Annotated in this window: 53 protein-coding genes and 3 pseudogenes (1 of these 56 running past the window's edge); 38 read left to right on the top strand and 18 right to left on the bottom strand. The window is 52.5% G+C overall.

Annotated elements, in window-relative coordinates; translation table 11 throughout:
- The 5 genes in view from JI735_RS02855 to JI735_RS02835 are tightly spaced (at most 34 nt apart) and all read left to right on the top strand, a layout consistent with a single transcriptional unit that may run on beyond the window.
- On the top strand, positions 1-462 hold the 3' end of the coding sequence (locus tag JI735_RS02855; protein ID WP_202677027.1) for an SDR family oxidoreductase. Its footprint begins 540 nt before the window's first position; the window shows 462 of its 1,002 coding nt (coding positions 541-1,002); its start codon lies beyond the left edge, outside the window; its stop codon occupies positions 460-462.
- A complete protein-coding gene (locus JI735_RS02850; protein ID WP_039835329.1) occupies positions 459-1,175 on the top strand; it encodes a glycosyltransferase in 717 nt (238 codons plus the stop codon). Before JI735_RS02855 ends, JI735_RS02850 begins: the two co-directional genes overlap by 4 nt.
- Positions 1,176-1,209: 34 nt before the next feature.
- Positions 1,210-1,785 carry a class I SAM-dependent methyltransferase gene (locus JI735_RS02845; protein WP_039835328.1) on the top strand — a complete coding sequence of 192 codons (576 nt, stop codon included), beginning with the start codon at positions 1,210-1,212 and terminating at the stop codon, positions 1,783-1,785.
- 28 nt (positions 1,786-1,813) lie between these two features.
- Positions 1,814-2,536: a glycosyltransferase family 2 protein gene (locus tag JI735_RS02840; protein ID WP_039835327.1), complete on the top strand. Its 723-nt coding sequence runs from the start codon at positions 1,814-1,816 to the stop codon at positions 2,534-2,536.
- Positions 2,533-3,570, top strand: a complete 1,038-nt coding sequence (locus JI735_RS02835) for a glycosyltransferase family 4 protein (protein WP_039835326.1) — start codon at positions 2,533-2,535, stop codon at positions 3,568-3,570. Before JI735_RS02840 ends, JI735_RS02835 begins: the two co-directional genes overlap by 4 nt.
- 71 nt (positions 3,571-3,641) lie before the next feature.
- Here the strand turns inward: JI735_RS02835 and JI735_RS02830 are convergent, their stop codons facing one another.
- Positions 3,642-4,718: a glycosyltransferase family 4 protein gene (locus JI735_RS02830; RefSeq protein WP_039835325.1), complete on the bottom strand. Its 1,077-nt coding sequence runs from the start codon at positions 4,716-4,718 to the stop codon at positions 3,642-3,644.
- Positions 4,719-4,922: 204 nt separating this feature from the next.
- Between JI735_RS02830 and JI735_RS02825 the strand changes: the two genes are divergently transcribed.
- Complete coding sequence (locus JI735_RS02825) at positions 4,923-5,954, top strand: YhcN/YlaJ family sporulation lipoprotein (protein ID WP_039835324.1); 1,032 nt, start codon at positions 4,923-4,925, stop codon at positions 5,952-5,954.
- A gap of 167 nt (positions 5,955-6,121) precedes the next feature.
- On the opposite strand, the gene nagA is transcribed toward JI735_RS02825, so the two are convergent.
- From nagA to JI735_RS02785, 8 genes and pseudogenes are all read right to left on the bottom strand, one after another.
- Positions 6,122-7,318 (bottom strand): N-acetylglucosamine-6-phosphate deacetylase, encoded by a 1,197-nt coding sequence (nagA, locus tag JI735_RS02820; RefSeq protein WP_039835323.1) that lies wholly within the window; start codon positions 7,316-7,318, stop codon positions 6,122-6,124.
- Positions 7,306-8,034 carry a glucosamine-6-phosphate deaminase gene (gene nagB / locus JI735_RS02815; protein ID WP_020425665.1) on the bottom strand — a complete coding sequence of 243 codons (729 nt, stop codon included), beginning with the start codon at positions 8,032-8,034 and terminating at the stop codon, positions 7,306-7,308. Before nagB ends, nagA begins: the two co-directional genes overlap by 13 nt.
- Positions 8,034-8,910, bottom strand: a pseudogene (locus JI735_RS02810) (MurR/RpiR family transcriptional regulator). Before JI735_RS02810 ends, nagB begins: the two are co-directional and overlap by 1 nt.
- A gap of 577 nt (positions 8,911-9,487) precedes the next feature.
- The gene (locus tag JI735_RS02805) at positions 9,488-11,491 is read right to left on the bottom strand and encodes an FTR1 family iron permease (protein WP_233476217.1); all 2,004 of its coding nucleotides are present in this window, start codon (positions 11,489-11,491) and stop codon (positions 9,488-9,490) included.
- A 35-nt stretch (positions 11,492-11,526) separates the two neighbouring features.
- A complete protein-coding gene (efeB, locus tag JI735_RS02800) occupies positions 11,527-12,822 on the bottom strand; it encodes an iron uptake transporter deferrochelatase/peroxidase subunit (protein ID WP_202677026.1) in 1,296 nt (431 codons plus the stop codon).
- A gap of 4 nt (positions 12,823-12,826) precedes the next feature.
- Positions 12,827-13,723 carry an iron uptake system protein EfeO gene (efeO, locus tag JI735_RS02795; RefSeq protein ID WP_039834937.1) on the bottom strand — a complete coding sequence of 299 codons (897 nt, stop codon included), beginning with the start codon at positions 13,721-13,723 and terminating at the stop codon, positions 12,827-12,829.
- Between the two features lie 444 nt (positions 13,724-14,167).
- A complete protein-coding gene (locus JI735_RS02790) occupies positions 14,168-14,890 on the bottom strand; it encodes a hypothetical protein (protein WP_039834938.1) in 723 nt (240 codons plus the stop codon).
- A gap of 886 nt (positions 14,891-15,776) precedes the next feature.
- On the bottom strand, positions 15,777-16,760 hold the full coding sequence (locus JI735_RS02785) for a LacI family DNA-binding transcriptional regulator (RefSeq protein WP_039834939.1): 984 nt from the start codon (positions 16,758-16,760) through the stop codon (positions 15,777-15,779).
- 403 nt (positions 16,761-17,163) lie between these two features.
- Here JI735_RS02785 and JI735_RS02780 point away from each other — a divergent pair, with 403 nt between their 5' ends.
- Positions 17,164-17,388, top strand: coding sequence for a helix-turn-helix domain-containing protein (locus tag JI735_RS02780; protein WP_019908812.1), 225 nt, complete (start codon positions 17,164-17,166; stop codon positions 17,386-17,388).
- Positions 17,389-17,593: 205 nt separating this feature from the next.
- On the opposite strand, the gene JI735_RS02775 is transcribed toward JI735_RS02780, so the two are convergent.
- Positions 17,594-17,779 (bottom strand): hypothetical protein, encoded by a 186-nt coding sequence (locus JI735_RS02775; RefSeq protein ID WP_020428607.1) that lies wholly within the window; start codon positions 17,777-17,779, stop codon positions 17,594-17,596.
- 305 nt (positions 17,780-18,084) lie between these two features.
- Entirely contained in the window at positions 18,085-18,462 is a 378-nt protein-coding gene (locus JI735_RS02770; RefSeq protein WP_039834940.1) for a Dor-1 like family protein, read from the bottom strand.
- Positions 18,463-18,632: 170 nt separating this feature from the next.
- Between JI735_RS02770 and JI735_RS02765 the strand changes: the two genes are divergently transcribed.
- From JI735_RS02765 to JI735_RS02750, 4 genes and pseudogenes are all read left to right on the top strand, one after another.
- Positions 18,633-18,764: a hypothetical protein gene (locus JI735_RS02765; protein WP_408638033.1), complete on the top strand. Its 132-nt coding sequence runs from the start codon at positions 18,633-18,635 to the stop codon at positions 18,762-18,764.
- A 146-nt stretch (positions 18,765-18,910) separates the two neighbouring features.
- Positions 18,911-20,331 (top strand): annotated as a pseudogene (locus JI735_RS37685) (spore germination protein).
- 14 nt (positions 20,332-20,345) lie between these two features.
- Complete coding sequence (locus tag JI735_RS02755) at positions 20,346-21,425, top strand: GerAB/ArcD/ProY family transporter (RefSeq protein WP_039834942.1); 1,080 nt, start codon at positions 20,346-20,348, stop codon at positions 21,423-21,425.
- The gene (locus JI735_RS02750) at positions 21,418-22,515 is read left to right on the top strand and encodes a Ger(x)C family spore germination protein (RefSeq protein ID WP_051051722.1); all 1,098 of its coding nucleotides are present in this window, start codon (positions 21,418-21,420) and stop codon (positions 22,513-22,515) included. The genes JI735_RS02755 and JI735_RS02750 overlap by 8 nt, the downstream gene beginning before the upstream one ends.
- A gap of 99 nt (positions 22,516-22,614) precedes the next feature.
- Here JI735_RS02750 and JI735_RS02745 read toward each other — a convergent pair whose 3' ends face one another.
- Genes JI735_RS02745 through JI735_RS02730 form a run of 4 tightly spaced genes read right to left on the bottom strand, consistent with a single transcriptional unit; the run spans position 22,615 to position 25,367 of the window.
- Positions 22,615-23,382 carry an ABC transporter permease gene (locus JI735_RS02745; RefSeq protein ID WP_039834943.1) on the bottom strand — a complete coding sequence of 256 codons (768 nt, stop codon included), beginning with the start codon at positions 23,380-23,382 and terminating at the stop codon, positions 22,615-22,617.
- Positions 23,383-24,144 carry an ABC transporter ATP-binding protein gene (locus JI735_RS02740; protein WP_039834944.1) on the bottom strand — a complete coding sequence of 254 codons (762 nt, stop codon included), beginning with the start codon at positions 24,142-24,144 and terminating at the stop codon, positions 23,383-23,385. It lies immediately after the preceding gene.
- Between the two features lie 15 nt (positions 24,145-24,159).
- The gene (locus JI735_RS02735; RefSeq protein ID WP_039834945.1) at positions 24,160-25,023 is read right to left on the bottom strand and encodes a pentapeptide repeat-containing protein; all 864 of its coding nucleotides are present in this window, start codon (positions 25,021-25,023) and stop codon (positions 24,160-24,162) included.
- A 14-nt stretch (positions 25,024-25,037) separates the two neighbouring features.
- Complete coding sequence (locus JI735_RS02730) at positions 25,038-25,367, bottom strand: PadR family transcriptional regulator (protein ID WP_020428594.1); 330 nt, start codon at positions 25,365-25,367, stop codon at positions 25,038-25,040.
- A gap of 220 nt (positions 25,368-25,587) precedes the next feature.
- Here JI735_RS02730 and JI735_RS02725 point away from each other — a divergent pair, with 220 nt between their 5' ends.
- The 10 genes from JI735_RS02725 (at position 25,588) to JI735_RS02680 (ending at position 35,038) form a co-directional block, all read left to right on the top strand.
- A complete protein-coding gene (locus JI735_RS02725; RefSeq protein ID WP_039834946.1) occupies positions 25,588-26,094 on the top strand; it encodes a MarR family transcriptional regulator in 507 nt (168 codons plus the stop codon).
- A gap of 19 nt (positions 26,095-26,113) precedes the next feature.
- On the top strand, positions 26,114-26,695 hold the full coding sequence (locus tag JI735_RS02720; RefSeq protein WP_039834947.1) for a nitroreductase family protein: 582 nt from the start codon (positions 26,114-26,116) through the stop codon (positions 26,693-26,695).
- Between the two features lie 10 nt (positions 26,696-26,705).
- Positions 26,706-27,191, top strand: a complete 486-nt coding sequence (locus JI735_RS02715) for a nitroreductase family protein (protein WP_051051723.1) — start codon at positions 26,706-26,708, stop codon at positions 27,189-27,191.
- Between the two features lie 357 nt (positions 27,192-27,548).
- Positions 27,549-28,562, top strand: a complete 1,014-nt coding sequence (locus JI735_RS02710) for an ABC transporter substrate-binding protein (RefSeq protein ID WP_039834948.1) — start codon at positions 27,549-27,551, stop codon at positions 28,560-28,562.
- Positions 28,543-29,319, top strand: a complete 777-nt coding sequence (locus tag JI735_RS02705; RefSeq protein ID WP_202677025.1) for an ABC transporter ATP-binding protein — start codon at positions 28,543-28,545, stop codon at positions 29,317-29,319. Before JI735_RS02710 ends, JI735_RS02705 begins: the two co-directional genes overlap by 20 nt.
- On the top strand, positions 29,313-30,065 hold the full coding sequence (locus JI735_RS02700; protein WP_039834953.1) for an ABC transporter permease: 753 nt from the start codon (positions 29,313-29,315) through the stop codon (positions 30,063-30,065). Before JI735_RS02705 ends, JI735_RS02700 begins: the two co-directional genes overlap by 7 nt.
- Before the next feature lie 53 nt (positions 30,066-30,118).
- On the top strand, positions 30,119-30,370 hold the full coding sequence (locus tag JI735_RS02695) for a hypothetical protein (protein ID WP_039834954.1): 252 nt from the start codon (positions 30,119-30,121) through the stop codon (positions 30,368-30,370).
- A 74-nt stretch (positions 30,371-30,444) separates the two neighbouring features.
- Complete coding sequence (locus JI735_RS02690; protein WP_039834955.1) at positions 30,445-31,152, top strand: response regulator transcription factor; 708 nt, start codon at positions 30,445-30,447, stop codon at positions 31,150-31,152.
- Complete coding sequence (locus JI735_RS02685) at positions 31,145-32,485, top strand: sensor histidine kinase (protein ID WP_202677021.1); 1,341 nt, start codon at positions 31,145-31,147, stop codon at positions 32,483-32,485. The genes JI735_RS02690 and JI735_RS02685 overlap by 8 nt, the downstream gene beginning before the upstream one ends.
- Before the next feature lie 180 nt (positions 32,486-32,665).
- Positions 32,666-35,038, top strand: coding sequence for an S-layer homology domain-containing protein (locus JI735_RS02680; RefSeq protein WP_039834958.1), 2,373 nt, complete (start codon positions 32,666-32,668; stop codon positions 35,036-35,038).
- 123 nt (positions 35,039-35,161) lie between these two features.
- Here JI735_RS02680 and JI735_RS02675 read toward each other — a convergent pair whose 3' ends face one another.
- Entirely contained in the window at positions 35,162-35,989 is an 828-nt protein-coding gene (locus JI735_RS02675) for a TerC family protein (protein WP_039834959.1), read from the bottom strand.
- Positions 35,990-36,565: 576 nt separating this feature from the next.
- Here JI735_RS02675 and nifB point away from each other — a divergent pair.
- The 16 genes and pseudogenes from nifB (at position 36,566) to JI735_RS35190 (ending at position 54,518) form a co-directional block, all read left to right on the top strand.
- Positions 36,566-37,936 carry a nitrogenase cofactor biosynthesis protein NifB gene (gene nifB / locus JI735_RS02670; RefSeq protein WP_039834960.1) on the top strand — a complete coding sequence of 457 codons (1,371 nt, stop codon included), beginning with the start codon at positions 36,566-36,568 and terminating at the stop codon, positions 37,934-37,936.
- 6 nt (positions 37,937-37,942) lie between these two features.
- A complete protein-coding gene (nifH, locus tag JI735_RS02665; RefSeq protein WP_019908852.1) occupies positions 37,943-38,809 on the top strand; it encodes a nitrogenase iron protein in 867 nt (288 codons plus the stop codon).
- Positions 38,810-38,943: 134 nt separating this feature from the next.
- A complete protein-coding gene (nifD, locus tag JI735_RS02660; RefSeq protein ID WP_039834961.1) occupies positions 38,944-40,401 on the top strand; it encodes a nitrogenase molybdenum-iron protein alpha chain in 1,458 nt (485 codons plus the stop codon).
- Positions 40,398-41,957, top strand: coding sequence for a nitrogenase molybdenum-iron protein subunit beta (nifK, locus tag JI735_RS02655; RefSeq protein WP_020426654.1), 1,560 nt, complete (start codon positions 40,398-40,400; stop codon positions 41,955-41,957). Before nifD ends, nifK begins: the two co-directional genes overlap by 4 nt.
- A 106-nt stretch (positions 41,958-42,063) precedes the next feature.
- Complete coding sequence (locus JI735_RS36785) at positions 42,064-42,678, top strand: nitrogenase component 1 (RefSeq protein ID WP_267919118.1); 615 nt, start codon at positions 42,064-42,066, stop codon at positions 42,676-42,678.
- Positions 42,609-43,427 (top strand): nitrogenase component 1, encoded by an 819-nt coding sequence (locus tag JI735_RS02650; protein WP_267919117.1) that lies wholly within the window; start codon positions 42,609-42,611, stop codon positions 43,425-43,427. The genes JI735_RS36785 and JI735_RS02650 overlap by 70 nt, the downstream gene beginning before the upstream one ends.
- Positions 43,417-44,745 carry a nitrogenase iron-molybdenum cofactor biosynthesis protein NifN gene (gene nifN / locus JI735_RS02645; protein ID WP_020426656.1) on the top strand — a complete coding sequence of 443 codons (1,329 nt, stop codon included), beginning with the start codon at positions 43,417-43,419 and terminating at the stop codon, positions 44,743-44,745. The genes JI735_RS02650 and nifN overlap by 11 nt, the downstream gene beginning before the upstream one ends.
- Entirely contained in the window at positions 44,720-45,127 is a 408-nt protein-coding gene (nifX, locus tag JI735_RS02640) for a nitrogen fixation protein NifX (protein WP_202677020.1), read from the top strand. The genes nifN and nifX overlap by 26 nt, the downstream gene beginning before the upstream one ends.
- Positions 45,111-45,677, top strand: coding sequence for a DUF269 domain-containing protein (locus tag JI735_RS02635; protein WP_083886617.1), 567 nt, complete (start codon positions 45,111-45,113; stop codon positions 45,675-45,677). The genes nifX and JI735_RS02635 overlap by 17 nt, the downstream gene beginning before the upstream one ends.
- 38 nt (positions 45,678-45,715) lie before the next feature.
- Complete coding sequence (locus JI735_RS02630; RefSeq protein ID WP_039834965.1) at positions 45,716-46,468, top strand: HesA/MoeB/ThiF family protein; 753 nt, start codon at positions 45,716-45,718, stop codon at positions 46,466-46,468.
- Positions 46,465-47,607, top strand: coding sequence for a homocitrate synthase/isopropylmalate synthase family protein (locus tag JI735_RS02625; protein ID WP_039834966.1), 1,143 nt, complete (start codon positions 46,465-46,467; stop codon positions 47,605-47,607). Before JI735_RS02630 ends, JI735_RS02625 begins: the two co-directional genes overlap by 4 nt.
- Positions 47,608-48,210: 603 nt before the next feature.
- Entirely contained in the window at positions 48,211-49,503 is a 1,293-nt protein-coding gene (gene ltrA, locus JI735_RS02620) for a group II intron reverse transcriptase/maturase (RefSeq protein WP_202676244.1), read from the top strand.
- A gap of 344 nt (positions 49,504-49,847) precedes the next feature.
- Positions 49,848-51,548 (top strand): glycoside hydrolase family 13 protein, encoded by a 1,701-nt coding sequence (locus tag JI735_RS02615; protein WP_039838105.1) that lies wholly within the window; start codon positions 49,848-49,850, stop codon positions 51,546-51,548.
- 435 nt (positions 51,549-51,983) lie between these two features.
- A pseudogene (locus tag JI735_RS02610) lies at positions 51,984-52,717 on the top strand (class I SAM-dependent methyltransferase).
- Between the two features lie 40 nt (positions 52,718-52,757).
- Positions 52,758-53,783 carry an MBL fold metallo-hydrolase gene (locus JI735_RS02605; RefSeq protein WP_325175570.1) on the top strand — a complete coding sequence of 342 codons (1,026 nt, stop codon included), beginning with the start codon at positions 52,758-52,760 and terminating at the stop codon, positions 53,781-53,783.
- A 513-nt stretch (positions 53,784-54,296) separates the two neighbouring features.
- Positions 54,297-54,518, top strand: a complete 222-nt coding sequence (locus JI735_RS35190; protein ID WP_233476214.1) for a hypothetical protein — start codon at positions 54,297-54,299, stop codon at positions 54,516-54,518.
- A gap of 34 nt (positions 54,519-54,552) precedes the next feature.
- Here JI735_RS35190 and JI735_RS02595 read toward each other — a convergent pair whose 3' ends face one another.
- Together JI735_RS02595 and JI735_RS02590 are read right to left on the bottom strand one after the other, a co-directional pair.
- Positions 54,553-55,488, bottom strand: coding sequence for a hypothetical protein (locus JI735_RS02595; RefSeq protein ID WP_039838102.1), 936 nt, complete (start codon positions 55,486-55,488; stop codon positions 54,553-54,555).
- 238 nt (positions 55,489-55,726) lie between these two features.
- Positions 55,727-56,332, bottom strand: a complete 606-nt coding sequence (locus tag JI735_RS02590; protein ID WP_039838101.1) for a phosphatidylglycerophosphatase A family protein — start codon at positions 56,330-56,332, stop codon at positions 55,727-55,729.
- 176 nt (positions 56,333-56,508) lie between these two features.
- Here JI735_RS02590 and JI735_RS02585 point away from each other — a divergent pair, with 176 nt between their 5' ends.
- The gene (locus tag JI735_RS02585; RefSeq protein WP_039838100.1) at positions 56,509-57,633 is read left to right on the top strand and encodes a GerMN domain-containing protein; all 1,125 of its coding nucleotides are present in this window, start codon (positions 56,509-56,511) and stop codon (positions 57,631-57,633) included.
- Positions 57,634-57,671 lie beyond the last annotated feature (38 nt).

The raw sequence follows: 57,671 nt of genomic DNA, 5'->3' as shown, positions 1-57,671 counted from the left end.
CAGCATATTGTGCGCAGTGAGGCCGCTGCAGGCACTTCTGAAACCCTTCCGCCGTTTAGGCTTTCCTCACGGTTTGCCCTCAGGGACTTTCTTGATGTGCGGGATGCGGTCAGAGCCTATGACTGTATTCTGCGCAGTGGAGAGCCGGGGAAGATCTACCGTATTGATTCCGGCACCCTGCGTGGACTTGGCGCGGTTGCCGGGCAATTGCTGGCCCATGCGGCTGCTCCGGTAGCGATGGATTGGGGGCCGGTGGAAGCGGCTGCGGAGCAGGAAGCCGCTTTATCCGCAGCTGCCGTTCCGGCAGCGTTGTCCAGCGCATTAGTTAATCAGGAAGAAGTATCCGCATCCCCCGAGGACAATGCTGCCTGTCTCGGCTGGAGCCCGCTGATCGAGCTGTCCCGTTCACTTGCGGATATTGTGGACTATTACCGGGCAAGCAGAGAAGGAGGTGCTTCATGAAACCGAGAGTATCCGTGGTGATTCCTTTTTACAATTGCCCTTATATCGAGCAGGCGCTGCAAAGCGCCTTGAACCAATCCTGGCAGCCATATGAGATCATCGTTGTTGACGATGGCTCCACTATGCACACAGACCGGATTACGCCGTACCTCCCGCACATTCACTATCTGGGGAAGGCTAATGGAGGAACCGCGTCCGCACTGAATCACGGAATCCGTCATGCCACAGGTGATTATGTTGTCTGGCTCAGCTCGGATGATATGTTCTACCGCGACAAGATTAATAATCAAGTGCTGTTCATGGACCAGAACCGTCTGCTGATTACCTACACCAACTTCAATTATATTAATGGAAGCACACAGCTGACCGAGCTTAATGCAGCAGTGGTATTTCCAAGCTATCTTGACTATTTGCGCTGTTTTCTGCAGGGCAATCCGATTAATGGCTGCACCGTAATGTTCAAGCGGGAGCTGTTCGCCGCCATTGGGCTTTTCGATGAGTCGCTGCCCTACACCCATGATTATGACCTGTGGTTCCGGGCGATTCTGAACGGATATCCGCCTGTGATGCTCAATCAGTCCCTGACTGCCTACCGGCGGCATGACGGAATGGGAACACTCAAGCATTATGATGCCATTATGGCTGAAGCTGCGGCGACCAATGCCCGTTACACCCCCATGCTCCGCAGTTTAATTGCTTCCATGGGCGGCTGAGCAGCAATCTGGTAGATGTGGGAGGTTAGAAACTATGTACCGGGAAATTAAAGTAAAGGACTTCCTTCCGGTTCTGCTGGAGCATCTGAAATTCGCAGAAACGATACTCGATGTGGGCAGCGGAACCGGTACGTTGCTTGAACGCTATGAGGCATCGGTTGTGATTGGCCTGGATATTCACAGGCCCTATCTCCTGCACCGCAAGTATACAGCGTCCCATATCATTCCGGTGCATGCTGATGCGAGACATATCGATAAGCTGTTTCTGCCGGGCACCTTCTCGGCGGTAACACTGATTGACTCTTTGGAGCATTTCACCATGAGCGAAGGCAAGGAGCTTTTGCGGAAAGCGGAGGTGATCGCAGCGGGCCGCGTGGTTGTTTTTACCCCACGCGGTTTTTTTCCCCAAGAAGGAACGGATCATTACCATCTGCAAGGAGAGTACTATCAAAAACACCGGAGCGGCTGGGAACCGGAAGATTTTTTGGGGCTGGGATATGCTGTAACTGTGCTGAAAGGCTTTCATCACGCGGAGAATCCTTCCTTCCTGGAAGCGTTCGGACCGAATCATGCGCCACTGGACGCCTTGCTGGCCTGCAAAACCGTATAACTAATCCATCCGGGAAGGAGGTGAGCGCATGAACTATGGAACCAGGGTTTCGGTGATTATCCCTTTTTACAATTGTTCATACGTGCATCTTGCCATCGAAAGCGTACTTGCGCAGAGCTACCCGGATATAGAGATTATCGTTGTGGACGACGGGTCGACCCTTCACACGGAAAAGCTGGCGCCTTACAGCGGGCGGATCAAAGTGCTCCGCAAAACAAACGGCGGCACTGCTTCAGCCCTCAACCTGGGAATTTCCTCGGCCAGCGGGGCATATTTCGCCTGGCTAAGCGCCGATGACTGTTTCCACCCCGATAAAATCGGCCGGCAAATCGCAGTTATGCTTGCTACACAGACCTCCTTTAATCATACGGCTTATTACTATATCAATGAGCTGGGAGAGCGTTTTTCCGGAAGGATCAGTGTGCCATTTCACAGCAAAGCTGAGCTGATCGAGACCCTGATGACGGGCTGTCCGGTGAATGGAAGCTCTGTGATGCTGGATATGAACGTTTTCAAGAAGGTCGGATTGTTTAATGAGAAATTGCTGTATACCCAGGACTATGATTTATGGCTGCGCATTTTGGCTTATTATGAATGGTCCTACATTGAAGATCCGCTGCTGGATTACCGGGTGCATCAGGAAATGGGCTCCATTATCCATAGTGAGGCGCAGAAGCGGGAGATTAAGCAAGTACAGGAACTGCATCACAAGTCGCTTGTACGGCTGCTCCGGAAGGAGAGAAGAAAATGAGAATAACCTTTCCCGTTCTGACTCTGACCAGAGGGGGCGCGCAGAGGATGCTGGCCGAACTGGCCAATCGTCTTGCGGATGGAGGGCATGAAGTAACCGTTCTGATGCCCTCCCAAGGCATTGTCGAATACCCGATGCGATGTCCGGTTATTTTTGCTGGCGATACCGTGATTTCGGAGGATGATTTTCCGGCGGGCGATGTCATTGTCTCCAACTACTTCACGACTGTTCCTGTATCGCAGCGGGCCAGCGAACAAGGCAAGGGGATAAACATCCGGCTCGCACTCTGTTATGAGCCCACGTTCCTGCCGGACAACAACCAGTCGTTTGCTTCCTATCATCTAACACCGAATTTGCTGGTGCTTTCCCGCTGGCAGCAGAGTATCGTCCGCATTAATCATGGAATCAAAGGCAGAATTGTGCCGATTGGCCTCAGCTCTGACTTTTATAATATGCATATCCGCGAAGCGAACAGAAAGCTTATAGTGTCTGCCATTGTCCGCAAGCCGGAGGGCGGTTTTTCGGGGCATCGGGAACAGGAGTATCTGCTGCAGCAGCTGGATATGATTAAAGGGCAGCAGCCGGAGGCCGAAATCTGCCTGATCACTCCACCGCGTGAATATGCGGAATCCCCATGGCTGCAGTCTCTTTTTAAAGATGGGCATTACCGTCTGCGTACCCCCTCGAGTGATGAAGAGCTTTGTTACCACTATAATGAAAGTGATATTTTTGTCAGCTCCAGCACCTATGACAGTGGTTCGCTCCCTGGTCTTGAAGCGATGCGCTGCGGGGCGGCCCTCGTCACGGTCTATTCCGGGGGCAATCTTGAATACTGTGTCCATGGAAGCAACTGCCTGATGTCGTACCGGTATGAAAACCGGCTGGCTGAAGATGTGGTAACGCTCATCCGGAATAAGGAGCAGCGTGAACGTCTGGCCATTAATGGAGCAGCCGACTCCCTGCGGTTTACCTGGGAGAAGAGCTATAATATTTTTCAGGCAGAGCTGTATGATATTGTATTCAAACGGGGTTGAAACAGCGCTCCATCCGGCCTAAAGAACCTTCAAATCCACGTGACCGTGTGGGATTGAGGGTTCTTTTGTATTTAGAAAATGGCGAAGGAGTTCAACATTTCCCGGAAAGACTGGGCATATTTAACGGAACCGAAACTGGAGACCATATGGAGACGGCCATGCTCGCGGATAGAGTCCCGGAGCGGCAGATTATCCATAAGCTCCAGCCCCTCTTTGACGGCGGCTTCTACATTGCCCAGCGGATAGAATTTTCCGGTCACATTATGGATGATGAAAGAACGCACCCCGTCGGAATCCGTGCTCAGCACCGGGCAGGTACAGCAGACAGCCTCGGCAACCGCATACCCAAAGCCCTCAGTGATTGAGGAAGACAGCAGGAATCCCCCTGAAGCGGCTATGGAAGAGTAATACACCGGCATGACATGATTGGGAATATTGGTGAAAACATTCAGCCGGTCATGCAGTTCGAGAGCATGGAGCTCTTCGTGGAACAGCTGCTTTTGCTCGCTGGTTGCAAGGTTCGGATCATGAAACATCCATAGATGCAGCTCCGGCTTGCTGCGGCGGATTAAATGGGCAACTTTCAGATATTCGCTCCAATTCTTATTCGTCTCCAGGCGCCCTACCCAGGCGATAACCGGATCACATGGTGCTTCATCGGGAATGTACCGGAACGACTGGACATCCACAATATTAGGAATAACATACCGCTGGAGCCATGGGCAGATTGAAATGAACAGCTCCAGCAAGTGATCTGTGGGCGGTATCAATACAGCGTTACAGTATGAACGTAAAAAAGGCACTGCCTCCGTGATCAGAAGCTTCGCGTCTGTGCGTGTTCCCAGGCCTTGGGATTCATAGATCAGGATTCGGCTGTATCCCAGACGGCGCAGACGCTCCAGCAGTAAATAATCCGAGGTTACAATTATGGCATCATAGTTATGGGTGTCCAGCACCGCTTTGATATCCGCGTCTGTGGGGGCGATAAATACAGGGAAGCTTGCCGGGCTCTGACTGATTGAACCCGACCTCAAATACAGCACATGACACTCGATGCCGCTGCGCAGCAGACTTTCACACCGCAGCTTGTTCAATGTCTCGACTCCGCCGCTGGCCACATAAAATGTAAATAAAACCTTCAAGGTCATCCCTCCTGAATTTACCTTGCGGAGAAACACTGGCGCCCTTTGCAGAAGCAGGGCTGCTGTTTATAAGATACGCCGGACTGCCCTTACACGTGACGGTGAAAGGGCGGCATGCCAAATCCTTTCAGGATAGCCTGGCAAGATGGGGGCCATCCTAATCGTTGTTACGCGGCACAACTAACAATTTCGAGGATGGAGGATGAGTTCATGTTGCGATCGAAGATCAGCATGTCGGTTTCCGCTGCCCTGCTTCTGGGCGTGGTTAGCATCACAGGCTGCGGGACCAATAACACGGCAAGCGATAATAAAGTTCATACCCAAAATGTGCGGGGAACCCATGACGGAAGGCTGGGTGTTAACTCCGTACAGGGAGTTAGAGCCAATGCCTTCGATAAAATGGAAGTCAGCGAGGAGCTGGCTGACCGGATTGCAGCCATGCCGGAGGTTCGTTCGGCGAATGTGGTAGTGGCAGGGAAAAGTGCATATGTTGCCGTAGTTTTGGATGAGGCTTCAGGCGGAGTCCATGCCAAAAGCAACGGAAATACCACGCGTATTAACAGCTACAACGGCACGGCGGGCCCTTCGGGAATGGTAGCCGGCAGCGGAAGGATTTTGGGACGCACAACGACCGGAATCACAGGCAATGGCGACACGCGGGGTTCCAGAAACGGCGTGCCTGGAATGACAGGGGTAGGCGGTTCGATGACAGGCATTCCGGGAAGCCTGTCCACCGGAAGAGGGACTGTGGGTGGAACCGGCTTGGCCAATCCGGGGGCTTTTACAGGTAATGGCGGCAACGGAATCATGTCCGGAAACAACATGACCGACGGCCGGGTCCTGAAGCGTGATATCGATAGAGGTATGGGAACGGCGGCGGGCACACGCTCGATCACCCCATACAGCACGAATGGAACAACTGGCATGAATGGAACAACTGGCATGAATGGAATGAATGGTACTAATGGTATGGGCACTGGTGCGGCAAACGGAACGAATGCGAATGGTGTGAACACGCTTGCCAATGATACCGTCACCCGGGACATGAAGGACAAAATTGCCGCCGAGGTCAAAAAGTACGATAAAAATATTGATAATGTCTATGTATCGGCCAATCCGGATTTCGTGGACCGGGCTAACTTTTACGCCCAGGAATTCCGTGCAGGCCATCCGTTAAGAGGCTTTGCGAGAGATTTCGGCACAATGGTGCAGCGTATCTTCCCGACCCGCAGCGGATATTGATCTTCATCCAAAGGATTGTCTGAGACAGTGCAGCAATGAATGCAATTCCTGAACTTCTGTTAAGTATTCTTATCTAAGGGATAGATTATTTCAAGCAATAAGTACTAATAGGCAAAAAACAGCCCCCTCCCGGCATCTAACACCGGGTGCGGGGCTGTCTTGATAAATCAGGGCATTTGGGGATCAGCGATTTTACGTCCGTTGATCCAGACTTCTTGCAGGTTCAGCTCATTATCCAGCAGCAGGATATCTCCGCGTTTACCGGCTTCCAAGGTCCCGATGGTCCGCTCAAGGCCAAGAGCTTGAGCCGGTGTCAGGCTTGCGGCTCTGGAGGCTTCCTCCAGAGTCAGGCCGACCTCCTGAACCAGATAGCGGAACCCCCGGATCATGGTCAGCGTGCTGCCCGCGAGAGCTTCCGGATTCTCCTTCAGCCGGGCGACACCGTCACGGACCAGAACGGGAAGGTCCCCGATGGTATATTCGCCGTCACTGAGGCCGGTCGCCGACATGGCATCTGTGATCAACAGCAGATTGCCTTCTTTCTTGAGGCGGGCGAGCACAGAGATGGCTGCCGGATGCACATGAATCCCGTCGGCAATAATCTCCGCACGGATACGCGCATCGAACAGGATGGCGCCCGCGGCTCCGGGCTTGCGGTGATGGAGCGGGGTCATGGCATTGAACATATGCACAGCCTGATTCAGTCCGGCATCGGCTGCGGCGATAACTTCTTCAAAGGAAGCGTTCGTGTGTCCAAGCGCTGCGGTGACTCCGTGCTTCCGGAGCCAGGTGATGGCCCTAAGCGCACCTTCTCCTTCCGGAGCGATGGTTACCTGCCGGATTAATCCCGGATACAAGGTTTCCCACTGCTCCAGCCATTCCACATTGGCAGGAACAATATGCTCAGGGTTTTGCGCCCCTGACCATTTGGGACTGATGAACGGGCCTTCCAAATGAACCCCCGCCAGCTGGGCATAGGGCATGGGGGCAGAACGGAAGGCGTGAACTTCTGAGAGCACCCGGTCAATATCCTTTTTGCCCGCTGTCATGGTGGTGGCCAGCATGGTGGTTGTACCCTGCGAAGCATGATACCGGGTAATCGCCGTTAGCGCATCCGCATCCGCATACATGAAATCGAAGCCGTCTCCGCCATGCACATGCACATCAACAAATCCCGGAATAAGCAGGCCGCCGCTTGTTTTCTCATTGCCTGCAGGCCACTGGGTGTAAGCTTCCGGCAGCCAAGCGGCTTCCCCGGCATAATGAATGGCCTCCTCCGATACAGCAATTACGCCCTCCCGGATAATCCCTGCCGGTGTCAGCACATTCCCGAACAACAGCCGGCCTGTCGTTATTTTAGCCATTTTGCCGCTCCTTCATCGAGCAGTACAACAACATTGGGATGGCTCTGGAGCAGGGAAGCCGGACACTGTGTCGTGATAGGCCCTTCAAGCGCATTTTTTACCGCCTCCGCTTTCTCTTCGCCGCGCACCAGCAAAACAATTTGCCGTGCCTTGAGAATACCGCCAATTCCCATGGTCACCGCCTGCCGGGGAACATCTTCCCGGCTGTCGAAGAAGCGTGCATTGGCTTCCAGTGTCTCCGGCAGCAGGTCAACGACATGCGTGCCGCTGGTGAGGCTGGCATCCGGCTCATTGAAGCCGATATGACCATTGCTGCCGATCCCCAGAATTTGCAGATCCACCGGACCGCCTTCCTCCAGCAGCTTATCATAGGCAAGGCATTCCGCTTCAAGATCAGCCGCGTTGCCGTTCGGCACATGGGTTTTGGCCAGATCGATATCAATGTGATTGAACAGGTGTTCATTCATGAAGCTGCGGTAGCTCTGCGGATGATCCACAGGCAATCCGACGTATTCATCAAGATTGTAGGACGATGCCTTGGCGAAGCTGACGATGCCTTTGGCATGCATTTCCACCAGCTTGGCATAGACGCCAACCGGCGAGCTTCCGGTAGCAAGGCCCAGCACAGCTTTGGGATTGCTCTGCAGCAGGCTTACAATCAGATTGGCACCGGTTTGCGCGAAATCTTCATCGCTTGTAAACTTCAAAATATTCATTAAGATTGACCTCCCCGTTTGTGACGGTAATGTTGGACATTCAAATAAGACTGCTCCAGCTTGGGAATGAAATCTCCAAACCGTGTGCTGACCATTCCGGTGAACAAAATATCGATGATATGCAGTTGGGCGATCCGTGAAGCCATGTCCCCCGCCGCATCCCCTGCTCAGAGAGGAAGAGAACAGCGGGATGTCGGCCAGAGTAGCCAGTGAACTGCTGCCGTAAGAGGTGAGTGAGATGGTAGCCGCCCCGCTCGCGGCGGCACAGCTTAAGGCGTCAATCGTTTCCGGGGTTTCTCCCGAATAAGAGACCGCGAACGCCACGTCACCCTCCTGGAGCGAAGAAGCGGACGTAATCTGCATATGGGAATCAGCAAAAGCGGTGCAGTTCACGCCAATGCGGATCAGCTTCTGATAGAAATCCTGGGCCACGATCGAAGAGGTGGCCATCCCGTACATATCCACCCGCCGGGCCCGGCATAATACATCAATAGCGCTCTGCAGCCGTTCAAGGTCAAGGAGGGAAGTGGTATCACGGATGGAAGCGAGATGATTGGCCTGCATTGCTTCCACAATTACCGAAAGCGGATTGCCTGCGACAATATCCTGATAAGAAGACCCGCTGCCCTCAGGAGAGCCGTCACTGTGGGCAATCTCCGCCGCCAGCTTGACCTTGAAATCCGGGAATCCTTTGAAATGCAGAACCTTGCAGAACCTTGTAATCGTAGCAGGGCTGATACCGCACTGTTCTGCCAGCTCCGTGATGCCCATATGGACTATTTCTCCGGGAGAGGCCAGAATCCGCTCCGCCAGCTTGCGCTCCATCTGTGACAGCTTGGATTTCTCATGCTCCAAAGCATACAGAATAGGAGACATCGCTCCACCTTCTTTTCTTTAGCATAATGAAATTATTTTTATTATTATACTGGCATACAAGAAAATTATTTTCATGAATAGAATAAGGCAAAACCCCTGAGGTTGCAAGAGGGATTTTGACTTGCTATTTAGCCATCCATTTAGGGTACAGATATTCAAGCATTCGGGCTGTCCATATCTGCTTAGTAAAGTGGTCTTTTGAACATGTTTTTAACCGGAATACAGCGCTGGTGTCCGCCAGAACAGCAAAAAACCCCCCTGGACCGCAGGGAGAGGATTGGTTGTCCGCAAGCTGCTGGCTCCATGGAGGGGGATATGGGAAGAGGATTCTGAAAAGTTCAACCCGTTCCCGGGTTAGCTGTATTTACTGCAGTTAAAGGGACCTGCAGAACCCATAATTCTTGCGTTAAATGTATTCTGTGCAGCTAAAAATAGCTAAAGCCCCTCGTTTACGGAATCGCTGCTAATCTAACTGTACCAAGTGCAATTAAGTTGGTTTCAGCATGAAAATTGGGCGTTTTAGTTGTATCAAATACAATTATGCTAGGAAGGGGTGCCATTTTCAGTAATACAGCCGCTATTCCACTATCCGTGATTTGCCGGCTGCTGTTCTGCTGCGCAGAAGCTCCCAGCAAATGAAGGCCAGTATGATCAGCTGGGGCACCAGGGTTTCCCAGGTTGGGTATAAACCGAGCCAGCCGATGGAAGGCAGGCCGTTCTCCGCATGTGCCGGAACTCTGCCCGCTACCTGGAGGGAGTGTATGCTCTCGCCGAGGAAGCGGAACACCAGATAGTAGATCAGTACGGTGGCTATGCGGAAAAAAACAGCAATCGGCAACTTTGCACTTAAGGCGATAATGGCATACCCGAGAATGATCAGTACGACCAGAGCGCCCCCGATGCCAAGCAGCAGCTGCGTGACGGCAATGGAAGGCGCCATTCCCACATAGAAAATGGTCGTTTCCGCACCTTCACGCAAAATAGCCAGGGCTGCTACCAGGAACAGGGACCATAGATTGCCTTTGGCCAATGCCCCGTCAACCTGTACTCCTACATAATTGTTCCAGGCAGCGGTATTGGATTTGCCATGCAGCCAGCGTCCGATTGTGAGCATCATTATCACGGCAACGAGCCCGGTAATGCCTTCGATCAGCTCCCGTGCGCTGCCGGAAGCCGCTTTGGAGATGGTTAGACTTAAGATAACCGCCAGCAGGATGCTTACCAGGAGTCCGGCTGCGGCACCGGACCAGATCCAGCGCTGCGTTTTGGGCGTACCGTCCCGCTTAAGATAAGAAAGAAGGGCGGCGAGCACAAGAATGGCCTCCAGACCCTCACGGAGCAGAATCAATGCGGCATTCCAGGCGGTGTAGCTTGTTTCTCCCGCCAGAGGTGCCAGCTCCGACAGCATGTTGTCCATGGCCGCCAGCGCCTGCTCCAGCTTGGGCGGATTGGAGAGAAGATCTCCGGTGACCGCTGCGCTCTCATTTTCAATATTGGCATACACTTTGGGCGAAGCGATCTGCACCTTGCCTTCAGCTGAAGGCCAAGCGGCGATGAACTGCTCCATAATGCCCGCTGCTCCGGCACTGTCACCGGCAGTTGCTGCAGCAGAAGCCTGCTTCAGGTATCCGATCAGCCCTTCAATGGATGCCGGTTCAGCGGAGGCTCTGCCGGTGTCTACGGCTTTGCCTTCACTATAGCCGGCCAGCAGGGTGTACAGCGCTTCCGCCTCCGTGAGCGCAGCTTCTCCGCGCACCGGCTCTGCCTGCAGCGAGATGCGCAGCAGGCTCATCTTCGTCTCCAGCAGGCCGTAGACTGCTGGATTATCGGCCCGGATGCCGCGCTCCGCCGGCGTCCAGCCGTTGACGACTGCGCGGTACGCTTCCGCGGCCGCCGCAAAGTCCCCGCTGCGCGCCGCCTCCCGCACGCGTTCGGCAGCGGGCAGCAGCTTCGCCGCCGCATCGCGGCCGGCGGCGCCAGCGTCCGCGCCGCCCGTGCCGGAGGCGGCGCTCACATAGGCGTCCACGCTTCTGGCTAGCGTGGACAGTGCAGTTTTGGCGGGCGTGCCGCCACCCGCCTCAAGGGCATCCGCCGCTTCCAGAAGCGCGGCGTCCACGGCGGCAGCCGGACCGGCGAGTGCCGGGTCCGGCGTCCCTGCGTTCGCGCTGCGCCACAGCGCGGCGAACGCGTCAAGATCGGCGGCGGCCGCGTCCCAGCGGCTCTGGCCGGCTTCGACGAGCGCGCTGCCGACCGGCGGCAGCAACTCGTCCAGCGGCGGTTCCGCCGCCGGGGCTGCCGCTGCCGGCCTGCCGAGCAGCAGGAACAGGCAGCCTAGCAATACGGCTGCCTGTATTAACCTAAGCGTCCCCGGCTTATCCGTACGCCGTCTCACTTGTGTATCCAACCTGCGGGTTTCCGTCACAGTCAGACCTGGATGGTTGTCCCGCCGCTGGACTTCCCGCACGTTTTTTTCCTTATTCTGTATAGCTGCCAGCATCGGGATCATCCCTTTCCATGGGAGCCGGGCAGGCCGGGAATAGGGCTTGTGCGCTTCTATAGATTTGTGTACCCGTTCCTTCACTGCTGCGAACCTCCGTTTATCTGTTTTTGTTACGCTCAGCCGAGCAGAGTTTCCCCGATATAGCCGCCTTCGCGCACGCCGGGGAAGCAGGCAAAAACCGCACTCCCGGTATGCACCATATATTCGTTCAGCCGGTCATTTTTGGAGAGGCGCTTCTGAATGCTCACGAACTGCTTCACCAGATCCTTCTGGAAGCTGATGAACAGCAGGCCCGCATCTAACTGCCCGGTGGTAAGATCCATTCCGCTGGAAAAGGAGTAGGAGCGGCGCAGCATTTTGACCGTACCGTCTCCATGGGCAAGTGCCGAGTGGGAATCCGGCGGGATGACGGGTTTGCCTTCCGCGTCCGCCGCCTCAAGGTTCAGCTTGGCGAATTCGTCTGTGGCTCCGATAGGTGCGCCGCTTTGGCGGTGGCGGCCGAAGGTGGCCTCCTGGTCGCTTAACGTGGAGCGGTCCCATACCTCAATGCGCAGCCGTACACGGCGTACAGCCATGTAGGTGCCGCCCTGCATCCAGGCGGGGCTTTCGCTGCCGCACCAGACCACCTCGCGCATTTCGGCATCGTCAGTCACATCAGGGTTCCCAGTACCATCCTTGAAGCCAAGCAGATTGCGCGGAGTGCCGCCTTTGGGATCGGCATTGCCTGTGCGCTGAAAGCCTTCCTGTGTCCAGCGCAAAACCGCTGTTCCTCTGGCGATGCGGGCAAGATTCCGTATGGCGTGGAATGCTACCTGCATATCGTCCGCGCATGCCTGGACGCACAAATCACCGCCGCACCACTGCGGCTCCAGACTGTCCCCCGCAAATGGCGGGAGATCGGCGAGAGTGGACGGGCGTTTGGCAGCGAGTCCGAAACGCCCGTCAAACATAGCAGGTCCCACGCCAAAAGTAAGCGTACATTTGGAAGGTGTAAGCCCGTCGGCCTCTCCGGTATCGGTAGGAGGCAGATTGGGGTTGTCATTGGCGCTGCCGATCAGGCTCCCGGAGGTGAGGGCAGCAGCTGCAGCAGTCCATGACTGGAGCAGCTTTTGGACATCAGCCAGTCTGGTGGTCGTCAGGTCAAACGCAGCAAAGCACAGGAAGTTCTGCGCAGGAGTCAGAATTCCGGCCTGATGGCTCCCGTAGAACGGGATGACATCCGCACTGGAGACTTGCGGAGCGGATGCTGCCCGGCCGGTGGCTTCACGTGCTGCCAAGATGCCGCCAACGCTGCTGCCGCCCAGCAGCAGTCCGAGCCCGGAGGCGCCGGTAAGCCGCAGCATCTCGCGGCGGCTTAGTTTTTTATCGAAGATGGGTGCCCCTTTGGCATCATTGTTATCTGTAGGTTTCATGCGGTCACACTCCTAGAATAGTACCCATATTGGACAGGGGCTCCGCTAAAGCATCCAGATTCTGGCTTAGTTTACGCACTTCATCTTCCTTCAGCGTTTCGTAGGAAACGTAGCCGTCCCCGGATTTAAAAGGCGCCAGCTCGGCCAGCAGCGCATCGAACCGTTCGCCGATCGTTTGCGCAAGCGAAGGATCTTTTTTGGTCAGCTCAGGCTTCAGCAGCTCATAAATCTTCTGCGCCCCTTCCACATTAGCCACAAAATCATACAGGTCCGTATGGGAGTAACGCTCTTCCTCGCCTGTTACCTTAGAAGAAGAAACCTCGTTCAGCAGCTCAACGGCCCCGGTAACAAGCAGGCTCTCGTTGATGTCCACGGTTTCGACCTTGGCGCGAAGCAACTGCGCATCCTTGAGCAGCTGATCGGCTGTCCCGGTCATCCCGTCTGTAGAGTTTTTCTGCCAGAGGGCTTGCTCGATTTTATGGAAGCCGCGCCATTCAGCCGGGTCCACATCATTTTCACGGGCATCGATATTCGGGTCCAGATCTCCAAGCGCCTCAGCGATCGGTTCGATCCGTTCGTAATACATGCGGGCTGGAGCGTATAGAGCTTTGGCATCTTCGAGCTTGCCGGTCTTGACGGCAGTGGTAAAAGCTTCTGTCTGCTTCACAAACTCGTCGCATTGTTCAATAACATAAGCGCGATATTGCTCAATGGCAGCGGTGAAGTCGGCCGCCGGAGCAGAAGCATCAGGAGCCGCGGCATTAGTTACAGCGCCTGCAGTAGCGGCTGCTTCATTTCCTGAATGATTTCCAATATTATTGCTGTTATTGTCATTGCCGCAGCCGGCGAACAGTATGGAGGCTGCAAGCAGGCCCGCAGGAAACGCATAACTGAACTTCACTAAGAACACCCCTTTTTATATATGCAAATGATAATCGTTATCACTATTGCTGGATTTATCATAATTGCCTGCCCGTAGACTGTCAACATAAAAATGTGATTTACTTCACTGACATATCACTGGGCCAAAGCATTACACAAATAGGGCCAAATGAAACAAGCGGAGGGAGGCTTAGACTAGAAGCAAAAAGGGGGATATGTGACCGACATAAACGCAGGCAGTTCGTATTCGTAAGCGAAAGTGAAAGTGTAAGGTGAGAATAAGTGTGCAAAGGTAAGTGTTAGGTCAAGAGGAAAGTAGACTGTAGTGAGTGAAAAGGAAGTGTTGCGGGTGTTGTCAAAACAATATAAAAAGATACGCCCTTTGGTTGTTCCGTAGTCACCGAGCGTATCTTATTGTTTCGCGCACTAACAGAGCGGAGACTCGCCTTGCATACCAGTGCAATCAGCTATTAAACAAATTGATCATAGACAATGTTTTAGGTGCAAATGCTGCTTGTGTATTTGCCATTACGATTACCATCATTAACAAAGCAAGAACAACCGTGGCACTACCAAAAACAAAGCAGGCTTTTTCTTTAAATCTCCATTTTGAATCATTTGATTTAGCCCTTCTTACTAATGCGTTCCAAATATACACACTAAGTCCCGCAAATAGTATCAACAATATTCCACTAACAATGGCTTTTGTAGTATGAAACTCAATGCGCTTATTAAACCTTTCCTGAATGATAGACGGGATATTTTCATTACCTGATTGTATCCATTCAGTAAATGCATAACGTAATTCGTCCTTATATGTTTCTCCAGAGGATATTTTAAACGAAAAATCAAGCAATGAAAATCCATGCAACGGATTCAAGGTATTTGTCAGATTGGCTACAACAATCAAGATCATAAATAAAGCAACGCTACTACTCGAAAACCCGAAAACAAAGTAGGCTTTTCTTTCAAAGCCCCATTTTAGCCTGCTGATCTTAGGTGAGCTTTTAAATCTGGTCCAAAAAATTATACTAAGCCATGCAAATATGAGTACCAGACATCCGCCAACCATAGCGAGTACAGCATGAAACTTAGCGTAATCACTAATAAGTGCATTCACGGCGGGGTTAGATTGTGAGCCTGATTCAATGATCTCACTTAACGTACGTTGTAACTCGTCATTCATTTTAGATGCCTCCGAAATTTGATTTCTACTTGGTACTCTGTTGTGCCGATAACCAATTGCATGAGTAAAAGTCCCACGAATTTAACCGCAGGCGGGGTTTAATATATTTATTTTGAAGTATAGCAATTGCTCCATCCAGATCAGAACCAGCTTAAGTCTAGTCTTCTTCCCAGACCTAAGCCCTGTAAGGATTGGCATATTTTGAACCATCAGCAAACGGCGGCGTCGATCCGAATGTGAAGACAGCCGAGTAACTCGCTTTTTTCTCCACTTGCTCGGAAGCTGCGATGCGCGACTCCCATTCATTTGAGGCTCTTCTCTCGCCTTAGAATACTCATCCTTCGTTTGGCTTCGGTGGAGAATTATCTCATAGCGAATTTACGATTCGAAGGTGGAGACAGTCTGATGTTTTCATTTGTAAGTTCAAGTGTAAGTGGAACGGAGTACGAAGTAGGTAAACTGAAATATATGAGAAGAGGGAAGAGGCGTTGAAGACCATGGGGCCACGGCAGACAGGAGTAATTAATGAAGGGTTCAAAGACAGCTATGCCTTAAAGCTCATTGCAGTTTATGCAATAGAATAACTTATTTCGGCGCTTCCAAAAGCTTCTATTGCAGTTTGTACAACAGATTTCAGAGAAACAGCCTTAAATCACTCTTTTTGGCGAGATCTATTGCACATAGTGCAGCAGAATCGAAATTAACCCCCGTTTGGGAGCAGATCTGTTGCAGAAAATGCAATCAAAGTCACCCAAGTCACTCAGAGAGGAAGCGCAGCTGCCCGCATTTTGTCCCCGTGCCGATTTTTCGGTTTACAGTAGTCCGCATATGTAAACGATGCGGTTATTACCCGCCAGCGATGCTCCAAGACTGCGAACTTCCGCCCTTATACCGTGGACCGCTCGATAATCCGGTAATCCAGCTTGCGCGTAACCGGAAGGCTGCTGCCGTTAATCTGCTCATGTATGATCCCGAAGGCGGCTTCGCCCATCTGATAGAGCTGATTGTCGATCGTCGTGATCCCGAGCAGCCGTCCGATCGGCTGGTTGTCAAATCCCATTACCGCGAGGTCCTCCGGGATTTTCAGGCCGTGTTTGCGGGCTTCGATAATCAGGCCTGCGGCGATATGATCCCCTGAGATCATCATGGCCTCAGGCCGGCCTGACCTATCCGGGTTATCCAGCAGCCGCCGGGCCACTTCCGCACCATCCTCTTCACGCATACAGTCAAAGATCATCCATTCCGGGTCAAAGAGCAGCCCTTTTTCAGCAAGGAAGTCCTGGAAAGCGTTCTGGCGGATGGAGGCACTGCTGCCGTTCTGACGGCCTTCGCAATAACCGATTCTGCGGTGTCCTTTGCCGTACAGATACTCCAGGCCATGGCGAAAAGCGGCATAATGCTCAATATATACAGAAGAGAATTGGCGCTCTCCGCTATTCTGGCAGGTTACAACCGGTCCGTAAATTGTATAGGATTCGATGACTTCCGGCTTCAGAGCGGTGGAAACAATGATTACCCCGTCAATTTCCTTGTTGCGCAGCATGTCCAGTACCTTTAGCTCTTCTTCAGGGACATAGTTGGTCTGGCACAGAATCAGCCGGTACTGCGCGGCCAGCGCTGCCTGAGCCAGCCCGTCCATCACCACCGAGAAATAAAAAGAATTGATGTACGGCAATATCACCGCCACCGCCCCGGTACGGCCAGTGATCAGATGGACAGCGTTCATATTGCGTGTATAATTCAGCTGCTCTATGGTTTCCAGCACAGCAGTTCTTTTGTCCTTGCTTACATAAGGATGATTGTTCAGCACACGTGATACAGTCGTTACGGAAACCCCGGCAATGCGGGCAATTTCTTTGATGTTGGCCATTGGCGCTGCCTCCTGGGATCAGAGATATAGTGCTTTTATTTTAGCACATTGCACGCCGGCGGCCCTCCGAATAAAAAACTTGCTATGGAATCCATTTCATAAACTACACTTAAGCTGCAACAGCATTACCGGACCAAACCGGCGTGACCGCAAGGGCGTGACGGACCGGTATATGTAACCTATAACGGGTGGGCTTCCTGATGCGAAGGGAAGCGCAGCCGTTTCTGCTTGTTTACTGTCTGGAGGTCATAGGCATCTAGGGTTGTTTTACGTTAAAGAAAGCGCACCGCCCATTTTAAAGCTGTGATCGCACCATTAATCTCCCCGATACATAATATGGTTTTGACTGTATCCCTTTACCTTGTTATACCAAACAAACCCAGGGCAAGGAGGGGTGACACCATTGAAAGGGAACGAACATCACAGCAAATTTCTCTTGACGCACCGTGAGCGCGAAGTATTCGAGCTTCTTGTGCAGGACAAAACAACACGGGATATTGCCGGATTGTTATTCATCAGCGAAAAAACCGTCCGCAACCACATCTCCAACGTCATGCAAAAACTAAACGTCAAAGGCCGTTCGCAAGCGGTTGTCGAGCTGATTAAGCTTGGGGAGCTAAAAATCTAGCTCCTTGCTTCTGAAGCGACGCGTTTATGCCTTCTTTTATCCTTTGGGATGAAGGGAGGTTTTTTGTTGGGGCAGTTCACCCGGGGGCTGTTCCCAATTCAGGTCTACATAGTGGCTAAAAAAACCGCGCAGACCGGAAGTTCTCCGGCTTACGCGGCTTTATGCTCAAGGTATTATAAGAGTAATTGATCTCGTTAGTAGTTGGTTAGTGGTATTTCACTGATTTGATGCGTGCTTCTTCCTGATAGGTGAGCGGGCTAGGTGTTGGCGGAGTGTGCAGATGGCGCTCTGCCGAATATTCGATTTTCCAGTAGTCCTCTTCCTCTGAGGTCATCCACGGCTGCCACATTCCCGCTACCCAATTCTTAAGTTCCTTCAGTCCAGCCAGCATTTCTTCCATCCTCCTTGGGCGATGAAATCTATTGTTCACAGCTCCTTTGGTTACGCTTTCATTATAACACAATAAAATGATTTTAAAAGGTGTGTCCGCCTGAAAAAGACATAAATATGTGAATTATTTGCGTAGATAAAGGGGTTTGTTTCTGGCCGGAAGATATATGTCTCCTGGATGGAGACGATTTTGAGATCTCCGAAGTGTCGTTCAAGAGTAACGCCGGGAAGGTGGACTAAACCGGCTTGTCCCCAAAAAAGCGGCTGCCTACAAAGGCAGCCCCATGGATAAGATATGCAGAAAGATTATTTAATCCGCTTCAAAGCGGCTTCCTGATCGATGGATCGTCTGGACAGCAAATCAAGTGTTACGTCATGTCCGCGCAGCGTTTCCTCAATGCGCTCGATGGTGTCACGGGTAGCAATTACCTCAGCGTTCACTTCTGATACAGCTTGCTGAATCAACGGAATCAGCCGGGTATCCTCTTTGATGCTGGCAATTTCGGTTTTCATCTCGTTGATCTCAGTTCTTATTTCACTAATCTCTGATTTCATGCCGCTGATCTCTGATTTCATGCCGCTGATCTCTGATTTCATCTCACTGAACTCAGTTCTCATCTCATTCAAATCCGTCTGTACGCCTGTTAAAGCAGTTAGTATCTGTTGAAGAACGGGGTCACTCATCGTCACAGCTCCTCAGCTATTGAATAAATTATCGATGGATGATGGATGCGGGAGAGGGGACTTCATCGGTGTAATTTTGATTTATTATAGCACAGATCAAGGTGGACAAAAATTGTTAAAATGATGAATTCGCAGCCCGCTGGAAGTGAGCGGATAATATGCAATTTTGACTGGTTTTTTACACTAACTTCAACGAAGTCAACAATGGCGATGTAATCCTGAAGTTCCATTTCTGGAACGGTGAAATTCTGAATTATAAAATTACGAAGAATGGAACATGTGTTACCGGTGTAACGATGTAGTGAATGAAATCAACTAAAGCGAGAGCCTTCTTTCATCCTTCGGGAGGAAAGCGGGCTTTTTTGCTGACTGACAGGTGTTTCCGGCTAATATCCAAGGGGAATGTGGGAATACTACCAAAAACTTATGGTAAAGGCGGGTTAATCTTATGGATGCCAACCCACAAAATGCTCCTATGCTGCGGCATATTCTTGATGAGTTTGACCAATGTGCGGATTTGATCTTCCGCTCCTTTCCGGAAATACGGACTGATATTGTCTACTTCACCAGCATAGTGGACCAAAAACTGTTTACAGATGAGATTCTGGCGCCCTTTGCCCAGGTTCAGCTTGATGAGTTGGAGCAGTTATTCCAACAATCACAATTTACGCGGGTAACAGAATCTAAAACTGTGGTTGCGGGAATCCTGGCGGGCAGCGCCGCCATTTTTCACGAAAAAAATGTCTATTTGCTCGATATCTATGGCCCGAAAACGCGGGCTGTACAGCAATCCGAAACCGAAACCATTATTTCCGGCCCCCATGACGCTTTTGTGGAATGCGCCATGACAAATATTTCGCTGATACGCCAAAGAATCAAAAGCTCGCATCTGAAAATTAAGGAGTATTCTGTCGGAGAAATCACCAAGACCAGTGTGTATGTCCTTTATATTAAAGATATCGCCAATATGAAATATGTCGGGGAACTGGAGAAACGGATTAAACGGATCGAAATAGATGCTGTTAATGATGGGGGGATGCTGACCCAGTTTCTGGAGGACCGTCCTAATTCGGTTTTTCCGCAATTTCTGACTACAGAAAGGCCCGATGTGGCTGTATCCAAGCTGACAGCCGGCCGGATTATCACACTGATTGACAACAGTCCGACCGCATTTGCCGCACCCTCCGCTTTTTTGAATTCTTCTCCTCACCGGATGATTACTATCAGCGCTGGGCTTTGGGAACGGCACTCCGGCTGTTAAGATATCTCGCTTTGCTGATTACGATTTCGTTCACAGCATTTTATGTATCCGTGACTACCTTTCATTACGAAATGATCCCCGAAGCACTGCTTCGGACACTGGCTGAATCGCGGAACAGAGTGCCTTTTCCACCGGTTTACGAGGCGCTGCTTATGGAAACCATGATTGAGCTTCTGCGGGAAGCAGGCGCCCGTCTTCCAACCAAAATTGGGCAAACCATCGGGATTGTAGGGGGGATTGTCATTGGACAAGCTGCCGTTCAGGCGGGGTTGACCAGTAATGTCCTGATTATTGCTGTAGCCTCTTCTGCAATCGCCTCTTTTGTAATTCCCAGCTATATGATGAGCGCCTCGATCCGGCTGGTTCGCTTTGGCATTATCATACTGGCTGGTATCTGGGGAAATATAGGGATAGCCATGGGGGTTGCCCTGATTGTAACGCATATTTCCAGCCTCACAAGCCTGGGTTCCTCTTATTTAATCCCGGTTGCGCCGATGGCGCCAGGGGATTGGAAGGATATTTTTATCCGTGCGCCGTTCACCTTTTTAACCCGGAGGCCTTCCCAGTCCCAATCGCCTAATCCAATCAAGCAGATCAAAAGAAAGTAGGCGTCAGAAATTTTATGATGGAGAAGCTCAGCCCCTTTCATGTTGGCATCCTGGTGTATATGAGCCAAATCGGGATCATTGTCTTCACCCTGCCGCGCCAGCTGGCTGATTATTTCGGCACAAACGGATGGCTGGTTCTGCTGCCGGGTCTGCTGCTGACGTCTTTCAATATTTATTTGATCACGCTGGTGCACCGGCTGGGAGGCGGAAAGTCGGTTTTTGAAATCATGGAGCGGTCCGTCCCCAAAGCTGTACTGTATCCTGTCTATCTTGGACTGTGTTCTGTCTGGCTGCTCTTCGGCTGTATGATCGGTAAAAAATATGTGCTTTTATTTCAAATGCTTGCTTTCCCAACGACCAATCCGATGGTATTCAAGATGGCTCTAGATGTCCTGCTTTTTCTGCTGCTTATTAAAGGGATCTTTACGATATCCAAAGTGGCAACCTTCTTCTTTTGGATGACATTCTGGATGTACTTTATCTTTCTCTGGTTTCTCCCTTCCTTCAATTGGGTCCGCCTGACACCCTTTATTTTGCAGGGAGGCCATGACCAGATCAAAGGAGCCTTCGATCTATATTCTGCTTACCTTGGCTACGAGTTATCTATCCTTCTGTTTCCTTATATGGATAAAAGCAAAAAATCGCTGGCTGCCATTTATGCAGGAAATGCTTTTTTATCTCTGGTTTACATTTGTTTGTCCCTTATATGTTTTGGTTTTTTCAGCTTTGGACAGTTGAAAAAGCTGCTGTTTCCGCTATTGGATATGCTGGCCTATATCCAGTTTCCATTCGTTGAGCGTCTGGAAAATATGCTTTACGGGTTTTTCCTCTTTTTGATACTGATCACAGCGGCAATGTATTGGTGGGGGGCTATGGAGGCAATGAGAAGAATGATTCCCAAGTTAAAAATTCCGGTCATGGCGTTTCTGTTGACGGTCATCTCCTACTGCATCTCTTATATCCCGAAGACCTTGGATCAGGTGAATAACTGGATTCTCCATCTGGGATACGCTGTCACCGGGATTGCTTTTGGTCTGCCTGTACTATTGATAGCGCTGCTGCTCCTTCAAGGAAGGAGGGTATCCCGTGTATAGGCGGCTGTCTGCTGTACTCCTGATGCTGCTGTTGACCGGCTGCAGTAGCGATCAGAGGATTCTTGAGAAGCTGGGACTGGTGCAAACCGCCAGTTACGACCTGGCGGAGAATCATCAGCTGAAAACGACCTACTCTATTCCGGTTATTGATCCAGAATCGTCGGAACGCAGACTGCTGCTGACAGCAGTAACCGACAGCCTCAAAGAAGCGAGGGTGCGGTTATCGAAACAAATTGATCTTCGCCTGGTCAGCGGCCAGTTAAGAAGTGTTCTGTTCGGATCAGAGCTGGCCAAGGAAGGGCTTGCGGATCATATTGATACGCTTTTACGCGATCCATCTATTGCTCTTGGGGTCCAAGTGGCCATAGTGGATGGAGATGCAGGTAAATTGCTGTCCAAACCCTTTAAGCCCAATAAGGATACAGGAACATATGTTAATCATTTGCTGGAAAAAGAGAGCTCTTCCGACGCCATTCCACCAACTACACTTTATGCGTTCACCAGGGAATATCACGATGATGGAATTGATCCGATTGCTCCGATTGTAAAGGATGAAGGGAACAGAGCCGGCATTTCCGGGATTGCTTTTTTTCAGGATGACCGCTTCGTGATGAAAATTCCGGCCAAAGATGGAATTATCTTTGCCCTGCTCCGGGGGGACATCAAACAAGGAGAATTGTCTGCTAAATTAGGTGAACGAAATGGCAGAAAAGTGGTGGTCATGTTCAGCTCTATGCTGAATAAGCGGAAGGTGAGTGTGCAGCATCTCGGAGACAATCGCTTCAAGTTTATTATTGCTAATTCCATCCAAGGCTCGGTGCTTGAATATACCGGACATGGGGATCTTTCACAGAGTAAAAAACGTCATGAATTGGAAGGAGATGTCGCCGAATATATCAGGGACAAGGCTCAGGAAATGGTAAGGCAGCTGCAGCAGAACAATGTGGACAGCATTGGCATCGGACAATATGTAAGAAACAGCCTTACCTATAAGGCATGGAAAAGTCTCGATTGGAGAAAAGTATATCCCGGGGTTGAAGTGGAGTGCCGAGTAAAAGTGACAATTAAGGACTACGGTAAATACATGTAGCCGGTTAGCCTTTGCTTCGAGAAGGAAGGGCAAGACGGGATGCATCACGCGGCGGCACTGCGACGCATCCATCCAACCTATGGTGTACCTGTCTGTTAATCACACCCGCTTTTTATACACTCTCATAGCAAAGCAATAGGCTACGAGTGAAATCCCGACGCACCAGGCGAGAGCGACCCATATATCATTGCCCACCGGCTGACCTGACAGCAGCGCACGAATGGCTTCTACGATTGAGGTCACCGGCTGGTTTTCGGCAAAAATACGGACGGCAGACGGCATCGACTCGGTCGGCACAAATGCCGAGCTGATAAACGGCAGGAAGATAAGCGGATAGGAAAACGCGCTTGCACCTTCCACCGATTTTGCGGATAGTCCGGCAATCGCCGCGACCCAGGTCAAAGCCAGCGTAAACAGCACGAGTATACCGGCCACGGCAAGCCAGGACAGTATCCCCGCCGACGAGCGAAAGCCCATAATGAGCGCTACGAGAATAATGACGACAACAGAAATGACGTTGGATACCACCGAGGTCAGCACATGCCCCCACAGCACGGTGGAACGCGCAATCGGCATGGAGTGGAACCGTTCAATGATGCCCCGTTGCTTATCCAAAAACAGGCGGTAAGCCGTATAGGATATACCGCTTGCAATCGCAATCAGCAGGATACCGGGCAACAGGTAGTTCACATAGTTATCCGTATCGGTTTGGATGGCTCCGCCGAGCACATAGACGAACAGCAGCATCAACGCAATCGGTGTGATGCAGACCGTGACGATGGTGTCCATGCTTCGCAAAATATGGCGCATGGAACGTCCAAGCATCACACTCATGTCGCTGAAAAAATGGTTTTTTGTTGTTTCCATTTAAACGGCCTCCTTTTTGCCGATGATTGCGAGGAAAATTTCTTCCAGTGTCGGTTGTTTTTCAACATACTCCACCTTTGCGGATGGAAACAGCTTTTTCAGTTCTGCGAGCGTGCCGCTGGCGATAATCCTGCCCTCGTGCAGAATGGCAATCCGGTCGGCAAGCTGCTCGGCTTCCTCTAAATACTGCGTGGTCAGGAATACCGTAGTGCCGCCGTCCGCAAGCTCCTTTACAATCTTCCAAGCCTCAATGCGCGCCTCGGGGTCAAGCCCGGTGGTTGGCTCATCGAGGAAAATAAGCTGCGGTTTTCCTACAAGGCTCATGGCGATATCAAGCCTGCGGCGCATACCGCCCGAATAAGCAGATGCCTTACGGTCGGCAGCGTCCGTTAAGCCGAAGCGTTTCAGCAAATCGTCCGCAACTTGAAGCGGATGATTAAGATGCCGCAGCTTGGCAATCATGATCAGGTTTTCCCGCCCGGTCAAAACCTCATCCACGGCGGCAAACTGCCCGGTCAGACTGATCGACTGCCGCACATCGCCAGGCCTCGCTGCAACGTCGAATCCGTTTACGCTGACGGTTCCGCTGTCCGGTTTGAGCAGCGTAGAGAGGATTTTGACAACCGTCGTCTTGCCCGCGCCGTTGGAGCCGAGCAGGGCGAAAATACTGCCCTTTTCCACCTCGAAGTCTACACCCTTCAGGACATGAAGCTGCTTGTAGGACTTTTGCAGTCCTTTTACTTGAATTGATTTGGTTTGCATCTTCTTTCCCCTCCCTTAAATAACTGTAACTTTTGACAAGTCTGCTTCCATGCCCTTGAGTGCGGCATAGGTCAGTTTATCCATCATCGCGCCGTCGAAGCAGACGGTCTTGATGGCGCGGTAATACTTCTTGGACAGGTTAGACGTTGGGAAAGACACATTTTTCAGCGTTGCACCTTTAAACGAAACCTCGTTCAGCGCTGCCTTGTCAAACTTGACGCCGAGAAAGGTCAGCCCGTCCAGACACAGACCCGACAGGTTGGAAGACTTAAAGTCCACGCCGTCGAAAATACAGTGCTCAAAGATTGTTTTGCTCAGGTCGCACATGGTTAGGTTGACGTCGGTCAGCTTTACATCGATGAATTTGGCCCCGGCGAGCCACGACTTGCTGAAATTGGTACGCACAAGGATGGATTGACGGAAGCTTGCACCCGCCAGATCAAGAGCAAAGAAGTTGCAGTCTGTCAGATTTGCGCCGTCAAAATGGGCTTCACGCACATCGCTGGCCTTGAACGAGCTGCCCGTCAGGTCCGCACCGGAAAAGTCGGAGCCAAGCAACGCGCTCCCTTCAAATTTTCCCTTGTGGGCGGTAACACCTGCGAAGTCGCTCTTTGACAGGTTACCCGAGCTGAAGTTTGTCACCACCTGCCGTTCCAGGGAACGGGAGAGATTGGCGACCTCCTGTACCGTCTGCTCAATATCTCCGATGCTGCTGATGGTCATCTCAAACGCTGTTTCATCGTCCTTGCCCTCGGCTTTGAGTTCACGAAAGCGCTCCTGCAAATCGGAGAGCAGATCGGCCTTTAGTTCGGTGGCGCTTTTCACCCCATCGTAGGGTGCAAAAACGCCATTCAAATAGCTGGTCAATTTCTCGTACATAATATCAACTCTCCCTATAATAAGTTTTCGAGCACGCGCTTTGCGTATTCCCAGTTGCTTTTGTTGCGGGCATAAGCCGCCTTACCCTTTTCGGTAATCCTAAAATATTTACGCCGTCCACCCTGAGATTCATCGCCCCAATACCATTCGATATCACCGTCCGCCTCAAGCCGCCGGACGCTGGAGTACATCGTGGCTTCCTTTAATTCATACTCACCGTCCGAACGCTCGGCAATCAGCTTGACGATCTCGTACCCGTAGCGGTCAGCTTCGGATAAGAGCCGTAAAATCATCGTATCGGTATGTCCGCGCAGCAGGTCGGATGTAATTTTATTCTCGCTCATATCATCACCTCCGCATCTGTATAATACGACACAGTACCTTGACTGTCAAGGTAATATTTTAAATACAATACTTTGTTGGGTTGCACAGCCGGGCAGCAGGAATCAGAACCCTTCTTCGAAAAGAAACTTTATAGTTGATAATCATTATCAATAATGATAAGATGCCAATATAGTTTACTGGTTAACAAAAAACTACTTAGTGAATGGAGCGCCATAACCTATGGAATCTGCAGATGCGGTCAAACAGCAGGTGTATGAACAGTTCATTCGATTTCTGCACGTCTATGAATCTTTTTCGGATACAGAAATTGATCATTTTCTCAGCATTGCCGAAAGGGAGCGGATCGAGAACTTTCCGCACAATATTACTGCTGTGCATGTGATCGATTGTATCGGGCGTCATGAGCCCATCAACAGCACAGCTATTGCCGGGAAGATGGAGCTGTCCAAAGCCAGCATCACCAAGATCGGCGGCAAACTGCTCGGGGATGGACTCGTGGAGCGAATGCAATTGAATGACAACAAAAAGGAAAGCTATTTCCGGCTGACCCCGCAGGGGAAGAAGATATTTGATCTCCATGAACGGATTCATGCGAATGAAGCAGAGCGGCTTAACTGTTTTTTGGGCAAATACTCAGCTGGAGAATTGAAGATTATTGGCAGTTTCCTTAAGGATTACAGCGCGGAGTTGGAATTGCGAATATCCGGGGGAACCGCAAAAAGATGAACCTGGGAGCGTGGGAATCATGAGTCTGGCTGAATTGATCAGAGGACGGCGGACGATCCGCAGCTTTAATCAGACGCCTGTCGCCCGGGAGCTGGTGGCCGAACTGCTGCAGCAGGCAGCAGGCTTGTATCCTAATGCCGAAGATGCCGTCTGGCGCTGTATTTATGCCGGTACCCCCGAGTCGCGCAAACGGCTGGCTGATTACATGATGGAGCATATGGCCGGGAGCAGGCTGGGCAAATGGATGCCGGGCAAGATGATCGAGCTGTTCAAAAAAAGATTTGCCGATATTCCCGGCCATGTAGTCGTTATTGCAGGCACTGGCCCTGACCGGCAGGCAAGCGACCGGAATTATGCGGCGGTCTGCAGCATCCTGCAGAATTTCCAGCTGCTGGGCTGGGAGCGCCAGCTAGGCATGTTATGGGATACGGAGCCGATGATGCAGAGCGAGGGTTTTTACGAACGTCTCGGCATCCGTGAGAATGAGCGGTTTGTAGGCGTTCTTCATCTGGGGTACTACAATAAGGCCCCCAGGGGCCGCTCAAGGACACCGGCCGAGAAGAAATGGACGGTCTATGCAGGCAGCCAGAGCTTGAAATAGGAGGGATCATATGACTTTATTCAATTTCCGCCCGGAGCTGCGCGGCTCCGGCTCCTTTTCCGGACAGTCAGTACCCCGGCAGCTGGTGCTGGAGCTGCTGAATGATGCGGTATGGGCGCCGAATGACGGGCTAAGAGAGCCTTGGAGATTCATCTATGCTGACAATGACAGCAGCGGCAGGCTGTCCGGCTTGCAGGAACCTGCTCCGGCATACCTTATTGTGGTCATGAAGGAAGAGAGTGACTCATACAAGCGGGATGAGGATTTCGCTGCGGTCTGCTGCCTGATGCAGAACTTCGAATTGCTTGCCTGTGAGCGCAAGCTGGGGGTAAGGCGGACGATGAATGACTGGATATATGACCGGAAGCAGATGAATGCTTTTGGCGTGCAGGACAAGGAACGCATTGCTGCTGTTCTTGAAATAGGTTTTTGGGATGGAGATCCCGGAGCAACGCCTTCTCCACAAAGGGCTGAGGTGAAGTTCGATCTGCTCTAAATGCTGGAACACAGTGAGAATCTGCAGCTATCCCCGGCCTGGAAAGGCAGGGGATAGCTTTTTGTCATGGAGAAATCCGGGAAATTATTTCAATTTATAAATATACAAAATAGGGCAATGGGTGTAGAATTGCATTACTTGAGCTTTTCGGGGGACAGGCAAAGTACATAAGTCTCGCAAAAACAGATTTGTCAGGAAGGCCGGAACCGGGTGCCTCTTGGTCTGAGGGCGCGTCTCTTCTTGCATGTCCTTATGTGAATAAATTCGCATATGCGGATGTATATTGCCAGGCGGACCTCCAGGAGGAAAAGAAGCTCAGAACCCAATCAACAAGAAGATGGAGGCTACTCGAGAACCATGGAGAGAAGAAACTGGAAACACTTAATGATGCTGTTCATGCTGGTCGCTGCGATGAGTATGGTGGCGGTGGGCTGCGGCTCAAATACGAATAATGCAGGCGCGCCTGCTACAGGAAATGCCGCTGGAAACGCACCGGCTGCAAGTGATGCACCCGCTGAAGCGGCGGCACTGACACTGGGACTTTTACCTTCGATTGATGCGATTCCATTCATTATTGCCCACGAGCAGGGCTTCGACAAAAAGCATAACGTGAATCTGGAGATTCAGACGTTCAAGAGCGCCAAAGACCGTGATGTGGCCTTCCAGGCCGGTAAAGTGGATGGAATCAGCGCGGATTTGGTCGCAATTTCGATCTATAATGAAGCGGGGCTGGATGTCAAGATCACCAGTACCACCACTGGCGAGTTCGATCTGTTGACCGGAAATGACGGAGTCCAGGGGGTGAAGGACCTTAAGGGCAAGACGGTAATTCTGTCCAAAAACACTTCAACCCAATATACGGTGGCAATGATGCTGAAGCAGGCAGGCCTGACGGAAGAGGATATAAAGGTGACCGAGGTGCCTCAAATTCCAACCCGTCTGGAACTGCTGAAAAACCAAAAAGCGGATGCTGCTGTATTGCCGGAGCCTTATGTCACTATGGGCAAAGCGTCAGGCCTGCGCGTGCTCAGCTCTACCAAGACTGCCGGAATAAATCCGTTTGTGCTGGCCTTTCCGCAAAGCGTAATTGACGCCAAAGGCCAAGCTATTCAGGATATGTATGCCGCCTATGATGAAGCGGTAGCTTATATGAAATCACACGACCAATCCGAATATATCGATCTGATTATCAAGGAGGTCGGTTACCCGGATACCCTGAAGGATCAGATCACAGTGCCGGAGTATCTGCCGGCGAATCAGGTGGACGTGAAGGAAGTGGAAGCGGCATTTGCCTGGGCCCGGGAAAAAGGCCTGCTGACCAAAAATATACCGGCCGAAGAAGTGATCTCCGATGTCCAGTTTAAGAAATAGCGGACTGAGCATCAAAGCGCTTCAAGTGGAATATAAAAGCGGACAAAAGGCTCTCGGGCAGGTCGATTTAACCTTGCCCGAGCATGGCATATACACGATTATCGGGCCCTCCGGCAGCGGGAAATCCACGCTGCTGCGCGCGGTGGCAGGCCTTCTGCCGGAGTATGAGGGTGAACTGCTGTTCAACGGAAAATCCGTGCATGACCAGGGAACGCTGATCGGGCTGGTTCCGCAGAATTACGGACTGCTGCCCTGGAAAACGGTCCGCGATAACATCCGGGTGGCTATGAAGATTACCCGCCCGGATGGAGGGAGCAGGGAAGCCATGGAAGCGGAAATTACCCATTGGCTGCAGTCAATGGGGATTGCTGAGCTCGCCGGCCGCTACCCGCTCTCCCTGAGCGGAGGGCAGCAGCAGCGGGTGGCGATCGCCCGGGCTTTTGCCATTCAGCCGGCGATCCTGCTGCTGGATGAGCCGTTCTCCGCGCTGGATGCCATTACCCGCGAAGCGCTGCAGCAGATTTTCCTGGATAATTGGCTGACACATCCGGCTGCTGCGCTGTTTGTCACCCATGATGTGGAAGAGGCGATTCTGCTGGGGCAAAAAATCGTTGTGATGCCATCAGCCAAAGAGGATACCCCTGAGGTCCTCGACAACGCATCTGTCTTTGCCATGAAACATGCGGAGAAGCGGGACAGTGATGAGTTTTTTGAGCAGAGCAAACGGATCAGAAAGGTAATGCTTGCGAAATGGTGAAAAAACGGCGTTTTCCACACCTGCTGCGGCTGTTGTTTGTCTTTTTGGGCATGAACCTGGTCTGGTACATTGCCTATCTGCTGATGCATCATCCGATTCTGCCCAGCCCCGGAGCAGTCTATGAGGCGATGTTCCATCTGGGAGCCAAGGAAGTGGCCCTGAATGTCGGATACAGCCTGCTGCGGATCTTCGAAGGCGTGCTGCTGGCCTTGCTGATCGGTCTGCTGATTGGTCTCTTGATGGGCCGTTCCCCGCTGTGGAACCGGCTGTTGGACCCGGTAGTTTACCTCACCTATCCGATTCCGAAGATTGCGCTGCTGCCGGTGGTTATGCTCTTCTTCGGTCTGGGGGAAACCTCCAAAGTGCTGATGATTATGCTGATTCTGCTGTTCCAGGTCATCATTTCCGTGCGCGACGGGGTCAAGGCGATCCCCGAGAGCACCTATGATGTCCTGACCAGTATCGGCGCAAGCACAGGACAGAAATTCTGGAATGTGACCCTGCCCGGGGCATTGTCAGTCATTCTCAGCACGATCCGGATCTCGCTCGGAACCGCGATATCCGTTTTATTTTTCACTGAAATTTACGGGACGGAGCACGGGATGGGCTTTTTCATCATGGATGCCTGGCTGCGGCTGGACTATCCGGAAATGTATGCGGGCATTATGCTGTTCAGCCTGGTCGGTTTTGTACTGTTCCTGTTGGTGGATGTTATGGATTACAAATTTATGAAATGGCGGCGTTAATAAGTTCTTCACAACTGTGGGTTATGCTGTATACACAGAAGGAGGAGAACAAATTGAAAAAAATCTGGTTAGGTATCATCGCATTGGTATTGGTTATGGGAATCGGGACAAGTGTTTATGCGGCGGAAGCAGACAATGGACAAAGCTGGTTCGAGAACATGCTTCCTTTTGCCAAAAAGATGCACCCGGATCTGACTGACAGTCAGATCAAAGATATGGTGAACAATTGCCACAGCAAGCAAGGCACCGGCAAGGGTGGAATGATGGACAGCACATCTGTCCGCGGAAGTATGATGAATTTCTAAATTAAAGAAAATGAAGATGGACTTCCGGACAAGGACGGGGTCTGTCTTTTTATATATGGAAGGGATGGTCATGTGTGGGTACTTCAACCATTTTGCTGGTGGACGATGAGAAGGATATTCTTCAGGTGATCAGGGCTTATCTGGAGAAAAGCAATTATATCGTATACGAGGCTGAGACGGGAACCAGCGCGCTGCAGCTTTTTGAGCAGATGAAGCCTGATCTGGTGGTGCTTGATCTCATGCTGCCGGACATAGCCGGCGAAGAGGTCTGCCGGTTGATCCGCAGCAGCTCAAATACTCCCATTCTTATGCTTACCGCGAAAAGCAGTGAGGATGATCTGGTGAACGGCCTGCTGACAGGCGCAGATGATTATATTACCAAACCTTTCAGTCCACGGGAACTGCTGGCCCGGATAACCAGCCTGCTCCGGAGAACGCGGCTCCAGTTGAACCGGGAGCAAGGGAGTCCCCGGAGCTTTGGAGGCGGCAGCCTGTCCATTGATGCCGAGCGGCATGAGGTCAAAGTGGAAGGTGCACTAATTGCTCTGACCCCTCTTGAATTCAAGCTGCTGGAGTGCCTGAGCGGGAATCCCAAACGGGTTTTCAGCCGTTATGAGCTGGTGAACCTGATCCAGGGGGATGACTTCGACGGCTTTGAGCGGACGATTGATGTGCATATCAAGAATCTGCGGCAAAAAATCGGCGATGATTCCAGGCGGCCCCGATATATTGCCACTGTGTTCGGGGTGGGGTATAAATTTTTGGTGAACCGGGATGAATAGAGGCGGACTAGGGAACAAACTGCTGCTGTCCCATTTGGGGGTTGCTCTAAGCTCCCTGCTGATCATCTTATTTCTGGTAAATCTGGTCATGAGCTTTTCCTTTGGAAGGTATGTTGAGAGCCGGCAGCGGACAGAGGCCGGGTTCCTGCTGGCCGATCTGGAACAGGCTTATGATTCCTCTGATTCATGGAATCGGGACATGTTGATGGGGGTGGCCCATCAGGCCATGCTGCGGAATTATTCGATACGCCTCTTTGATGCGGCGGGGAAGCTCGTCTGGGATACGGGAAACATGGGTATGCCGATGTCAGCGGCTGCTCCGGATGAGGCTGCGACCCGTTATGCGGTGCAGAAGGAAGGAGTGAATGTGGGCACACTCGAAATCCGGGGGAATGGCGGAGCGGAGCAGGCGCAGAACCGGGATTTTTTGCAGAGGTTCAACAGACTGTCATGGGGCGCGCTGCTGCTGGTGCTGGGCGGGGCGTATCTGTACAGCCGATATATGGCCAAAGGGCTCAGCCGGCCACTCGTGCGCATCAAGGGAATAGCAATGAAGATGAGAGAAGGGGATTTGACGGAACGGGTTCCACTGCCGGCCAGAACACACACGGAAATCGATGAGGTCGGCCAGGCCCTTAATTATCTCGCTGATACCCTACAGCAGCAGGAGAAGCTGAGGAAGAATCTTACGGCGGATGTAGCGCATGAATTGCGTACTCCTCTGACCACAGTCCAGAGCTATATTGAGGCATTTCAGGATGGCGTCTGGAAAGCCACGCCTGACAGGCTCCAGATTTGCCATGCACAAATCATGCGCCTGGTTCAGCTTATCGGTGATCTAGAGCAGTTGAACGCTGCGGAGAACCCGATGATCCAGCTGCGTCATGAAAGGCTGTGCCTGAGTGACGTGATCAGGGATTCCATTCATTCGGTTGCCGGCAGGCCGGAGCTGGAGAAGGTAGTCTTGACACTGAAGGAGGACAAGGAACACTGGATCAGCGGAGACTATGAGCGCCTGGTCCAGGTGTTCGTGAATCTTTTGAATAACGCGCTGAAATTTACCAAAGAAGGACAAGTAGAAATCAGCTTTATAGAAGAACCTTCCGGGATTACTGTGAGGATTGCCGATACAGGGGCGGGAATTGCTGCGGACGAATTGCCATTTATCTTTGAGCGGTTCTACCGTGGAGAGAAATCGCGCAGCCGTAAAACCGGAGGAGCAGGCATTGGCCTGGCGGTCGTAAAAGCCATTGTCGAAGCCCATGGAGGACAAATAACAGTTACAAGCACTTTGGGGGCAGGCTCGGAATTCCAAGTACATCTGCCTAATTGAATATCTGTTGCCGATGTTTCATCCGTTATGCCGCAGCACTGGCCTCTCTGCCGAATAGACAGATGGGGTCTTTTTTTGCGTAAACCTGTAGTTTCCTGTCGTAAATAAAATATGGAAAAAATAAGCATGAATCTTTATACTTAGGAGATTAATGGATGCATAATGAGGAGGATGAATTTTTTGGATAGACATGAACATACGAAAAACAGTTCCCCATTCGTTCATCACACGGTCAAAGCCGCGCTGATCTCTACAGTAGCTCTCTCCCTGCTGCTGCCTGGCGGACTGGCCGCAGCCGAGTCAGGCTCTGCCTCTGCGGTTGCTGTGCCATCAGTTATGGATGTTGGCGGACAAGCCGCAGTCACCCCCGATCCTTCCAAAGCTAAAATCACAGAGGATCAAGCCGTTGCCAAGACCAGGGAGCTGTTCCCGGTTCTGAAGGATGCAACGGTATCCGGTGTCCGTCTGGGAGAGGACAATTCCTGGCCGCCCAGCGGCAATCAGATGATCTGGAATATTTCGTGGAGTTATGAGATTGGCGGCACAAGCTATGGGTTTTCGACCCAGGTTGACGCGCTTACCGGGGATTTAATCAATACTTATGTCACGTATCCATTTTTGCAGCAGGATGCCTATTATCCGCCCAAATTGACGCGTGCCGATGCGCTGGAGCAGGCCCGGAAGTTTATTGCCAAAGCGGCGCCTTCCCTGGGGCCTGATGACATTCAGCTGACGGATAATGAGGCCATGAATCCGGTAGGGGGGAGCCTTTTCGGGACGGTGCAATACAATTTCTATTTCAAGCTCCTGAAGAATGGACTGCCTTCAGCTTCGGATGTACTCTCAATCACTGTAAACGGCAACGGTGATGTTCTCCAGTTCAATAAGACAGCCCCTGGGGTAGAGTATCCATCGGCCAAACCTGCTATTTCTTTGGACTCGGCGCAGAAGAAGTTTACGGACGGTTTTGCCGTAGGCCTGTACTATATTCCGGTGTATAAGGACAACACCATAGAGAAGTGGGTGCTGGGCTGGCGTCCACAGGAACAATCGCTGTATTCAATAAATGCCCAGACCGGTAAAAGTATAGACAACGAAGGGGCTGAAGCTTCCAGCTTACCGATAACATATGAAGCTGTGCCTCAGGCCAAGGAACGGTTTCAAGCGGCCAATACCGGCAAGGAGATTACCGCTGCGGAAGCTGCCAAGCTTGTGCAGCAGGTTGTAGCCATTCCGGCAGAACGCAAGCCGGACAATCAATCGCTGGGCACTGGCTACCCGAATACGAAGCAAAAGGTCTGGAGGCTGGCCTGGAGGGATAACAGCAACACACGCATGGCCGGATTTCCAGCCAGCTCTTATGCAGAGGTGGATGCGGCAACCGGCCAAATCTACCAGTATCAGCTGGAGCAATTTACCGGCAGCAAGGATGTGAAGCCACAGCCAGCACCTGCCGGAGGAAAGAAGCTGACCCAGGCCGAAGCCAAGCAGCAAGCCATATTACTTGTCAACCGTTTGTATGATCAGGCCAGCAGTGTTCTTAAGCTGGCTGAGCATGGCGGAACATGGAGTGTGCTTCCGGACGGCAAGGGCTTCCGTTTTCAATTTGTGCGCTATTATAACGGTATTCCGGTAAGTGATACAGGAGTAACGCTGGCAATGGATATTTACGGCAGGCTGGTAAGCTATTCTGCAGCAGGTCCGGATTTCTCAACGATACAGGGGCAGCCAACCCCGGCAATATCCCAAAGCGAGGCAGTGCAGAGCTACAAAGACCGCTATGCCATGAAGCTGCAATATAACCGCATAGGCGGAGTCTATAACAACATTGGATATGTAGAACCACAAGTAAAGCTGGTCTACAGCCCGCTGCCGGCCAACGAACAAGATCAGTCCGAAGTCCTGGATGCTGCTACGGGGAAATGGGTGAAAGTGTACGCCTATTCCGGCCAGAATGCGGGCACCCCTGCGGCAGTTGACCTGAAAGGCCATCCAGCCGAGCAGGCATTAACTGAGCTGGTGAAGTATGGTGTGCTTGTCCCTGATGCTGACGGCAAAATCAACCCGGATCAGGAAATCACTGTGGGTGATTGGTTTACCTTCATTGCCACAGCATCCACATCCAGCTACCAAGGGTACACGAATGGAACAGAACAGAAGACCGTAGCAGGGGTAAATCCGGACAGTGAATATTATAAGGCTGTCAGCTTCGCCGCAAATCACGAATGGATCAGCAAGGATACTGTGCTGCAGCCGGACAATAAGCTTAGCCGTGAACAGCTCGCTGTGCTGCTGGCCTCCTTTTTGCAATACAGCAAAATCTCTGTTTTTCTGGAAAATGACACAGCGGTGAGCAGCTTTAGTGACAGTGCCTCTATTAAAAACAAAGGTGCGGTAGCGCTGGCTGTGAAGCTGGGGCTCATGCAGGGAGACAACGGCAAATTCAATCCGCAGCAAAATGTAACCAAAGCTGGCGTTGCCACCGTCCTGATGAAGCTGGTGGAGCTGCAGGGCAAAGTTGACCAGAATATTGGCCAGCGGCAGCGTATGTAGCCTAAGAGGCGTACGTTATCAAAACATAGTACTTTCTCCACACCATGAGCAATAGCAAAGCCTGCCTCCCGCCATCAGGCGGGGAGCAGGCTTTTTATGTGGCTGGCTATGAACAGCTGCTATTTATTTGCCCAGCTGCTTATCGACTTCGCGGACAGGGTTTTCACCGACATTCTCTTCTGTCTTATGGCTGCTCATGAACCAGCCGGTGGCTGCAATAATGACAAGCACGACATAGAAGGTAGCTTTCCACAAGGTGCTGTGGGCGAAGTCCTCGGACAGGACACCCAGTGACGGATGAGCCAGGGTGATGACAGCCAGCTTAACGCCGACCCAGCCAACGATGAAGAATGCAGCAACTTCAAGACCTGGACGGGAGTGGAGCAGCTTGACGAAGAATGAGGCTGCAAACCGCATAATGACCAGTCCAATGAAGCCGCCGGCAAAAATAACGAGGAACTGGCCGCCGTCAAGGCCGCCGATCTTGCCCATTCCGCTTGGCGGAAGCGCGACGGCAAGCGCAACGGCCGCGAGGATAGAGTCAACGGCAAACGCAATATCCGCTACTTCAACCTTAAGTACTGTAAACCAGAAGCTGGATTTCTTTTTCTGTACGACTTCCTCAGTGCCGCTTTCCGCAGCCTCTTCAGTAACAGGCTTCTTAAACAGCACTTTCCGGAAGATGTGATTCCCCGCGATGAACAGGAGGTAGATGGCGCCAATGGCTTGTACCTGCCAGATGTCCACGAGATAAGAGATGACGAAAAGCGAACCGAAGCGGAACACGAATGCCCCGGCCAAACCATAGAACAAAGCTTTTTTACGTTCCTCATCAGGAAGGTGTTTAACCATGATTGCCAGTACCAGTGCGTTATCTGCGGCGAGCAACCCTTCCAGTGCTACGAGAACGAGTAATACCCATCCGTATTCTAATAATAATCCCCAATCCATTGCTGCTTCCTCCTCAATTGAATGTAAATACGGCTACAAAATTCCTGCGATACCAATATTTTAACCAAATATATATAAAAAAGACCTTTACCAAACAGATCAGCCTTTGGAATAAAGGTCTAACCTGATTGGTAAAGGTCTCGCTAACAATGTTCATTGCCGATAAAACCGGAGAACATCCTCACGTTCTCGTATTGACGATTTTATCTAACAGCTACTCCCCTTCACGGGATATATTAAATTTGATTGGTTACATGGTTGACTTAAAAGTATCATATACGACTTAAGAGCCGTTGTCAATGCCTGTGAGAACAAATATCAATAGAAATTGACTGCAATGGAAACGGAAACATGATACATATAAGTCAGATAACTTAACATATGATATGGCGAAACTGCAAACATAAGGAAAAATAGGGCTTTTTAAGTCTGAATACAATTGACGATGTACAGGAATGAAAATATGATGAGACTAATTAAAGCGGCCAAGCGAATTGTTGTTAGGAAACATAACATTCGTTTAATTGTTCCGCACAAATAAACTCTATTAATCAGGTCACTTTTAGGAGGTGGGAAATGATGCAGCCGTCGCCGTGTATATCAAGTGAAGCAGAGGAGGAGATCAGCCGCCACCCTTGCTACAGCGAGGAAGCCCATCGGTTTTATGCCAGGATGCACATCCCGGTAGCTCCCGCCTGCAACATCCAGTGCCATTACTGCAACCGCAAGTTTGACTGCGTGAATGAGAGCAGGCCTGGTGTGGTCAGTGAGGTGCTTACCCCGGAGCAGGCAGAACGCAAAGTGAAAGGGGTAGCCGCCCAGCTGATGCAGCTGTCGGTAGTGGGCATTGCCGGTCCCGGCGATCCGCTGGCGAATCCGGAGCAGACGTTCGACACCTTCGCCCGGGTGAAGAAGAATGTGCCTGATGTCTCCCTTTGCCTCAGCACCAACGGGTTAACGCTGTACCGGCATATCGATGAGATTGTGGAGCTTGGCATCCGCCATGTCACCATCACCATCAACGCCATCGATGCTGATGTCGGTCAAGCGATTTATCCCTGGGTGTTCGACGAGGGTGTGCGTTATGAAGGAAAAGCTGCCGCAGAACTGCTGATCAGCCGCCAGCTGAGGGGGCTTGAACTGCTGGCGAAGCTGGGGATTCTCGTCAAAGTGAATTCGATTATGATTCCTGGGGTCAACGATCATCATTTACCGGCAGTGTCCAAAAGAGTAAAAGAGCTCGGGGCCACACTGCACAACGTAACACCGCTGATTATCGCGCCGGGCAGCCAGTATGAGAAGGACGGGCGCAAAGCGCCCCGTCCGAAGGAACTGCACAATCTGCAGGAGCTTCTTGGACAGGGCGGCATGAAGGTGATGCGCCACTGCCGGCAATGCCGGGCTGACGCCATCGGGCTGCTGGGCCAGGACCGCAACCGGGACTTCCCGCTGGAAGCGATGGAGGCTGATCCGGTGATCAATACAGAAGCCAGAGCATTGTTTCAAGGAGAGCTGGATGTGAAGATCCGCGAACGGGTCCAAGCGAAGGAGGCGAGATTGTTGCGGGAGAATGCACCGAAGATCAGGGTCGCGGTGGCTACCAGAGGCGGCGACAAGGTCAATCAGCATTTCGGGCATGCCACGGAATTCCTGGTTTACGATACCGATGGAGCGGAGGTTCAGCTGCTCGGTGTCCGCAAGATACAGGCATACTGCCACGGCACAGCAGACTGCAACGGCGACAAAGCCGCCACGCTCCAAGAAATTATCTCTATTGTAAGTGATTGCCGCATTCTTCTCTGCTCCGGAATCGGCGATAGTCCCCGTGCCAGCCTGAACAAAGCCGGGGTCCTGCCGCTTGTCCGCAAAGGCGGAATACAGGAAGCGATTCTCGAAAGTGTGAAGTACAGCTCTTATTTTGAAAATATAAACATTTCGAAGGGATGATGAATGATGAGACAAATAGCTTTCTACGGTAAAGGCGGTATCGGTAAATCCACAACCTCCCAAAACACTTTGGCCCAGCTCGCAACCAAATTCAAACAAAGAATTATGATCGTAGGCTGTGACCCGAAGGCAGACTCGACCCGCCTGATTCTGAACACCAAGGCACAGAACTCGGTGCTGGAGCTGGCAGCCGAACTGGGCTCGGTAGAGGATTTGGAACTGGAGGATGTGCTGCAGACCGGCTTTGGCGACATTATCAATGTAGAGTGCGGCGGACCTGAACCGGGTGTAGGCTGCGCAGGGCGCGGTATCATTACTGCCATCAACTTCCTGGAGCAGGAAGGCGCCTATCAGGATCTGGACTTTGTATCCTATGACGTATTGGGCGACGTTGTATGCGGCGGTTTCGCCATGCCGATCCGTGAAGGCAAAGCCCAAGAGATCTATATCGTATGTTCCGGTGAAATGATGGCGATGTACGCGGCCAACAACATTGCACGCGGTATCCTGAAATATGCTACCAGCGGCGGCGTGAGACTGGGCGGACTGATCTGCAACAGCCGCAACACCGACCGTGAAGACGAGCTGATCATGGAGCTGGCCCGTCGTCTGAACACGCAAATGATCCACTTCGTTCCCCGCGACAACATCGTTCAGCATGCCGAGCTGCGCAGAATGACGGTAGCCCAATATAACCCTGCCCATCAACAAGCTAAAGAATATGAAATTCTGGCTGAAAAAATCCTCAACAACAAAATGCTGACCATCCCTACCCCGATTTCAATGGAAGAACTGGAAGAGCTGCTGATGGAATTCGGCATCATCGAAGATGAAGAAGCTGCACTCAAGAAGCTGCAGGCTTCCGGCCAATAAGACGGCAAGCCGTGATTACCCGGCCATCCGGTGAACGGGAGTGGAGAGACGGCCTTCACCGGATGACCTTTCAGTGGCCTTAAGGCCACGCAGGCGGCTCAAGCATCCTGCACCAGGAAAAGGAGGGGCAATGAATGGGACTGAATATCGAGGAGAATAAGAAAATAGTAGAAGAGGTTCTGGAAGCCTACCCCAAAAAAGCAAAGAAGGACCGCGAGAAGCATTTCCAGATCAATACCGAAGAAGCCCAATCCTGCGGCACCTGTGCCCTGAAGTCTAATATTAAATCCCGTCCCGGGGTAATGACGCCGCGCGGCTGCTCCTTTGCGGGCTCCAAAGGTGTGGTATGGGGGCCGATCAAGGATATGGTTCATATCAGCCACGGTCCTATCGGCTGCGGACAGTACAGCTGGGGCACACGCCGCAACTATGCCAATGGCACGCTGGGGATCGACAATTTTACGGCTATGCAGATTACGAGTGATTTCCAGGAAACGGACATTGTTTTCGGCGGTGACAAAAAGCTGGAAGTGATTATACGCGAGATCACGGAAATGTTCCCCCTCGCCAAAGGGATCTCTGTACAATCCGAATGCCCGGTCGGTCTGATCGGCGATGATATTGAAGCGGTATCCAAAAAAATGGCCAAAGAGCTGGATATGCCGATTGTGCCAGTACGCTGCGAAGGATTCCGCGGCGTCAGCCAGTCGCTGGGCCACCACATCGCCAATGATGCCATCCGCGATTTCGTGCTGGGCAAAGCCGAACTGGCTGAAACCGGCCCTTATGATGTCAATATTATCGGCGACTATAATATCGGCGGCGATGCATGGGCTTCCCGTATTCTGCTGGAAGAAATGGGCCTTCGCGTCATTGCCCAGTGGTCCGGCGACGGTACCCTGAACGAGCTGGAAATTGCCCATAAGGCGAAGCTGAATCTGATTCACTGCCACCGCTCCATGAACTACATGGTGGATCATATGGAGAAGGCCTATGATATTCCGTGGATGGAATACAATTTCTTCGGACCGTCCAAGACTTATGAGAGTCTGCGCGCTATCGCAGCGCGGTTCGATGCAACGATCCAGGAGAACTGTGAGAAAATGATTGCGAAACACAAACCGGCAATGGATGCCATTATTAATAAATACAAACCGCGTCTGGAGAATAAAAAGGTGCTGCTGATGATCGGCGGTCTGCGTTCCCGTCATACGATTGGAGCATACGAGGATCTGGGCATGGATATCGTAGCTTCCGGTTATGAATTTGCCCATAAGGATGATTACGAAAGAACCTTCCCTATGATGAAGGAAGGCACCATCATTATGGATGACCCTACCGCTTATGAGCTGGAAGAGCTGGCCCAGAAGCTGAATGTCGATCTGGTAGGCTCGGGCGTCAAGGAAAAATATGTGTACCACAAGATGGGCGTTCCGTTCCGCCAGATGCATTCCTGGGACTACAGCGGCCCGTATCACGGCTTTGACGGGTTCAAAATTTTCGCCAAGGACATGGATATGACCGTAAACAGTCCGGTATGGAATCTGATCCGCAAGAAGGAAAAAGCACAGAAAGAGGGGGCGGGCGTATGAGCAGGGACAGACTGGAAATTCCAGACTACAACTCATTATTCTCCGAAGAACGCTACGTTCAGCAGCGGGCAAACAAAAAGCAGTTTGAAGCACCCTGCAGCGAACAGGATACAGCAGAAGCACTCGCCTACTCCAAATCCGCAGAATATATGCAAAAAAACTTTGACCGCAAAGCTGTGGTCATCAACCCTCATAAAGCCTGCCAGCCGCTGGGTTCAGTGATGGCTGCGCTTGGCTTCGAGAAAACACTGCCGTTCGTTCATGGCTCACAGGGCTGCAACTCTTATTTCCGCAGTCATCTCAGCCGGCACTTCAAAGAGCCTACGCCTGCCGTCTCTTCTTCGATGACCGAGGACGCGGCGGTATTCGGCGGGATGAACAATCTGATCGACGGCTTGGAGAACAGCATCGCATTGTATAAGCCGGAGATGATTGCTCTCTGTACTACCTGCATGGCTGAAGTCATCGGTGATGACCTGTCTTCTTTTATCGGCAATGCCCGGATCAAGGGAGCCATTACAGAAGATTTCCCGGTAGCCTTCTGCAACACGCCAAGCTTTGTCGGTTCGCATATTACAGGTTATGATTCCATGCTGAAAGGCATTTTGAGCTACCTGTATGAACGCTCAGGCGTTCAGGCTAACCCTGGAAGCGGCGAAGAGGCGGGCGAGAAGCTGAATGTGATGCTTGGGTTTGAGCCTTACACCGGCAACTTTGCTGAAATCCGTAAAATTCTCGAGGCCTTCGATACCAAATATACGCTTCTGGGAGATCACAGCGGCAACTATGACTCTCCGGCCACAGGCGAGTATGAATATTACTACGGCGGCACGAAGCTCGCTGATGTGCCTCTGGCAGCCAATGCTCTCGGTACATTGTCACTGCAGAAATACACATTGAAGAAAACACAGGATTTCATCAGCGGCACCTGGAACCAGCAGCTCACTGCATTGTCCACACCGCTGGGGATTACCGGCACGGATAAGCTGCTGGATGCCGTCAGTGAGCTGACAGGCCTTCCCGTTCCGGCTTCTCTAATGGAGGAACGCGGCCGGGTAGTGGATGCCCTGACGGACAGCCATCCTTATCTGCACGGCAAACGGGTTGCGCTCGTAGGCGATCCGGACCTGTTGATCGGACTCATCGGATTCTGCCTGGAGATTGGCATGGAGCCGGTTCATATCGTCTGCTCCAATGGCGATGTCGATTTTAATGAAGTGAAATTCAAGGACGAAGCAGAGGCGCTTCTGGCTTCCAGTCCTTACGGTTCCGAAGCGGCCCTGTACATCGGCAATGACCTGTGGCATATGCGTTCGCTGCTGATCAACGATCCGGTTGACCTGGCAATCGGCAGCTCGCATCTGAAATTTGCCGCCAAGGATGCGGGTGTGCCCCTGGTTCGCGTAGGCTTCCCGATTCTGGACCGTCATCATATGCACCGTTATCCGATCATCGGCTATCAGGGCACGCTGAACCTGTTGAGCTTGCTCGTGAATACGGTCCTTGATGAGCTTGACCGCAACAACTCCGGCTTTAACTATGATTTGGTGCGGTGATATTTGAATAAATATAAAAGGAATTTTGCAATCATGTGCAATGGCCGCCTGAGCAGCGCGAGGTTTGCGTGAAGCAAGCAACTTTAGCGAAGGAGATGAAGAGCCGATGGACCCTGTTCGAAAAGACGAATTTGATTCCGGGGCTTGCGGGAGCCTGGCCCCGAAAGTACGGCCCTGTCCACGGCCCAAACCGGGCGAAGCGGCTGGAGGCTGCTCCTTCGACGGAGCCCAAATTACACTGCTGCCGATTATGGACGCTGCGCATCTTGTCCATGGTCCGATTGCCTGTGCCGGGAACAGCTGGGAGAGCAGGGGGACCCTGTCCAGCGGGCCCTCCCTGTCCCAATATGGCTTTGCTACGGATCTGACCGATTCCGATATTATTTTTGGCGGAGAAAAGAAACTGAAGGACAGTATTGACTATATTGCCGGGCGCTTTGCGCCTCCGGCAATATTTGTATATTCAACCTGTGTGACTGCCCTGACCGGTGAAGACATGGATGCCGTCTGCAAGACGGCTGCGGAGCGGCTCGGTATACCGGTCATCCCGGTGAACAGCCCCGGATTTGTCGGAAGCAAAAATCTCGGCAACCGGCTGGCCGGAGATGCGCTGCTCCAGTATGTCATTGGTACAGGGGAGCCCTCCCCGATATGCCCATGGGGATCAATCTTATCGGCGAATACAATATCGCCGGCGAGATGTGGGATATCGAGAAGCTGATGAACAGTGCCGGTATTTCAGTAACCTCACGGATAACAGGAGATGCCCGCTACAAGGAGGTCACCTGGGCGCACCGCGCCAAGGTGAACATGGTTGTCTGCAGCCGGGCCTTACTTGGACTCGCCAGGGAAATGGAGTCCAGATACGGCATCCCCTATTTCGAAGGCTCTTTTTACGGAGCCAAGGAGACGACTTATTCGCTGCGGCAAATGGCCTATCTGATGAATGACCGTGATATGGAGCGCCGGGTAGACCGGCTAACCGAGCGTGAAGAGGCCCGGCTCAGCCAGGAGCTGCGTCCTTACCGCAAAATTCTGAAAGGAAAGAAAGCGGTGCTCTATACCGGCGGCGTCAAGAGCTGGTCGGTCATTTCCGCACTGAAGGAGCTGGGCGTTCAGGTGGTGGGCGTCGGAACGAACAAAAGCACAGAGGATGATGTCCGGCGGATCGCTGACCGTGTAGGTGACGATACCGAATATATTCCCGAGGGCGGTGCCGGCCGCATCCTCAAGACGGTCCGGGAACGCAAAGCCGATATGATGATCGCGGGCGGCCGCAATATGTATGTTGCGATGAAGGAACAGATTCCGTTCATTGATATCAACCAGGAGCGGCATAAAGCGTATGCGGGCTATGAAGGACTTCTGCGGCTCGCCAAGGAACTGACCTATTCGCTGGCCAATCCGATCTGGAAGCTGGCTGCCAGCCCGGCTCCGTGGGATAAGGAGGCGCCTCCCTATGACCGTTAACCGAAGAAGGAAGCCGGCTTCGGTCAATCCGATCAAGACCGGCCAGTCGCTCGGCGCCGTGCTGGCCCTGCAGGGCTGCTACCGTGCCATGCCTCTGCTGCACGGCTCACAGGGCTGTTCCGCTTTTCCCAAGGCGCTGCTGACCCGGCATTTCCGTGAGCCGATTGCAGTACAGACCTCCGCCCTGCAGGAGATGGACGTGATCTTCGATGCCAACCGCAATCTGGAGGAAGCTCTTAATCTGGTGCTTAGCAAGCACCGCCCCGATATCATCGGGATCATCGGAACGGAACTGACCGATGTCGCCGGGGTGGATTACCAGAGTATGCTCAAGTCCTACAAGCGGGAGCGGAATATGCGCGGGGGGCTTGCCTTTTCCGTGGTGCTGCCGGACTTCCGGGGCTCGCTGGAATCGGGCTTCAGCGCAGCGGTGGAGTCGATGATCGATGAAATGATCCAGCAGGTGGGCCACCGGGGTTCGAGAAGTGTGAATACCCGGCAGATTACGCTGCTGCCCGGATCTTTTTTGACACCTGCCGATGTGATGGAACTGAAGGAGATGATTTCTTCCTTCGGGTTCGAGGTGATCGCGCTGCCGGATATCTCGACCTCCTTGTCAGGACATTTGCTGACCGGGTTCTCCCCGCTGACCCGGGGCGGTGTGCCGCTGGATTCCATGCTGCAGAGCCTGCAGTCCGGGCTTACGATCGCCATCGGCGGCAGCATGGAGCGTCCGGCAAGAAGACTTCATAATGCGCTGGGTACGCCCTATAAGGTATTTACGCATGCGATGGGGCTGAAGGCTTCCGACGAGCTGCTGCATTTTCTGCATCAGATCAGCGGAGAGCCGGTACCGCTGCGTTATTGCTGGCAGCGCGAGAATCTGCTCGACAGCATGCTTGATGCGCATTTCCAGTTTGCGGGCATGTCTGCCATCGCTGCACTGGAGCCGGATCATCTCTGCTCGGTCTCGGGTTGGCTTGAGGAGCTGGGTGTGGAGCAGAAGGCGCTGATTGCCTCCTATGAAACACCGCTGGTTGCAGGGATGGAGCGCGAGGTGTGGATAGGGGATCTGGATGATGCCGAAGTGCTGGGCAAGGGGGCTGATCTGTGGATCAGCAATTCGCACGGTATCGCCGGAGCGCAGCGGATTGCTGCTGCATTTATGCCGGCGGGGTTCCCGGTATGGAATGAGCTGGGCGCATATATGTCTGTCTCCGTAGGATACAGAGGCGCCATGGAGTGGAGCAACAAAGCAGGGAATTTGTTAATGCAGAGGGAGGCTGGGCACCGTGAAAGTAGCGTTCGCCACAGATGATGGAAGCCGTGTGAATGCCCATTTCGGGCAAAGCCCAATGTTCGCTGTATATAATGTGACCAAAAATGGCGGTGAACTGGTAGAGCTGCGCAAGCTGCCGGCTGTTCTGAATCAGGATGAAGCCGGTAAAATTGACTGCCGCCTGACGGCTGTAGAAGATTGCACACTGATCTTCATCATGCAGATAGGCGCTTCAGCCGCCGCGCGGGTGACACGCCGCAAGATTATGCCGGTTAAGGTTCCATTCGGCAGCCCGATTGATGAGCAGGTGAAACGTCTGGTTGAGATGCTTCAGGGCAAGCCGCCGATGTGGCTGGCCAAAGTGCTGCGTGCGGAAGAAGACACGGTGAAAGGGGAGGAAGGGGATGGAACCATTGGCTGATGGAAAGATGGCAGTTCAGGTCGGACTTTTCCGGGAGGGGGCGGCGGTGAAACCCCGCCGCCGCAAAGTTGTAAAGGAGCTGGATCAGGGTACGGCGGATGCTTTCGTCCGCCGTTTGTGCAATCTGCTCGATACGGCTGATTTCTTCGGACGGCATGCCGCGCTGTCTCCGCAGGAGAAAATCGCCAAGCTGTTCCTGGCTTCCGCCGAGGACAAGAATAAATCGGACTTCAACTGTGCCGTATCTCCGAAGGTCCGCCAGCAGGTTCCGATTTTGTTCCAGGCTATCGCCGGAGTCATGGAAGAGAAGAGCGGAGCCATGGTGCAAAGCACCGCTGAGATTAATGTGGAGGGTTTTGGACGGGGGCTGCTGTATACCGGGCGTGTGATTCTGGTGCTGAAGAGCCTGCGGGCCGGTGCCCCTTTCCCGTTCACTTCAGAGGAGAAGACCATCCGCTACGGGGTGGAATGTGTCGAGGAAGGACTGGCTTTTTTGGAAAAATATAAGGAAATGACCGCATGCCACGGATTGTTCAGCCTTGAAGGCTAACGCTGCAAATTGATGATCAGTCACAAGGGGGGACGGGGATGGAGCCGCTTGCCGGAGGTTTGGAGCTGGAACGGTATGCCCGGCAGCTTAAGCTGCTCGGGGAAGAAGGGCAAAAGGCGCTGAAGGAAGCGACGGTGATGGTGGCCGGAATTGGCGGGCTGGGGGGAACGGCTGCGCTGTATCTGGCTGCGGCGGGTGTCGGCAGGCTTATTTTGGCCCATGAAGGGATTGTTGTCCCGCCTGATCTGAACCGGCAGATTCTGATGGATACGGATCACCTGAAGATGGAACGCATGAGTACAGCGATTGCCCAGCTGAAGCGTCTGAACCCGCATGTCGAAATTGAGGGCCACAATGCCAGAATTGAAATTCCTCTTGCCCGGCCCTGGGTGCAGGACGCTGATATTGTGATTGACGCCCGTTATGACTTTCCCGAGCGATATGCGCTGAACCGTCTGTGTGTAGATACCGGAACGCCTATGGTGGAAGCTGCTATGTATGGTTTTGAGATTTCCCTCACAACGGTCGTTCCCGGTGTAACCCCCTGCCTGGAATGCCTGTACCCGGATGTGGCGCCCCAGTGGGAGCCGCTTGGATTTCCAGTTCTGGGAGCCACCTCCGGAATTGCGGGTTGTCTGGCTGCGCTGGAAGCCGTAAAATGGATTACAGGGGTAGGGACAACTTATGCGGGCGTAATGCATCGCTTCAGCTCACTCGACTTCGCCTGTTACAGCGTCCATATTTCCCGTAATCCGAAATGCGCTTGCTGCGGAGAAGGAGGTACACCGTGAAAAGTCTCAAGCTATGTGACACGACACTGCGGGATGGCGAACAGGCGGCTGGAGTATCATTCACGAGGGCGGAAAAGCTGGAAATCGCAAAGTTGCTGTCGGAGTGCGGAGTGGAGCAGGCAGAGGTAGGGATTCCTGCCATGGGTACGCGGGAGCAGGAGGATATTGCGGCGATTGCCGGATTGAACCTCCCGATGAAGCTGATGACCTGGAACCGCTCGCTGCCGGGGGATATCGACAAGGCGCGGGCGACAGGAGTTAACTGGAGCCACGTGTCCATTCCTGTTTCGGAGATTCAGCTGCAAGGCAAGCTGGGGCTCTCAACAGATGAGGGACTGAACAAACTGCTGGGTGCGGCGGAGTATGCCCTTTCGCTGGGCATGACGGTATCGGTGGGCATGGAGGATTCATCAAGAGCCGATATGGGTTTTCTGGTCCGGCTGGTGAATTCGCTGCACCGGGAAGGCATCCGCAGGTTCCGGTATGCGGATACTGTGTCGGCGCATCATCCGGGACAGATTGCCGGGCGCGTAAGCACGCTGCTCGGTGAAGTTCCCGGTGATGTCGAGCTGGAGGTGCACTGCCATAACGATTTTGGCCTGGCATGTGCAAATACGCTGAGCGGCATTGCCGCAGGTGCGGTCTGGGCCAGCACCACGGTTGCCGGGATTGGAGAACGCACCGGCAACGCAGCCATGGAGGAAGTAGCGATGGCCTGGCACCACCTTTACGGCGGGGATAGCAGCGTAAGATTCGATCTGCTCAAAGGTTTGGCGGACAAGGTGATTGCCGCTTCCGGCCGCAGCGTGGGCGATGCCAAGCCGATCGTGGGCCAGCTGGCTTTTACCCATGAGTCGGGAATCCACGTGGATGGGCTGATGAAGGAGAGGGCTACCTATCAGACCTTTGATCCCTCGGAGGTAGGCCGGAGCCACCGTTTTGTACTGGGCAAGCATTCCGGCACCGGCGGCGTGGCCCATGTGCTGGACCAGTTGGGCCTGACAATCACACCTGACACCGCAGGGCGTCTGCTGGTGCGGGTCCGCGAATATGCCGAGTCCCACAAAGGCACGGTTCCTGAGTATATGCTGGTGCAGTGGCTGATGGAAGAGCAGCAGCGGGCACAGAATGTGGTTTAGGAACAACATTCATAATCATGTATCAAACAGCTCCTGGTTATTTAAGCGGGAGCTGTTTTTTTGTTGTTGGCGTGCCCAGAAGTACGCATTATCTAGTTGGTGAAAGTCCAACCAAGGGAGGGACCAAGCCACCTTTGTAGCTAGGATGCTTGCATATGGCGAAATCTGTGTGTAAAAGCGCATCGACAAAAGTATCAGTCAGAGACTGGGCGAGCAACAATCCAGGCCGCAACATCAAGTGAATCCTGCCGCGTCGTCAAAAAGGCCCTGCGAAGGGGAACAGAGGGAGCCGAGTCCCGCAACTATGGACGAAGGCCAAGGAAACTGTGCAGAACTTGGAACAGCAGTGAAGAACCCTCCGGCGTAATGGGAACGGCATGGATTGAAAGATAGTGCAGTGAACTGGGGAGACCCTCCCCCACACGGGAGAATTTTTTTTGTAGGAACCCGTAAAGAGACGCTCTATAAGTCCAGAAGACGAAGTGAACCGTCTGTGGGAAGGGAGTCCGAGGGGCTCATAGTACCGAAGAACCTAAGGACAACATAACCTTAGGGAGGGAAGGAGCCCTGCTTTGTTTATGCTTTTGGAGGAGGTACGAGTGAGTGAATGCCAAAGGGCTAACGACACCAAAGGAAAAAGTTCAAGAACTCCAAGAAAAGCTAGGTCATGCGGCCAAGGAGAACAGCAAGCGTAAATTCCATGCCCTGTACGACAAAATCCACCGCTGGGACGTGCTGTGCGAAGCCTGGAAACGGGTGAAGGCGAATAAGGGGGCTGCAGGAGTAGATGCCGTGACGCTCGCAGATATTGAGGAACAAGGAGAAACAAGCTTCCTCAAGGCTTGCGAGAGAGAATTGAAAGAAGGCAACTACTATCCCCAGCCCGTACGGCGGCACTTTATCCCAAAGAAAGACGGGAAGCTAAGACCGCTGGGCATACCCACTGTTCGCGACCGAGTCATACAGATGGCAACTAAGCTGGTAATTGAACCCATCTTCGAAGCAGACTTCGAAGAAGTCTCTTACGGATTTCGTCCGAAACGAAGTGCGAAAGGAGCGTTGGAACGAATTCGGAAAGCCTGCAACCGCAAAGGGAATTGGGTAGTCGACGTCGATATCCAAGGTTACTTCGACAATATTAATCAAGAGAAGCTCATGAAATTGATACAGATGCGTATCAATGACAGGCGGATCCTGAAATTAATACGGAAGTGGCTACAGGCGGGAGTCATGGAAGAAGGAAACGTAAAGCGATCTGATTTAGGCACTCCGCAAGGTGGCGTCATTTCACCGCTGCTGGCGAATATCTACCTGCACTACTTTGACCGATTGTGGGAGAAACACGGAAGTGGATTGGGAGAGCTGACAAGGTATGCAGACGACTTTGTAGTGGTCTGCAAAACCAAAAAGGACGCCGAACATGCGTATGAACTCATACGCAGAATCATGGAACGTCTGGAACTCACCCTACACCCGACGAAAACCCGAATTGTAGGCTTGTGGACAGGAGACGAAGGGTTCGACTTTTTAGGAATGCACCACCGAAAAACGAAAGCAGAAACTTCTCAAGGGAAGGTATATTATACCACGCAACAGTGGCTAACGAAGAAGGCAGAGGAACGGATCCGAGGCGTGGTCAAAAACAGATTAGCACCGCCGAGCATGCGCTCAAGATCGTTCGCGGAACAGGTGGAATGGCTCAATCCAAAAATTCAAGGATGGAGAAATTACTACTACACGAACTATAGCCAAAAGAGGTTAACTAAGCTGGATTGGTATATTTTGCAGAGATTAACCCGGTGGTATGCGAAGAAGAGACAACGTAGAAGATGGATGAGTTCATTATCTGAGGTTAAGTATATTGCCAACATGTATGGACTGAAAACGCTATTGTGATCTGCATGCCCATGAATGACAAACATCGGAAAGCCGTATGAGGGAAAACCTCACGTACGGTTTGATGAGGAGGGGCTGGTTTAAATCCAGCCCTTTACTCTAGTACGGGAGATTATGCAGTGCCGAAACATGCGGATATCCTGAAAGCTTCAGATGATATGGGCGGTGCAGGAGGATTGGACTCCATTTAGCTGAGTGAAGCGGACAGAGATTAATCAATCATGGAGGATTCGCTGCTGAGTAACGCATGTGAAGCAATGATTTATCAAAATTTGTTATTCTCTTCCGCCAGTGTGGTTAAGATATACTAATATGTCTGAAATGCAGAAGCGGAGGGAATCCTTGTGAATCCAAAATGGTGGAAGGAAAGTGTCGTATACCAGATTTATCCGATCAGCTTCATGGATAGTAACGGTGACGGGATTGGAGATCTGCGCGGGATTATGTCCAAGCTGGATTATTTGCAGGATCTGGGCGTGGATGTGATCTGGATCTGTCCGATTTATAAATCTCCAAATCATGACAACGGCTATGATATCAGTGATTATTGCGACATTATGAAGGAATTCGGGACGATGGATGATTTTGACCGGCTGCTGCGGGAGCTGCACTCGCGCGGAATGAAGCTGATGATGGATCTGGTGCTGAACCATACGTCCCATCAGCATCCCTGGTTTATTGAATCCAGAAGCTCGAAGGATAATCCCAAACGGGATTACTACATCTGGAGAAAAGGCAAAAACGGCGGTCCGCCGAATAACTGGGAGTCCTATTTCAGCGGTTCGGTCTGGGAGCTTGATCCCAAGACGGATGAATATTATCTGCATCTCTATTCTAAATTCCAGCCGGATCTGAACTGGGAAAACCCCGCCGTGATTGACAAGCTGCATGAAATGGTGCAGTGGTGGCTGAAAAAAGGGGTCGACGGCTTCCGGTTTGATGCAATCGCCCATATTGTGAAAAAAGGCGGATATCCCGACGCCTTGAATCCCCATGGAACGGCAACGGTGCGGGCGTATGATATGTTCTCCAATCTGGAGCATGTGCACACGCTGCTGCGCAACCTGAACGATCAGGTGCTCTACTTCTACGATATCATGACGGTCGGCGAAACCTCGGGTCTGGGCCCGGAGCAGGCCCTGGATTATGTCGGGGATGGACGCCGCGAGCTGAATATGACCTTTCAATTCGAGCATATGAATCTGGATTGCGCCGCGCCCGGCGGAGGAAAATGGGATACGGTACCCTGGAGCCTCCTGGAGCTTAAGAAGATTATCAGCAATTGGCAGACGGTCCTGCACGGCAAAGGCTGGAACGCCAACTATTTGTGCAACCATGACCAGCCGCGCTCGGTTTCCCGGTTCGGCAATGATCTGTATTACCGCATCCCCTCGGCCAAAATGCTGGCTACCTTCATTCACATGCTGGAGGGAACGCCTTATATCTATCAGGGTGAGGAGCTCGGGATGACGAATGCGGGTTTTGAGTCGATTGATGATTACCGGGATGTGGAGACGCTGAATTATTATGAAGAAAAACGTACGAATGGCGTTCCCGAAGCCGACATCATGGCCGCGATCCACAAAAAAAGCCGGGACAATGCCCGCACGCCGATGCAGTGGGACGATGGGGAGAACGGCGGGTTTACAACAGGCGTGCCATGGATCCGGGTGAACTCCAATTCCAGGGAGATCAATGCAGCGAGCGCGGTCAGGGACCCGGATTCGATCTATCATTACTACAAGAAGCTGATTGAGCTGCGAAAAAAACATCAGGTCATTGTCTACGGCGACTATACCCTGCTGCTGGAAGAGCATCCGGAAATTTATGCGTATACGCGCACGCTGGAGGAGCAGCGGCTGCTGGTAATCCTGAATTTTTTTGAGCGGGAGCCGGTATTTGAGCTGCCGGAGGATTTTCAGCCGGAGAAGCTGGAGCTGCTGATTTCCAATTACACGCCGAATAAAGAGGAAGACCTGCAGAGCCTGAAGCTCCGGCCTTATGAAGCGAGAGTCTATTTGCAGCGGCAGAGCCAGGTGAGATGAACTTAAAAAATTCGTAAAAGGGTAGAAGTGCGGAGGGGAAGTTGGAACTGAAGGAGCGGAAGCGCCCGCCTGAAAGCTTTTTGTAGGAAAGCCCGCACCGGAAGTATAATCAGTCACCGGATTTCAACTGCGGCCGAAAGTCCAACCATTTCCTGTAGTAACGACCAGACCCGTATGAAAATCTAAATTCCAACTGAACTAAAAGTGGCTAAAGAGTTGCCGTGACGCGGGAAGTATGACGAAATGGCGACTCTTTTTTGAGTTTACCCCTAAAAGGCGGTACAATTGCGTTACATTAGGCGGTGTATTCAAGCCCCGATATTAGGAGGAAAAGCAGGAGCATAGCCGCAGATTTGGGAGAGTTAAGGTTTGAATACACGCATTAGCATACATAGAAAAAGCTTGTGCAGGCGCTGCTGCGGGAGGAGAAGGAACATGGGCGAGTGGTACGAGGAGAGCTTTGGCGAGGATTATCTAATTGTATACAGGCACAGGGATTTCGGCGGGGCACGGCGCGAGGTGGAGAAAATGATCGGCTGGCTGGAGCTGCCGCAAGGCGCCAAAGTGCTGGATTTATGCTGCGGCATGGGCCGCCATTCCCTGGCGCTGGCGGAAGCGGGCTATGAGGTTACGGGTGTGGATTTGTCGGATGCGCTGCTCCGTGAAGCACGGGCGCAGGCCGGGGCAGAAGCGGTCACCTGGATACGTTCGGATATGCGCAGGCTGCCGCTTGAAGGCGGTTTTGCGGCTGTGGTGAATTTGTTTACTTCGTTTGGATATTTTGAAGAGGATGAGGAGCAGGTGAAGGTGCTGCGGGAAATTCACCGTATGCTGGTGCCGGGCGGCAAATTCATTGTTGATTTTTTGAATCCGGCCCATGTGATCCGTCATCTGGTTCCGCACTCAGTCCGTGAGGACGGGGACAACCTGATTGATGAGTCGCGGCGGATTGAGGATGGCTATGTCAAGAAGGACATCATCCTGACCTCAAAGTCAGGGGGTGCCCCCGCATATATCATGAGCGGGTCAAGCTGTATCCGCTGGAGAAATTCCGCGAGATGATTGCCGCTGCGGGCCTTCAGCTGGAGGCCGTGCACGGCAGCTATGAGGAAGATGAGTATGAGGCGGAGAATTCGCGGCGGATGATCTTTACGGGCGTGCGTCCCTAGGATGGTATCAGGGAGAAGATTCAGGGGAGGCGGCGACGGCATGATGCCAAAGACAGACATCACCACATGGGAAGGCGGCATTCTCCAGTTCTCGGTTCCGATGGCTCCGCCGCTGCGCCAGGTGAACAGCTATATTCTGCCTGACCGGAACGGACAGCTTACGGTGATTGACCCCGGGCCGCACACGCCTGAGGCGGAAGCGGCATGGGAAGCTGTGCTTCAGGAGCTGGACTGTTCCTGGAGCGCAATCCGGGATATCGTGGTGACGCATCATCATCCGGACCATTACGGTCTTGCCGGCTGGCTGCAGGCCCGCAGCGGCGGCAAGGTCTGGATGTCGGAACGGGCCCATGAAGAAGCCCGGCTGACCTGGGGAGCGGAGGGGATTCTGAATGAAGCGCTGCCGCTGTTCTTCCTCCGCTACGGCATGCCGGAGGACTGGGTACAGGGAATCAGGGAGCATCTGGAGAGCTTCCTGCCCCAGGTCACCCCGCAGCCGGAGGTGGCCTATATCAACGCGGCAGAGCCGTTCATCATGGGCAACCGCAAATGGCAGCCGCTGGTAACCGGCGGACATGCGCCGGGGCATTTGTCCTTTTATCACGGCGGCAGCGGGCAGATTCTCTGCGGCGATGCCGTGCTGCCGCAGATCTCGCCCAACATCAGCCTGCAGCCGGGCAGCGATCCGCAGCCGCTGCGCACCTTCATGGAGGGGCTGCGCGAGCTGCGCAGCCTCCGGGTGACCCGTGCGTTCCCGGGACACCGGGAACCGTTCACGGGCTTCACGGAGCGGGCGGACAGCCTGCTGCGCCATCACGAAGAGCGGCTGGAGCAGGCAGCCGCTCTGCTCGCGGGCGGCCCGCTCAGCGGCTTCGCGGTATGCGAAGCGCTGTTCCGCAGCCGCGTGTCCAGCGCGCACCAGATGCGGTTCGCGATGAGCGAGGCGCTGGCGCATCTGGCCGAGCTGGTGCGCCGGGAGCGGGCGGAAGTCACCGGGCCGGAGCCCGGCGGGGTGACGATGTTCGCGGCAGTTAATCAGGCTGCCCGCCCGGCAGCAGATGAATAGAGGCCAGGTTGCGTATACGGAGGGAACCCGAGAATAGAGGCCAGGCCGCGTATACGGGGTGAACCATGTATGCGCAGCCTGGCTTTTTTGGATCAACAACGGTAAAAGTGCGTTAATGAAGCCCACGAGGCGGATTCGCTCCGAAACAACGGCAGAAATGCCGTTGATGAAGTCCCGCAGACTAGATTGTTCGGTAAAAGTGCCGTTGTTGAACCGGTGAAGGCCGAATCTTGGAAATTATAAAGTTGAGGGATCATTCTAGATCTCCTCATTCCAACTAGTGCGTGCTCACTGGCTTATTCGCAAACGCTAGTTGGAAAAAGGGAGCTTATTTTTCCCGGAATTCAAAAATTCTGAGAATTAGATGGAAAAAGTAAACTTAATGGGGATAAATTCCTCGTCCAATGGCGAAATGAGCTGAATTAGTGTACCTTTTTCCACTTCATCTGCTGAAAAAAAGGGTGAGCAAGCAAATTAGTTTCCCTTTTTCCACTTAGAGTTGCCGTGGGATTCATGGGGAGTCGTTCTCCAGGTAACGCTAGACTGAAATTCAAGACGGCTGGACTGCCGTGGGGAACAGTGTATATCTACAACGGCAAAAGTGCCGTTGTTGAAGCGCCCGTAGCGGGTTTGCCCCGAAACAACGGCAAAAGTGCCGTTGTTGAAGCACCGCCGGCGGGTTTGCTCCGAAACAACGGCAGAAATGCCGTTGTTGAAGAACCCCGGGCTGGTTGAAGCGCCCGGGGTTGTTCGCACTGCATATAGACGGCTAGTCCACTTTTTTTATCTTGGACGGGTTGTTGATTTTGTATTTGACCGGATGCTGGGTGAGCTTTTTGGCGACGACCTTTGCCTCGAAGGAGAGGGTGTCGCCAACAGCCAGCTCCAGCTTTTTCAGCGTGGCGCTGTGGCTGGACCAGACTTCCTCGATGGCAAGATCTTGTCCCTCCACGGTCACTCCCTCATAAATGATTACCTCGTCGTCGTTATCCGAGAAATGATTGGGCACGGTTGTGAACTCTTTGACGGTGGCTGTCATCTGGAGTTTCTCGTCCGGCAGGACAAGGGCCGGTTTCTTTTTGGATTTAGCCGGCTTCTTCGGAGCCTCTGGCGTTTCATCGGCAGGTGCTGCCCCAGCAACTGTCGCATCTACCTCGGCAGCACCTGTCCCGGCAACAGCAGCACCTGCCCCAACAACAGCAGCACTTGCCCCGGCAACAGCAGCACCCGCCCCATCAACATCTGCACCTGCCCCAGCAAGTGTTGCACCTGCCCCAGTGCCTGCAGACGTTCCGGCTGCGGCCTGGACGTTTTCGTCCCCTTCAGCTCCGGGTGCTGCATCTACAGCGTCTGCATCCTTGTCTTCCTCCATAACCTCTTCGGAAGAGGTCGGGGAGTCCTCCGTCTTAACTGCATCGGAAGCTGCGCCTGCCCTTGAGCCGAAGGCGGCGGTCTGCATTTCTTTTAGATAAGCGGGATGAATGCAGTGCTGCTGCTTATTCTCGAACTGAATCACAACGGTCTGAGGATCCACATATCCGACAATTTCACAAGGCAGCGTGAACCCTTGCCGCTTATACAGATAAGTTTTTACCCGGGTAGCTGTACTGGACAAAAGATTCCATTCCTTGCAGCGCTCGATCAGCTCATCTTCGCTCTCAAAATCCTGTACTGACACCGGGCTGATTACAAACGAATAGGTCATCCTGGTGTTCACCTTCTTTCCAATCTATTATTCCAAGCGTTCTTACTGCCAAAACCCAGGGTACGGAAAAACGTAAACCTATTTCTGCAGGCCGGTAAAAGGGTGGGGACGTGCTAAATTCCGCCGAGCATCTACCCGGTATTCCGCGAACATCTCGCCGATTCTGCCGAGCATCTACCTGATTCTGCCCGAGATTCTGCCCGAAATAGATATACCCATCCGGCAAAGCTTGCCCGCTTCACTCGTGCTGCAGCTTGTCCGTTGCCGCCTTCCGGGAGGCTGCCTCAAGATCTTCGGGCGCATGCGGCTGGCCCAGCTCCTGTTCGCGCTCGGCCTGCTTCCGGTGTGCGATGCGGGAGCTGGCGGCAGCAGCTACAGCCCCGACAATATCGTCCAGATAGGTATGGATTTGGCCGGTGGTTTTGTCATTCAGACGCTCCAGCACACCGGGCTTCAGCTTGTCCACATAACCATAGTTGGTGAAGCCGATGCTCCCGTATACGTTCACAATTGAAAAAGCCAGAATTTCATCTACGCCGTATAAGCTTTCGTCGTTTTCAATCATATCCTGCAGAGGGGAGAGCAGCTTGCCCTCTTCGGCCAGCACATCCAGCTGGATGCCGGTCAGCACAGCATTCTGCACCTCGCGTTTGCTTAGCACCATCTCTACGTTATGCACACACTCTTCCATGGTCAGATTCGGATAGTATTTCTTCTGCAGCAGCATCACCAGCTCGGCGATTTCTTCCAAGGTTACTCCGCGTTTATGCAGCCAGAATGTGGTTGCTTCCGCGACCTTTTTGCTGTTTAGACTGTAAGGTATTTTTGCACTAGCATCAGCCATGTTCAGTCACCCCGTAATTTAAGTCTTAGTTTGATTGGTTTAGAAAATTGTACCCTGCCTGTGCAGTAATTGTCCAGAAACCGGCAATTTAGGATAAGCTGTTGTTATTTTTTGAGCAGAGGGCTCGTATACATAGCAGTACAACTGATCTCAAGCGTTGAAAGGGGTAATCATTCATGAAGCATATGAAACCAATCCGCGGGCTGTCCGCGGCTTGCCTGCTCGCAGTTCCATTAACCTTGTCCGGCTGCGGCCTGTTCGGCTCGGAGTCGGCATCGGTAGACCCGCCCCCCAGCGAGGTCGAAGCGCAGATGCTGCAGGTCAGCGGCGAGGGAACGCCGGATACAGGGGTACTCGGGCCTGTAGCGCTGGATGAGGCCGATCTTGCGGCAGGGGTGAGCACGGATACTGCGCCTGCGGCTGCAGCCGGGGAACGGACAACCGTTTTCCTGGAGGATGGCAACGGCCTGCTCGCACCGGTATCCCTAAGCTTGCCGGAAGGCGATAACACCGCCATGCTGAAGGATTCGCTTGCTGCGCTCGTCAGCAAGGGGCAATATGCTTCGGCATTGCCGGAAGGCTTCAAGGGTGTGCTTCCTGCCGGTACAGAGGTAAAGAACATCACCGTAGACAAGGATAAGCTGGCTGTGGTTGAGTTCAATTCCAAGTTTAACGATTACGAACCCGCAGATGAGCGCAAAATCCTTGAAGCGATCACCTGGACACTTACCGGCCAGGACGGGATTCAGGGAGTGCAGCTGTGGGTGGATGGCAAGAAGCTTACGGAGATGCCGCTGCAGGACACACCGCTGGACCGCCCGTTAACACGCACTCTGGGAATCAACCTGCCGAAACACGGCCCGCTGCTGATGAATTCAAGCGCGGTTACCGTATATTTTTCCGCAGCAACGTCTGACGGCACTCATCAGTATTATGTACCTGTTACCCGCTTTGTACCCGCAGGGCAGGATACGCTGAAAGCGGCGCTGAATGAGCTGATTGCCGGACCGGAATCAGAGAAGGGGCTGGAGATGGTGATGACCCAGGAAACTGTGCTGGATTCCGTGGAAGCGGGCCAGAACGGAGTGGTCACGGTTTCCCTCAACGATGATATGTTCGCCGACGGCAAGGGCATACCGGCGGAAATGCTGGAATCGGTCGTGCTTACCGTTGCTCAGAACTCGGACGATGCTCTGGTACAAATCCGCATGAACGGGCAAAAGACCGTTACCGGCACCAATAATGTAGATTACGGACAGCCGGTTTCGGCGCCGGAATATGTGAACGTACTCCCGCTGTAGAATCGAAAGCAAGGTCAAAAGATGCTTTTATGCCTGCT

Origin of the sequence: Paenibacillus sonchi (assembly GCF_016772475.1) — a bacterium.
GTDB classification, from domain to species: Bacteria; Bacillota; Bacilli; order Paenibacillales; family Paenibacillaceae; genus Paenibacillus_AQ; species Paenibacillus_AQ sonchi.
Note: the sequence above shows the minus strand (reverse complement) of the source record. Positions and strands in the feature narration are given on the sequence as shown.

What these genes read in the sequence shown, in the direction of transcription:
- JI735_RS02585 (WP_039838100.1), top strand. Translation starts at nt 56,509, where the DNA reads ATGAAGCATATGAAACCAATCCGCGGGCTGTCCGCGGCTTGCCTGCTC.
- JI735_RS35190 (WP_233476214.1), top strand. Translation starts at nt 54,297, where the DNA reads ATGGGGAGTCGTTCTCCAGGTAACGCTAGACTGAAATTCAAGACGGCT.
- JI735_RS02785 (WP_039834939.1), bottom strand. Translation starts at nt 16,760, where the DNA reads ATGGCCAACATCAAAGAAATTGCCCGCATTGCCGGGGTTTCCGTAACG.
- JI735_RS02700 (WP_039834953.1), top strand. Translation starts at nt 29,313, where the DNA reads ATGGTGAAAAAACGGCGTTTTCCACACCTGCTGCGGCTGTTGTTTGTC.
- JI735_RS02650 (WP_267919117.1), top strand. Translation starts at nt 42,609, where the DNA reads ATGCCCATGGGGATCAATCTTATCGGCGAATACAATATCGCCGGCGAG.
- JI735_RS02745 (WP_039834943.1), bottom strand. Translation starts at nt 23,382, where the DNA reads ATGGAAACAACAAAAAACCATTTTTTCAGCGACATGAGTGTGATGCTT.
- nifD (WP_039834961.1), top strand. Translation starts at nt 38,944, where the DNA reads ATGGGACTGAATATCGAGGAGAATAAGAAAATAGTAGAAGAGGTTCTG.
- JI735_RS02595 (WP_039838102.1), bottom strand. Translation starts at nt 55,488, where the DNA reads ATGACCTATTCGTTTGTAATCAGCCCGGTGTCAGTACAGGATTTTGAG.
- JI735_RS02740 (WP_039834944.1), bottom strand. Translation starts at nt 24,144, where the DNA reads ATGCAAACCAAATCAATTCAAGTAAAAGGACTGCAAAAGTCCTACAAG.
- JI735_RS02720 (WP_039834947.1), top strand. Translation starts at nt 26,114, where the DNA reads ATGAGTCTGGCTGAATTGATCAGAGGACGGCGGACGATCCGCAGCTTT.
- JI735_RS02825 (WP_039835324.1), top strand. Translation starts at nt 4,923, where the DNA reads ATGTTGCGATCGAAGATCAGCATGTCGGTTTCCGCTGCCCTGCTTCTG.
- nifB (WP_039834960.1), top strand. Translation starts at nt 36,566, where the DNA reads ATGATGCAGCCGTCGCCGTGTATATCAAGTGAAGCAGAGGAGGAGATC.
- JI735_RS02635 (WP_083886617.1), top strand. Translation starts at nt 45,111, where the DNA reads ATGGAACCATTGGCTGATGGAAAGATGGCAGTTCAGGTCGGACTTTTC.
- JI735_RS02850 (WP_039835329.1), top strand. Translation starts at nt 459, where the DNA reads ATGAAACCGAGAGTATCCGTGGTGATTCCTTTTTACAATTGCCCTTAT.
- nagB (WP_020425665.1), bottom strand. Translation starts at nt 8,034, where the DNA reads ATGAATATTTTGAAGTTTACAAGCGATGAAGATTTCGCGCAAACCGGT.
- JI735_RS02835 (WP_039835326.1), top strand. Translation starts at nt 2,533, where the DNA reads ATGAGAATAACCTTTCCCGTTCTGACTCTGACCAGAGGGGGCGCGCAG.
- JI735_RS36785 (WP_267919118.1), top strand. Translation starts at nt 42,064, where the DNA reads ATGGACCCTGTTCGAAAAGACGAATTTGATTCCGGGGCTTGCGGGAGC.
- JI735_RS02705 (WP_202677025.1), top strand. Translation starts at nt 28,543, where the DNA reads ATGTCCAGTTTAAGAAATAGCGGACTGAGCATCAAAGCGCTTCAAGTG.
- nifH (WP_019908852.1), top strand. Translation starts at nt 37,943, where the DNA reads ATGAGACAAATAGCTTTCTACGGTAAAGGCGGTATCGGTAAATCCACA.
- JI735_RS02770 (WP_039834940.1), bottom strand. Translation starts at nt 18,462, where the DNA reads ATGAGTGACCCCGTTCTTCAACAGATACTAACTGCTTTAACAGGCGTA.
- JI735_RS02755 (WP_039834942.1), top strand. Translation starts at nt 20,346, where the DNA reads ATGATGGAGAAGCTCAGCCCCTTTCATGTTGGCATCCTGGTGTATATG.
- JI735_RS02735 (WP_039834945.1), bottom strand. Translation starts at nt 25,023, where the DNA reads ATGTACGAGAAATTGACCAGCTATTTGAATGGCGTTTTTGCACCCTAC.
- JI735_RS02830 (WP_039835325.1), bottom strand. Translation starts at nt 4,718, where the DNA reads ATGACCTTGAAGGTTTTATTTACATTTTATGTGGCCAGCGGCGGAGTC.
- JI735_RS02775 (WP_020428607.1), bottom strand. Translation starts at nt 17,779, where the DNA reads ATGCTGGCTGGACTGAAGGAACTTAAGAATTGGGTAGCGGGAATGTGG.
- JI735_RS02790 (WP_039834938.1), bottom strand. Translation starts at nt 14,890, where the DNA reads ATGAATGACGAGTTACAACGTACGTTAAGTGAGATCATTGAATCAGGC.
- JI735_RS02725 (WP_039834946.1), top strand. Translation starts at nt 25,588, where the DNA reads ATGGAATCTGCAGATGCGGTCAAACAGCAGGTGTATGAACAGTTCATT.
- JI735_RS02675 (WP_039834959.1), bottom strand. Translation starts at nt 35,989, where the DNA reads ATGGATTGGGGATTATTATTAGAATACGGATGGGTATTACTCGTTCTC.
- nifK (WP_020426654.1), top strand. Translation starts at nt 40,398, where the DNA reads ATGAGCAGGGACAGACTGGAAATTCCAGACTACAACTCATTATTCTCC.
- JI735_RS02590 (WP_039838101.1), bottom strand. Translation starts at nt 56,332, where the DNA reads ATGGCTGATGCTAGTGCAAAAATACCTTACAGTCTAAACAGCAAAAAG.
- JI735_RS02685 (WP_202677021.1), top strand. Translation starts at nt 31,145, where the DNA reads ATGAATAGAGGCGGACTAGGGAACAAACTGCTGCTGTCCCATTTGGGG.
- JI735_RS02630 (WP_039834965.1), top strand. Translation starts at nt 45,716, where the DNA reads ATGGAGCCGCTTGCCGGAGGTTTGGAGCTGGAACGGTATGCCCGGCAG.
- nifN (WP_020426656.1), top strand. Translation starts at nt 43,417, where the DNA reads ATGACCGTTAACCGAAGAAGGAAGCCGGCTTCGGTCAATCCGATCAAG.
- nagA (WP_039835323.1), bottom strand. Translation starts at nt 7,318, where the DNA reads ATGGCTAAAATAACGACAGGCCGGCTGTTGTTCGGGAATGTGCTGACA.
- JI735_RS02730 (WP_020428594.1), bottom strand. Translation starts at nt 25,367, where the DNA reads ATGAGCGAGAATAAAATTACATCCGACCTGCTGCGCGGACATACCGAT.
- JI735_RS02840 (WP_039835327.1), top strand. Translation starts at nt 1,814, where the DNA reads ATGAACTATGGAACCAGGGTTTCGGTGATTATCCCTTTTTACAATTGT.
- efeB (WP_202677026.1), bottom strand. Translation starts at nt 12,822, where the DNA reads ATGAAACCTACAGATAACAATGATGCCAAAGGGGCACCCATCTTCGAT.
- JI735_RS02710 (WP_039834948.1), top strand. Translation starts at nt 27,549, where the DNA reads ATGGAGAGAAGAAACTGGAAACACTTAATGATGCTGTTCATGCTGGTC.
- JI735_RS02605 (WP_325175570.1), top strand. Translation starts at nt 52,758, where the DNA reads ATGATGCCAAAGACAGACATCACCACATGGGAAGGCGGCATTCTCCAG.
- JI735_RS02715 (WP_051051723.1), top strand. Translation starts at nt 26,706, where the DNA reads ATGACTTTATTCAATTTCCGCCCGGAGCTGCGCGGCTCCGGCTCCTTT.
- JI735_RS02845 (WP_039835328.1), top strand. Translation starts at nt 1,210, where the DNA reads ATGTACCGGGAAATTAAAGTAAAGGACTTCCTTCCGGTTCTGCTGGAG.